At 61.0% G+C, this 56,311-nt stretch carries 56 protein-coding genes (1 of these 56 running past the window's edge); 27 read left to right on the top strand and 29 right to left on the bottom strand.

Annotated elements, in window-relative coordinates:
• On the top strand, window positions 1–1,972 hold a 1,972-nt coding region (locus CIB54_RS03130; protein ID WP_198557182.1), incomplete at its 5' end, for a hypothetical protein.
• Window positions 1,973–2,041: 69 nt separating this feature from the next.
• Here CIB54_RS03130 and dsbG read toward each other — a convergent pair.
• The 3 genes from dsbG to dsbD are packed head-to-tail and all read right to left on the bottom strand — an operon-like array spanning window position 2,042 to window position 5,351.
• Window positions 2,042–2,803: a thiol:disulfide interchange protein DsbG gene (dsbG, locus tag CIB54_RS03135; RefSeq protein WP_101218545.1), complete on the bottom strand. Its 762-nt coding sequence runs from the start codon at window positions 2,801–2,803 to the stop codon at window positions 2,042–2,044.
• On the bottom strand, window positions 2,779–3,624 hold the full coding sequence (locus CIB54_RS03140; protein ID WP_101218547.1) for a TlpA disulfide reductase family protein: 846 nt from the start codon (window positions 3,622–3,624) through the stop codon (window positions 2,779–2,781). The genes dsbG and CIB54_RS03140 overlap by 25 nt, the downstream gene beginning before the upstream one ends.
• On the bottom strand, window positions 3,624–5,351 hold the full coding sequence (gene dsbD / locus CIB54_RS03145) for a protein-disulfide reductase DsbD (RefSeq protein ID WP_101218549.1): 1,728 nt from the start codon (window positions 5,349–5,351) through the stop codon (window positions 3,624–3,626). The genes CIB54_RS03140 and dsbD overlap by 1 nt, the downstream gene beginning before the upstream one ends.
• Before the next feature lie 176 nt (window positions 5,352–5,527).
• On the opposite strand from dsbD, the gene CIB54_RS03150 reads away from it, so the two are divergent.
• The 5 genes from CIB54_RS03150 (at window position 5,528) to CIB54_RS03170 (ending at window position 10,306) form a co-directional block, all read left to right on the top strand.
• Window positions 5,528–6,208, top strand: a complete 681-nt coding sequence (locus CIB54_RS03150; protein ID WP_065950274.1) for a response regulator — start codon at window positions 5,528–5,530, stop codon at window positions 6,206–6,208.
• Complete coding sequence (locus CIB54_RS03155) at window positions 6,205–7,527, top strand: ATP-binding protein (protein WP_065950273.1); 1,323 nt, start codon at window positions 6,205–6,207, stop codon at window positions 7,525–7,527. Before CIB54_RS03150 ends, CIB54_RS03155 begins: the two co-directional genes overlap by 4 nt.
• A gap of 123 nt (window positions 7,528–7,650) precedes the next feature.
• Window positions 7,651–8,418, top strand: coding sequence for an N-acetylmuramoyl-L-alanine amidase (locus CIB54_RS03160; protein WP_065950272.1), 768 nt, complete (start codon window positions 7,651–7,653; stop codon window positions 8,416–8,418).
• A 183-nt stretch (window positions 8,419–8,601) separates the two neighbouring features.
• On the top strand, window positions 8,602–10,002 hold the full coding sequence (locus CIB54_RS03165; RefSeq protein ID WP_101218551.1) for an aspartate aminotransferase family protein: 1,401 nt from the start codon (window positions 8,602–8,604) through the stop codon (window positions 10,000–10,002).
• A gap of 82 nt (window positions 10,003–10,084) precedes the next feature.
• A complete protein-coding gene (locus CIB54_RS03170; protein ID WP_057721389.1) occupies window positions 10,085–10,306 on the top strand; it encodes an MbtH family protein in 222 nt (73 codons plus the stop codon).
• A 45-nt stretch (window positions 10,307–10,351) separates the two neighbouring features.
• On the opposite strand, the gene CIB54_RS03175 is transcribed toward CIB54_RS03170, so the two are convergent.
• The 7 genes from CIB54_RS03175 to minC all read right to left on the bottom strand — a co-directional run bounded on the left by CIB54_RS03175 (window position 10,352) and on the right by minC (window position 17,189).
• Window positions 10,352–12,523: a mechanosensitive ion channel family protein gene (locus CIB54_RS03175; RefSeq protein ID WP_101218553.1), complete on the bottom strand. Its 2,172-nt coding sequence runs from the start codon at window positions 12,521–12,523 to the stop codon at window positions 10,352–10,354.
• Between the two features lie 66 nt (window positions 12,524–12,589).
• Window positions 12,590–12,757, bottom strand: a complete 168-nt coding sequence (locus CIB54_RS27420) for a hypothetical protein (RefSeq protein ID WP_162515424.1) — start codon at window positions 12,755–12,757, stop codon at window positions 12,590–12,592.
• Between the two features lie 216 nt (window positions 12,758–12,973).
• Window positions 12,974–14,263, bottom strand: coding sequence for a M18 family aminopeptidase (locus CIB54_RS03180; RefSeq protein WP_065887937.1), 1,290 nt, complete (start codon window positions 14,261–14,263; stop codon window positions 12,974–12,976).
• A 184-nt stretch (window positions 14,264–14,447) separates the two neighbouring features.
• Complete coding sequence (locus CIB54_RS03185) at window positions 14,448–15,083, bottom strand: RluA family pseudouridine synthase (RefSeq protein ID WP_057721392.1); 636 nt, start codon at window positions 15,081–15,083, stop codon at window positions 14,448–14,450.
• 96 nt (window positions 15,084–15,179) lie between these two features.
• On the bottom strand, window positions 15,180–15,434 hold the full coding sequence (gene minE, locus CIB54_RS03190) for a cell division topological specificity factor MinE (RefSeq protein ID WP_003175252.1): 255 nt from the start codon (window positions 15,432–15,434) through the stop codon (window positions 15,180–15,182).
• Window positions 15,435–15,437: 3 nt separating this feature from the next.
• The gene (minD, locus tag CIB54_RS03195) at window positions 15,438–16,250 is read right to left on the bottom strand and encodes a septum site-determining protein MinD (protein WP_065887939.1); all 813 of its coding nucleotides are present in this window, start codon (window positions 16,248–16,250) and stop codon (window positions 15,438–15,440) included.
• A 201-nt stretch (window positions 16,251–16,451) separates the two neighbouring features.
• Window positions 16,452–17,189 carry a septum site-determining protein MinC gene (gene minC, locus CIB54_RS03200; protein ID WP_101218555.1) on the bottom strand — a complete coding sequence of 246 codons (738 nt, stop codon included), beginning with the start codon at window positions 17,187–17,189 and terminating at the stop codon, window positions 16,452–16,454.
• A 119-nt stretch (window positions 17,190–17,308) separates the two neighbouring features.
• Between minC and CIB54_RS03205 the strand changes: the two genes are divergently transcribed.
• Both CIB54_RS03205 and CIB54_RS03210 read left to right on the top strand, forming a co-directional pair.
• On the top strand, window positions 17,309–18,244 hold the full coding sequence (locus tag CIB54_RS03205; protein WP_065950267.1) for a lipid A biosynthesis lauroyl acyltransferase: 936 nt from the start codon (window positions 17,309–17,311) through the stop codon (window positions 18,242–18,244).
• Between the two features lie 29 nt (window positions 18,245–18,273).
• A complete protein-coding gene (locus CIB54_RS03210) occupies window positions 18,274–19,404 on the top strand; it encodes a patatin-like phospholipase family protein (protein ID WP_101218557.1) in 1,131 nt (376 codons plus the stop codon).
• A gap of 62 nt (window positions 19,405–19,466) precedes the next feature.
• On the opposite strand, the gene CIB54_RS03215 is transcribed toward CIB54_RS03210, so the two are convergent.
• The 7 genes from CIB54_RS03215 to puuE form a co-directional block, all read right to left on the bottom strand.
• Complete coding sequence (locus CIB54_RS03215) at window positions 19,467–20,252, bottom strand: outer membrane protein OmpK (protein ID WP_065950265.1); 786 nt, start codon at window positions 20,250–20,252, stop codon at window positions 19,467–19,469.
• Between the two features lie 228 nt (window positions 20,253–20,480).
• Complete coding sequence (locus CIB54_RS03220) at window positions 20,481–21,827, bottom strand: nucleobase:cation symporter-2 family protein (protein ID WP_065950264.1); 1,347 nt, start codon at window positions 21,825–21,827, stop codon at window positions 20,481–20,483.
• A 176-nt stretch (window positions 21,828–22,003) separates the two neighbouring features.
• Window positions 22,004–23,287 (bottom strand): urate hydroxylase PuuD, encoded by a 1,284-nt coding sequence (locus CIB54_RS03225; protein WP_101218559.1) that lies wholly within the window; start codon window positions 23,285–23,287, stop codon window positions 22,004–22,006.
• Between the two features lie 51 nt (window positions 23,288–23,338).
• Window positions 23,339–23,842: an ureidoglycolate lyase gene (locus CIB54_RS03230; RefSeq protein WP_065950263.1), complete on the bottom strand. Its 504-nt coding sequence runs from the start codon at window positions 23,840–23,842 to the stop codon at window positions 23,339–23,341.
• Between the two features lie 124 nt (window positions 23,843–23,966).
• Entirely contained in the window at window positions 23,967–24,962 is a 996-nt protein-coding gene (alc, locus tag CIB54_RS03235) for an allantoicase (protein WP_065950262.1), read from the bottom strand.
• Window positions 24,963–25,003: 41 nt separating this feature from the next.
• On the bottom strand, window positions 25,004–25,519 hold the full coding sequence (uraD, locus tag CIB54_RS03240; RefSeq protein WP_065950261.1) for a 2-oxo-4-hydroxy-4-carboxy-5-ureidoimidazoline decarboxylase: 516 nt from the start codon (window positions 25,517–25,519) through the stop codon (window positions 25,004–25,006).
• A complete protein-coding gene (gene puuE, locus CIB54_RS03245; RefSeq protein ID WP_065950260.1) occupies window positions 25,516–26,442 on the bottom strand; it encodes an allantoinase PuuE in 927 nt (308 codons plus the stop codon). Before puuE ends, uraD begins: the two co-directional genes overlap by 4 nt.
• Window positions 26,443–26,881: 439 nt before the next feature.
• On the opposite strand from puuE, the gene uraH reads away from it, so the two are divergent.
• Both uraH and CIB54_RS03260 read left to right on the top strand, forming a co-directional pair.
• Entirely contained in the window at window positions 26,882–27,235 is a 354-nt protein-coding gene (gene uraH, locus CIB54_RS03255) for a hydroxyisourate hydrolase (protein ID WP_065950259.1), read from the top strand.
• A gap of 144 nt (window positions 27,236–27,379) precedes the next feature.
• Window positions 27,380–32,548, top strand: a complete 5,169-nt coding sequence (locus CIB54_RS03260) for a dermonecrotic toxin domain-containing protein (RefSeq protein ID WP_232790519.1) — start codon at window positions 27,380–27,382, stop codon at window positions 32,546–32,548.
• Here CIB54_RS03260 and CIB54_RS03265 read toward each other — a convergent pair.
• Both CIB54_RS03265 and CIB54_RS03270 read right to left on the bottom strand, forming a co-directional pair.
• Entirely contained in the window at window positions 32,529–33,164 is a 636-nt protein-coding gene (locus tag CIB54_RS03265) for a LysE family translocator (RefSeq protein WP_065950258.1), read from the bottom strand. The two genes, CIB54_RS03260 and CIB54_RS03265, sit on opposite strands and share 20 nt — an antisense overlap.
• Before the next feature lie 131 nt (window positions 33,165–33,295).
• Window positions 33,296–34,642, bottom strand: coding sequence for an NCS2 family permease (locus CIB54_RS03270; protein WP_101218561.1), 1,347 nt, complete (start codon window positions 34,640–34,642; stop codon window positions 33,296–33,298).
• Between the two features lie 308 nt (window positions 34,643–34,950).
• Between CIB54_RS03270 and CIB54_RS03275 the strand changes: the two genes are divergently transcribed.
• The gene (locus tag CIB54_RS03275) at window positions 34,951–35,553 is read left to right on the top strand and encodes a glutathione S-transferase family protein (RefSeq protein WP_101218563.1); all 603 of its coding nucleotides are present in this window, start codon (window positions 34,951–34,953) and stop codon (window positions 35,551–35,553) included.
• A 164-nt stretch (window positions 35,554–35,717) separates the two neighbouring features.
• Here the strand turns inward: CIB54_RS03275 and CIB54_RS03280 are convergent, their stop codons facing one another.
• On the bottom strand, window positions 35,718–36,614 hold the full coding sequence (locus tag CIB54_RS03280) for a LysR family transcriptional regulator (protein WP_101218657.1): 897 nt from the start codon (window positions 36,612–36,614) through the stop codon (window positions 35,718–35,720).
• Between the two features lie 125 nt (window positions 36,615–36,739).
• On the opposite strand from CIB54_RS03280, the gene CIB54_RS03285 reads away from it, so the two are divergent.
• From CIB54_RS03285 to CIB54_RS03295, 3 genes are read left to right on the top strand one after another with little or no spacing between them, the layout of a single operon-like run.
• Entirely contained in the window at window positions 36,740–38,032 is a 1,293-nt protein-coding gene (locus CIB54_RS03285; protein ID WP_101218565.1) for a CitMHS family transporter, read from the top strand.
• 15 nt (window positions 38,033–38,047) lie between these two features.
• The gene (locus CIB54_RS03290; RefSeq protein WP_101218567.1) at window positions 38,048–39,373 is read left to right on the top strand and encodes an acyclic terpene utilization AtuA family protein; all 1,326 of its coding nucleotides are present in this window, start codon (window positions 38,048–38,050) and stop codon (window positions 39,371–39,373) included.
• Window positions 39,370–39,690 carry an AtuA-related protein gene (locus CIB54_RS03295; RefSeq protein WP_101218569.1) on the top strand — a complete coding sequence of 107 codons (321 nt, stop codon included), beginning with the start codon at window positions 39,370–39,372 and terminating at the stop codon, window positions 39,688–39,690. Before CIB54_RS03290 ends, CIB54_RS03295 begins: the two co-directional genes overlap by 4 nt.
• 48 nt (window positions 39,691–39,738) lie before the next feature.
• Here CIB54_RS03295 and CIB54_RS03300 read toward each other — a convergent pair whose 3' ends face one another.
• Entirely contained in the window at window positions 39,739–40,110 is a 372-nt protein-coding gene (locus tag CIB54_RS03300) for a glutathione S-transferase N-terminal domain-containing protein (protein ID WP_065950252.1), read from the bottom strand.
• Between the two features lie 101 nt (window positions 40,111–40,211).
• On the bottom strand, window positions 40,212–40,757 hold the full coding sequence (folE, locus tag CIB54_RS03305; protein WP_057721411.1) for a GTP cyclohydrolase I FolE: 546 nt from the start codon (window positions 40,755–40,757) through the stop codon (window positions 40,212–40,214).
• A gap of 311 nt (window positions 40,758–41,068) precedes the next feature.
• Here folE and CIB54_RS03310 point away from each other — a divergent pair, with 311 nt between their 5' ends.
• Together CIB54_RS03310 and CIB54_RS03315 are read left to right on the top strand one after the other, a co-directional pair.
• Complete coding sequence (locus CIB54_RS03310) at window positions 41,069–41,671, top strand: zeta toxin family protein (protein WP_232790520.1); 603 nt, start codon at window positions 41,069–41,071, stop codon at window positions 41,669–41,671.
• Window positions 41,668–41,856, top strand: a complete 189-nt coding sequence (locus tag CIB54_RS03315) for a hypothetical protein (protein WP_101218571.1) — start codon at window positions 41,668–41,670, stop codon at window positions 41,854–41,856. Before CIB54_RS03310 ends, CIB54_RS03315 begins: the two co-directional genes overlap by 4 nt.
• A 52-nt stretch (window positions 41,857–41,908) precedes the next feature.
• On the opposite strand, the gene CIB54_RS03320 is transcribed toward CIB54_RS03315, so the two are convergent.
• From CIB54_RS03320 to CIB54_RS03330, 3 genes are all read right to left on the bottom strand, one after another.
• Entirely contained in the window at window positions 41,909–42,466 is a 558-nt protein-coding gene (locus CIB54_RS03320) for a Smr/MutS family protein (RefSeq protein WP_065950250.1), read from the bottom strand.
• 75 nt (window positions 42,467–42,541) lie between these two features.
• A complete protein-coding gene (locus tag CIB54_RS03325) occupies window positions 42,542–42,862 on the bottom strand; it encodes a hypothetical protein (RefSeq protein ID WP_065950249.1) in 321 nt (106 codons plus the stop codon).
• Between the two features lie 142 nt (window positions 42,863–43,004).
• The gene (locus CIB54_RS03330; protein ID WP_101218573.1) at window positions 43,005–43,595 is read right to left on the bottom strand and encodes a cysteine hydrolase family protein; all 591 of its coding nucleotides are present in this window, start codon (window positions 43,593–43,595) and stop codon (window positions 43,005–43,007) included.
• Window positions 43,596–43,834: 239 nt separating this feature from the next.
• Here CIB54_RS03330 and prmB point away from each other — a divergent pair, with 239 nt between their 5' ends.
• Window positions 43,835–44,743, top strand: coding sequence for a 50S ribosomal protein L3 N(5)-glutamine methyltransferase (gene prmB / locus CIB54_RS03335; protein WP_101218575.1), 909 nt, complete (start codon window positions 43,835–43,837; stop codon window positions 44,741–44,743).
• Between the two features lie 118 nt (window positions 44,744–44,861).
• Here prmB and CIB54_RS03340 read toward each other — a convergent pair whose 3' ends face one another.
• Together CIB54_RS03340 and CIB54_RS03345 are read right to left on the bottom strand one after the other, a co-directional pair.
• A complete protein-coding gene (locus tag CIB54_RS03340; protein ID WP_065950246.1) occupies window positions 44,862–45,665 on the bottom strand; it encodes a hypothetical protein in 804 nt (267 codons plus the stop codon).
• A 99-nt stretch (window positions 45,666–45,764) separates the two neighbouring features.
• Window positions 45,765–46,727, bottom strand: coding sequence for an alpha/beta hydrolase (locus CIB54_RS03345; protein WP_065950245.1), 963 nt, complete (start codon window positions 46,725–46,727; stop codon window positions 45,765–45,767).
• Window positions 46,728–46,870: 143 nt separating this feature from the next.
• Between CIB54_RS03345 and aroC the strand changes: the two genes are divergently transcribed.
• The 4 genes from aroC to CIB54_RS03365 all read left to right on the top strand — a co-directional run bounded on the left by aroC (window position 46,871) and on the right by CIB54_RS03365 (window position 50,135).
• On the top strand, window positions 46,871–47,962 hold the full coding sequence (gene aroC, locus CIB54_RS03350) for a chorismate synthase (RefSeq protein ID WP_101218577.1): 1,092 nt from the start codon (window positions 46,871–46,873) through the stop codon (window positions 47,960–47,962).
• Window positions 47,963–47,972: 10 nt separating this feature from the next.
• Window positions 47,973–49,133, top strand: coding sequence for an MFS transporter (locus tag CIB54_RS03355; protein ID WP_101218579.1), 1,161 nt, complete (start codon window positions 47,973–47,975; stop codon window positions 49,131–49,133).
• A complete protein-coding gene (locus CIB54_RS03360; RefSeq protein ID WP_065950242.1) occupies window positions 49,130–49,657 on the top strand; it encodes an acireductone dioxygenase in 528 nt (175 codons plus the stop codon). The genes CIB54_RS03355 and CIB54_RS03360 overlap by 4 nt, the downstream gene beginning before the upstream one ends.
• 208 nt (window positions 49,658–49,865) lie before the next feature.
• Window positions 49,866–50,135 (top strand): response regulator transcription factor, encoded by a 270-nt coding sequence (locus CIB54_RS03365; RefSeq protein ID WP_065950241.1) that lies wholly within the window; start codon window positions 49,866–49,868, stop codon window positions 50,133–50,135.
• 60 nt (window positions 50,136–50,195) lie between these two features.
• Here CIB54_RS03365 and CIB54_RS03370 read toward each other — a convergent pair whose 3' ends face one another.
• Window positions 50,196–50,474, bottom strand: a complete 279-nt coding sequence (locus CIB54_RS03370; protein WP_003172952.1) for a DUF3509 domain-containing protein — start codon at window positions 50,472–50,474, stop codon at window positions 50,196–50,198.
• Between the two features lie 397 nt (window positions 50,475–50,871).
• Between CIB54_RS03370 and CIB54_RS03375 the strand changes: the two genes are divergently transcribed.
• From CIB54_RS03375 to CIB54_RS03390, 4 genes are all read left to right on the top strand, one after another.
• Window positions 50,872–51,387 carry an ankyrin repeat domain-containing protein gene (locus CIB54_RS03375; protein ID WP_065950240.1) on the top strand — a complete coding sequence of 172 codons (516 nt, stop codon included), beginning with the start codon at window positions 50,872–50,874 and terminating at the stop codon, window positions 51,385–51,387.
• A gap of 42 nt (window positions 51,388–51,429) precedes the next feature.
• Complete coding sequence (locus CIB54_RS03380; protein WP_065950239.1) at window positions 51,430–51,960, top strand: hypothetical protein; 531 nt, start codon at window positions 51,430–51,432, stop codon at window positions 51,958–51,960.
• A gap of 68 nt (window positions 51,961–52,028) precedes the next feature.
• Window positions 52,029–52,220 (top strand): PLDc N-terminal domain-containing protein, encoded by a 192-nt coding sequence (locus CIB54_RS03385; protein ID WP_003172956.1) that lies wholly within the window; start codon window positions 52,029–52,031, stop codon window positions 52,218–52,220.
• A 394-nt stretch (window positions 52,221–52,614) separates the two neighbouring features.
• A complete protein-coding gene (locus tag CIB54_RS03390) occupies window positions 52,615–54,702 on the top strand; it encodes an LTA synthase family protein (RefSeq protein WP_065950238.1) in 2,088 nt (695 codons plus the stop codon).
• A gap of 61 nt (window positions 54,703–54,763) precedes the next feature.
• On the opposite strand, the gene CIB54_RS03395 is transcribed toward CIB54_RS03390, so the two are convergent.
• Window positions 54,764–54,916: a DUF3309 family protein gene (locus CIB54_RS03395; protein WP_003192767.1), complete on the bottom strand. Its 153-nt coding sequence runs from the start codon at window positions 54,914–54,916 to the stop codon at window positions 54,764–54,766.
• Between the two features lie 329 nt (window positions 54,917–55,245).
• Here CIB54_RS03395 and CIB54_RS03400 point away from each other — a divergent pair, with 329 nt between their 5' ends.
• Both CIB54_RS03400 and csrA read left to right on the top strand, forming a co-directional pair.
• A complete protein-coding gene (locus CIB54_RS03400; protein WP_101218581.1) occupies window positions 55,246–56,061 on the top strand; it encodes an SDR family oxidoreductase in 816 nt (271 codons plus the stop codon).
• Window positions 56,062–56,189: 128 nt separating this feature from the next.
• Window positions 56,190–56,311, top strand: partial view of a carbon storage regulator CsrA gene (csrA, locus tag CIB54_RS03405; protein ID WP_065950236.1) — the 5' portion only. 82 nt of this gene lie beyond the right edge of the window; the window shows 122 of its 204 coding nt (coding positions 1–122); its start codon is at window positions 56,190–56,192; the stop codon falls past the right edge of the window.

The raw sequence follows: 56,311 nt of genomic DNA on the forward strand, positions 1-56,311 counted from the left end.
GCCAGGCGATCCGATTCTGGAGAATCCGCTGCCTGTGAACGCCGAGGATTTCCACCAGCGCACCACTTCATTGCTGCAGGTCGACCCTGCGCAGGATCTGAACCCGCCGCATTTGCGCGAATCCGTGGAATTGCCGCCCGGTCAGTGGCAGCTCAACCCTGTCAACACGGTCAACGGCGGGCATGCAATCGTCAGCTACGCAGGCATGTTCGAAAATGACCATGTCTGTGCCTATGCATCGGGCCCTGGTTTTGGGCCGGTAGCCCTCGGCTGCAAAGACGTGAGCGAGGGGCAGATCAAGCTGTCATTCGATGTTGCTCCGCACATCATTGCAGCACTGTTCAACAAGAAGATGGTGTTGAACTACAGCGTTCAGTTCAACCATTATCAACCGCAGAGCTCCCCCGATCGCACGGTGCAAGTGCTTGCTCCGCAACTGACCTTGCCGTGTATCGAAGAGGCAACAGTGGGCATCGTTGATCTCAACACCTTCAGTGGTGATGCCACGGCGGTGGTACCCGTTTGGGATTATGCAGAAGAGGGCGAATGTTGCTGGATGTGGTTGAGTGGAACACGTGAAGATGGTAGCGACTACCGGTTCGACATAGTGCCTGGTAAGCCCCTTACTCCAGAGTGGCTGGCCAAGGGTGTTGACGAGTCTATCCCGCGGGACAGATTGAAGGAGCTTGCCGATTGCACGGGCTTTGAGCTGCATTTTGCCGCGAGCTTTGATGGCAAGTGCAATCGGGAAACCGCCATCGAATTCCCGATGCAGGTATTTGCGATCAGCCAGGAAAATCTGGTGTTGAAACCGCCGACCGTCACCGAAGCGGTGGGCAGCGAGTTGACCGTGTGGAATGGACGTAACGGCGTGCATGTGGAAGTGAATTACGTCGGCAACCATCCCAACCACAGCATTCAAGCCAATTGGTATCGGCCGGACGGCAGTTGCTGGCTGCTGGAGTCGCAACCGGGTAGTACAACCGGCCCTGTGATTTTTTCTGTCCCAAGAGAGGCCGTGATCGAAAGCATCGGCACAACGGTGAAGATCAACTTCACCGTGACCAGCGACTGTAAACAGCAGACCTCGGACGATTTGAACCTGCATATCAGCGTGCCGGTGCGTCTGCCGACGCCGGTGGTGAAACAGGCTACGCCTCCTGCCACCCAGCACGGTATTCTGGATTTGCGCACGTTTAACGGCGATGCCGACGGTACGTTGGAACCCTGGTGGTTTATCCTGGCTGGGCAAAATGTGTGGGCGTGGGGCGAAGGCACCGCCGACGCTGATGGTGCGCCTTTGACCTTTCCGGTGGGGACTGCCGGTCGAGTCACCGAGGGTGAAGTGACCGCCGGGTTGAATAAGCTGCTCAAACGTTCGGACCTGGAGAAGCTGCGTGACAAGACCGATCTGTTGATTACGTTCAACGTGACGCCGGATATCGGTGGCCAAGTCAGTAATGCGATCGAGTTCCCCAAGCTGCACCTTAAATTCCGCAAGGCATTTTATGATCTCACTGACTTTGACCCATCCGGTAAAGGCTGGAATGGTTGGCAGAGAGGCTTAGGCGCAGCAAATCCCGCCGATCTCGCTTTGAGAAATGACTTATGGGGCGGCCGGACGGGTTACTGGTTGCGTGATTACAGCTACACGAATACATCCGACCCTGTTACTGAAAGCGAGAAAATGTTTAAGATTTTCACAGATCTGGAACCGGGACGCTTCTATCGTTTCTCGGCCTTGGTCTGTAATAGTAGTGGTCAAGGCTCCAACCCCCGTATTGCATTAGCGGTTGACCGAAAAAACATAACCGATGTAGTAGAGCCTCCTACAACTTGGCAAACACTTGCACAGGTATTTCAAGCTACCTCAAACACCGCCAGGCTCAGTGTCAATAATCACAAAATGGGCGCGATCCATGGTAACGATTTCGGCATCACAATGATCGAGCTGCACGAAGTCCAACAATAGTTAATCGAGGTTGATCAAGCATAAGGCCTCCGATGTTTGGAGGCCTTATCAATAAAGCATGCGCGTTGCTTATTTCGGCCCCAAAATCTTCACCAACTTATCCGGCGACGGCGCGCCCTGCTGTTGCTGCAGTGCGCCCTTGTCATCCAGGTAGAAAATCGCCGGCGTCGCCGACAACTCCAATTCCTCCATCAACTTCATATTGGCATCGAGCTTTGCTTCGATATCCTCAGGGATTTTGCTCAGCGCTTGCAGCTTGCTGGCTTTACCTGCGCCCTCGTGATCTTCCAGGGCCTTTTGCGGGTCCTTGGCGGCGAACAGTGCGGCGGATTTGCCTGGGCTGTCTTCGCGGATAATCCCCACCATGATATGGCGCAACTGCACCTTGCCGGCCTTCACCCACGGCCGGGCCTGTTCCCAGAACATGTTGCAATAGGGGCAGTTGGGGTCGCTGAACAGGTAGACGATGCGTGGCGCATTCTTGTCGCCGTCCTGGATCCAGCTGCTGTTTTCCATCTTGGCCCAGACTTCCTTGGACATCGGTGCGTACACCAGTTTTTCCAGGGGAGCGCTGCTCAGGTCGTTGCCTTGGGCATCGTACAGGTTGCCAGCGATCACGTTCTTGCCGTCGGCGGTCAGGTACAGCGCCATGCCGCGGTTCTGGTACTGCGCGGCGTAGCCGGTGAGGCCGCTGGGGGCGTCGAATGTACCGAGGATTTTGGCGCCCTTGGCTTCGATTTGCTTGATCGGGGCCGGCCAGTCTTCGGCCTGCACCAGGGTGGCGGCAAGTGTCAGTGGCAGCAGGGTCAGCAGGTGGCGGAGGCGAGGCATGTCGGTTTCCTTTGTGGGGCGGTGTCGAAGGGTTCCATGGCACGGGCCAGGCTGGCTTGGGACAGCTCGCCCAGGTGGCTGTTGATCAGGCGTCCGTCGGCCGTATAGAACAACGTAGTAGGCAACGCCATGGAGCCGACGGCCTGGCCGAGCCGGCCGCTGGCGTCGAACAGCACGTTGTCGAGGTTCAGGCCCTGGGTGGCCAGGTACGTGCTGACGCTTTGCATGCTCTCGGCCTGGTTGACGAACAGGAAGGTGATATCCGGGCGCTGGTGTTGCGCGCGTTCCAGCACCGGCATTTCCCGGCGGCACGGTGGGCACCAGGTAGCCCAGAGGTTGATTACCAGCGGGCCGCCTTTGTAGTCGGCCAATTGCACCACATTGCCGTTGGCATCGCGCAGGGTGATATCCGGCAGGTGTGAGCCCTTGTCGTAAAGGTTCAGGGACAGGCTGGTCATGCCCCAGAACACCAGGCCGCTGATCACCCCCGCACTCAGTGGCCTGCGCAGGGCCGGGCGTCGCCAGCCGTAGGCCAGCGCACCGAGCACCAGCGCGATCACGCCGGGCCAGGCGAGGAACCCGCCGTCGCGCAGATCGACCATCTGCAGCCAGTCGTTGCGATAATCACTCCAGTACATCAGCACAAAGCTGACACGGGCGGCCAGCATGCCCAGCAGGAACAGGCTGAACAACACCGATTCGGGGTTTTCCCCGCCACGCTTGGCCACGCGCCAGCCCACCAGGGTGGCGAGAATCAGCGCGCAGATCAGCAGAATGTGATTCAGGGCGATGGCGAAGGTGCCGATGGTGAGGGTCAGCATCAGCGCGCGTCTCGGGTTTGCGTCCAGCGTTGCAGGAAGGCGGCGGCATCCACTTCGCCGGTGATGCGTTGGGCTCGGCGTTCTTCACCGTCCGGGCCGATCCACACGAAACTCGGGGGCCCCGGCACTTTGTAGCGGCCGAGCAGTTCACGGCTGGCGGCATTGTCGGCGGTGACGTCCAGGCGCAGCAGGCGTACATCCTTCAGGGCGGCCATCACCTCTGGCTTGCCGAACACCTGTTTTTCCATGATCTTGCACGACACACACCAATCGGCGTAGTAATCCACCAGCACCCATTGGCCCTCGGCCTTGGCGCTGTCGAGCTGGCTTTGCAGGGCGGCAGGATTGTTGATGGTCGTGAACGCATCGTGGGCGCTGGCTGTGGCAGCCACCCGCGCGCCGCTGTAGACCTTCAGCGGTTGCCACAGCTCATCGCTGCCACCCGCCGCGCCCACCACCAGTACAGCGCCCCACAGGCCCAGCACCAGGGAGCCCGCGCCGAACACCTTGGCGGCCAGGCCGTATTCACGCGCCAGCGTCCAACCGCAATAGGCCATGACCAGCGCCAGTGCGCCCCACAGGCCGATCCACAGGCTTTCGCCGACCACCGGGCGAAGCATCAGTACGGCGGTGCCGAGGAACAGGAAGCCGAAAATGCCCTTGAGCACGTTCATCCAGGTGCCCGGCTTGGGCAGGAAGCGGTTGCCCACGGTGACCAGCAGCAACAACGGGATACCGATGCCGATGCCCATGGCGAACAGGATCAGCCCGCCGTGCAGCGCATTGCCGCTCTGGGCGATATACAGCAGGGCGCCGGCCAGGGGCGCGGTCATGCACGGGCCCACCAGCAGGCCGGACAATGCGCCGAGAATGCCGGCACCGACCAGGCTGCCACCGCTCTGCCGGCGGCTGACCGTGTCGAGGCGGTCGCGCAGGAACGCAGGCAGTTGCAGTTCAAAGAAGCCGAACATCGGCAGGGCGAGCACCACGAACAACGCGGCGAAACTGCCGAGGATCCACGGGGTTTGCAGCAGTGCGGCAAGATTGCCGCCGAGCAATGCGGCCATCACGCCCAGCGCGGCATACACCAGCGCCATGCACACCACGTAGCTGCTGGCCAGGGCAAAGCCGCGACGCGGGCTGGCGCCGCTGCCCACCACCAGGCCGGCGAGAATTGGCAGCATCGGCAACGAACACGGGGCAAACGCCAGCAACAGGCCCAGGCCGAAAAAGATCAGCAGGCTCCAGCCCAGGCTGCGCTGTTGCAGGCCACTGGCCAGGCTTTGGTCCTGGGCTTGTGTGGTGGCGGCGACCGCCGGGTTGCCGCCCAGGTCCACGGTAATCGATTGCGGCGGATAACACAGGCCGGCATCGGCACAGCCCTGCCAGCCCAGCTTGACCTGACCGCTGGTACCGGCCGGGAGCTTCACTTCCAGGCCCTGGCGATACACCTGCTGTTCGCCGAAGAACTCATCGCTATGGGCTTCACCCTGGGGCAGCGCGGGCTTTTCGGCCAGGCCGTCGAATTTCATGCGCTGCTGGTACAGGTAATAACCGTCGGCAATCTGCCAATACAGCTGGGTCTCGCCACTTTCAAGGCGTTCGGAGGTAAAGGTGAAGGCCTTGCCCACCGGCAGGAAATCGGGTTTGGTCTCGAATGGGTTGCCCGGCGCGGCCTGGGCGAACCCCGCCAGCAACACCAGCAGAAAAGTAAATAGATACCGCATGGTCCAGCCTTAATTCGATGCAAGTGAGGCACACAATGTGTGGCGTTGATTAACCGATGATTAACCGGGCGCTATTCTAAAGTGTAGGAGTTATCGGGTGTTGCGAAGTTAGCGGCATAATGCGCGCTTAATCCGTGCGTTTTCTAATCGCCCGCATCTTTCATGAAGGGTTCAGCATGCACGTACTGGTCTGTGAAGACGACGAACTGATCGCCAGCGGCATTGTGGCCGGCCTCACCGCGCAGGGCTTCACGGTCGAACGTGTGGGCACGGTTGCGGCAGCCAGGGCGATGCTCAGGGCGGCGACCTTCGACATCATGGTGCTCGACCTCGGCCTGCCCGACGAAGACGGCCTGAAACTGCTGCAGCAACAGCGCAGCCAGGGCCTGGAAATCCCGGTGTTGATCCTCACCGCGCGTGACTCGGTGACCAACCGCGTCGACGGCCTGCAGGCGGGGGCCGATGACTACCTGCTCAAGCCCTTCGACCTGCGCGAACTTGCCGCCCGCCTGCAAACCCTGCTACGCCGCGTGGCGGGGCGCAGTGTCAACCTGATCGAACATGGCCGCCTGGCGTACGACCCCAGCAGCCGCGAGACCTTCCTGGGTGGCCAGCCGGTGGACCTGTCGCGCCGTGAACAAGCACTGTTGCAGGCCTTGCTGCACAACAAGGGGCGCGTGTTGTCCAGTGAGCAGCTCAAGGACAGCGTCTACGGGTTCAACGATGAACTGGAAAGCAACGCGCTGAACGTGCACATCCACCACCTGCGGCGCAAATTGGGCAACGGCATCGTCGAGACCGTACGCGGCCTCGGCTATCGCCTGGGCCCGGCCGATGCGGGAGAGGATGCTTCGTGAAGAGCCTGCGCCTGCGCCTGACGTTCAAGCTCGGCGCCGCTTTTGTAGTGATCTGGGCCCTGGCGGCGGCCTGGATGCTCAACGATCTGCGCAACCAGATGATGTTTTCCCTCGACCAGCGGCTGGTCGCCTCGGCGCGCATGGTGGCCGGGCTGACCGAACAGATGCCGGGCCTGGCCAGCGTCGGCGTCGGCACGCATTTGCGCGCCGAACAACTCAACGTACCGGGGGGCATGGCTTGCCAGGTCAGTTCCCTGCACGGCGAAATCCTGGCGCGCAGCCATACCACGCCGGATGAAGGGTTGGAGTCGCGCAAGAGCGGTTTTCGCGATCAGGTGATCGACGGCGTGGGCTGGCGCAGTTTCACCCTGTCCCGTGGCGACCTGCTGATCACCACCGCCGACCGTCAGGTAGAGCGTGAGGCGCTGAACCTGTCGATCCTGCTGGCGGCCTCGGTGCCGGTCGGCGTGGCCTTGCTGGGGTGCCTGTGCCTGCTGTGGCTGGGCATCGGCCAGAGTCTGGTGCCGCTCAATCGCATGCGCGACGCCTTGATGCGCCGCAGCGCCGACTCCCTTGAACCGTTGCAGATCCATCCGCTGCCCAGCGAACTCAAGCCATTGCTCGACACCCAGAACCAGCTGTTGCAACGCATCGCCAAGACCATCGAGCGCGAGCGCCGCCTCACCGGTGACGCCGCCCATGAGCTGCGCAGCCCATTGACGGCGATCAAGACGCACCTGCAGGTGGCGCGCATGACCGAGGGCGCGGCGCGTGACCAGTCCCTGGCTCATGCCGAGGAAGGCGCCGACCGCCTGCACCGCACCCTGGAGCAACTGTTGCTGCTGGCACGGGTGGAGGGCAGCCTGTCGTTTGACGATGGGTTGCAGTCCAGCGCCGAGGAAGTCGCACGCCTGGCGATCCAGGATGCCCACGCCGGGGACAATTCGCGCATCGACCTGATCCTGGCGGACAGCCTCGCCGACACGCCGGTGGATATGCCCGTGGGGTTGGCCGTGGCAGCCCTGCGCAACCTGCTGGACAACGCCTTGCGCCACACCCCGGCCGATACCCGGGTGCAATTGAAAGTGTCTTCCAGCGCTGACAAGGTGGTGTTCCGCGTGCGCGACCATGGCACGCAGATTTCCAGCGATGACCTGCAATACCTGACCCAGCGCTTCTGGCGCAATGGCAGCAGCGACGGCTGTGGCCTGGGCCTGGCGATCGTTCAGGCGATCGTGCAGCGCTGCTCGTGCTCGCTGACATTCGACAGCCAGGCCGATGGCCTGCGCGTTGACCTGGGCATGCCGTTGCGACGCTGATCGCTTTTGTGCAAGTGCCAAATAATTACCGCCCGCCTGACCTGCAAGTCGTCAGGATGGCGGTAATTTTTTTGTGCTTGAACGGGCCGAATGATTCGGCCCGTATTGAAAAGGACGGATCTTATGTTGGTCATCGATACCAGTTTCCCTGCCAAGGATTTCAACGAACGTAGTGGCGAGCCCGTGGGGCAGGTGATCCTGCATTACACCGCGGCACCCTTTAAATCGTCCTTGCGCACCCTGACGCAGAATGGGGTCAGCGCTCACTACCTGCTGCCCGATCCCGATGAACCCGCCTATCGCGCCGCCGGCTATGACGAACTGCGCGTGTTTCGCCTGGTGGGCGAGGACAAGCGTGCCTGGCATGCCGGGGCGAGCTATTGGGACGGGCGGGATAACCTCAACAGCCGCGCGATCGGCATCGAAATCGTCAACCTGGCCCGTGACGACAAAGGTGTGTTCACTTTTCCCGCGTATCGCGAGGAACAGGTGCGGGTGTTGATTGCGTTGGTGCGCGACATTCTCGAGCGTTACCCGCACATCGGCCCGGTCGATATTCTCGGGCATTCGGATGTGGCGTACTGGCGCAAGAGCGACCCGGGCCCTCGTCTGCCCTGGCGCTGCCTGCATGAGGCCGGAATAGGGGCCTGGTTTGACGAAACCGCTAGGGCGATGTACCAACGCCGGTTTTGCATGGGCTTGCCGCCGGAAGTGGAAGTCGAGCGGGCGTTTCAGCGCTATGGCTACAAACCGGCCTGGAATCGCCAGGCCTTTGAACAGCGCACCCGGGCGTTTCAGATGCACTTTCGGGCGCGCGAGTATGCCGGGTTTCTGGATGCCGAGACCTGCGCGATCCTGTATGCGCTGAATGAAAAGTACCGGGGACTCTGAAGCCGAGCGCAATTTAACTGTGGGAGGGGGCAAGCCCCTCTCACGTTTGGAACTTCATTCATCAGTTAGCCACCCCCGACCCCTAAATCCTCTTCTCGCTGATGCGTCTTCAGAACATGAAGTCCGTGCGCATTTCCACCCCCACGGATGACCACCATCACCCGTGTATTGAGGGATCGAGAGATGTCAGTCGCTACCAGCCCCATTGAAGCCGCGCCTGTGCACGCCAGCGAGACGCTCTATCAGTTCGACGAAACCCCGCTGCTGGCCCGTCAGCGCCAGCAGGAATCCAACGCCCGCAGCTACCCGCGGCGCATCCCTCTGGCGCTCAAGCGTGCCAAGGGTATCTACGTGGAAGACGTGGAAGGCCGCAGTTTCATCGATTGCCTGGCCGGCGCCGGCACGTTGGCCCTTGGACATAACCACCCGGTGGTGATCCAGGCGATTCAACAGGTATTGAGCGACGAGTTGCCGTTGCACACCCTGGACCTGACCACGCCAGTCAAGGATCAGTTCGTGCAGGACCTGTTCGGCTTGTTACCGCCGGAGCTGGCGCGGGAAGCGAAGATCCAGTTCTGCGGCCCCACCGGCACCGATGCGGTGGAAGCGGCCTTGAAGCTGGTACGCACCGCCACCGGGCGCAGTACGGTGTTGTCGTTCCAGGGGGGGTATCACGGCATGAGCCAGGGCGCGTTGAGCCTGATGGGCAGCCTCGGGCCGAAGAAACCCCTGGGCGCGTTGCTCGCCAATGGTGTGCAGTTTCTGCCATACCCTTACGACTACCGCTGCCCGTTCGGTCTGGGAGGCGCGGAGGGGGTGCGGGTCAACCTGCATTATCTGGAAAACCTGCTCAACGATCCCGAAGCCGGCGTGTTGCCGCCAGCGGCGGTGATTGTCGAAGTGGTGCAGGGCGAGGGCGGTGTGGTGCCGGCGGATCTCGACTGGCTGCGCGGCTTGCGGCGCATTACCGAACAGGCAGGGGTAGCGCTGATTGTCGATGAGATCCAGAGTGGCTTTGGCCGCACCGGCAAAATGTTTGCCTTCGAGCACGCGGGGATCATCCCGGACGTGGTGGTGATGTCCAAAGCCATTGGTGGCAGCTTGCCGCTGGCGGTGGTGGTGTACCGCGACTGGCTCGACACTTGGCTGCCGGGTGCGCATGCCGGGACCTTCCGTGGCAACCAGATGGCGATGGCGGCCGGTTCCGCGGTGATGCGCTACCTCAAGGAGCACGACGTGGCCGCGCACGCGGCGGCGATGGGCGAGCGCCTGGGCGAACATCTGCATATCCTGCAGCGCGACTTTGCGCACCTGGGGGATATTCGCGGACGTGGGCTGATGCTCGGCGTGGAACTGGTGGACCCCAATGGCCCACGCGACATCCAGGGCCATCCGCCGGTGCATCGCCAGCTCGCGCCTGTGCTGCAACGTGAGTGCCTCAAGCGCGGCCTGATCCTCGAGCTGGGTGGGCGGCATGGCAGTGTGGTGCGCTTCCTGCCGCCGCTGGTGATCACCGCCGCCGAGATCGACCGCGTCGCCGAGATCTTCGGGCGCGCCCTGGCGGCAGCGGTCGCCAGCGTCTAATTTTCCTGGCCCTTGATACGTTTCTACAGATATCAGTGCTGCGCATGGTGCGCGGCCGGCCTTTGAGCGACGGAGAACAGCAATGACCTCAGTATTTGACCGCGACGACATCCTGTTTCAGGTAGTGGTCAACCACGAAGAGCAATATTCGATCTGGCCCGACTACAAGGCCGTGCCGGAGGGCTGGCGCACCGTGGGCAAGAGCGGCATGAAGAAAGAGTGCCTGGCCTATATCGAAGAGAACTGGACGGATATGCGTCCGCTGAGCTTGCGTCAAAAGATGGATGGCGCTGCACTCGCCTGAACACCGCCGATCAGAATGTGGGAGGGGGCAAGCCCCCTCCCACAATTAATTCGCGTTGACTTCAGGCCTTTCTTTCTCCTGTCCCCCCGTCACCACCTGCACGCTCAAGCGCGGTGTCGCCAGGTCAAGCCCGGCTTCATCCAGGTGCCGCTTGAGCGACAGGTTGAACGCCCGCGACACTTCCCATTGCTTGATCGGCGCAGTCTTGAACCGCGCGCGCAGGATGGCGCTGCCTGATTCAAAACTCTCCACACCCTGAATCTCCAGCGGTGACCAGATATTGCGGCGTTGCAGCGGGTCATTACGCATGGACTGGCCGACATCGCGCATCAGCTTGATCGCGTCGTCGATCTCCATGTTGTAGGGGATCGCCACGCGGAATATCGCGTAGCCGAACTCGCGGGAATAGTTCTTGATGCTCTTGATTTCGCTGAACGGAATGGTGTGCACGATGCCGTCGATATCGCGCAGGCGCACGGTACGAATGGTCAGGCCTTCGACAGTGCCCAAGTGGCCGCCGACGTCCACGTAGTCATCGATGGCCAGGGAGTCTTCGATAATGATGAACAGGCCCGTGATCAAGTCCGCCACCAGTGACTGCGCACCAAAACCGATGGCGATACCGATGACACCCGCACCGGCCAGCAGCGGTGTGACGTTCATGCCCATGTTCGCCAGGGCGACGATGGCGGCAATGATAAAGATGGTCACGAACAGCACGTTGCGGATCAGCGGCATCATGGTCTGCGCCCGCGCATTGGCCAGGCCTTTGCGTGAGCGGGTCAGGGCATGGTGAATCGCGGTGTCGCTGAGGATCCAGATCAGCCAGGCGAACAGCAGGGTCCCGCCCAGGCCGAACAGCTTGACGCTGACTTCATGGCCATCGCCTTCGGTAAAGCGAATCATCGACAGGCCCCAGACCCGCAGCCCCAACTCGATAAACACCAGCCACACCACCAGATGCACCAGGGTGTAAACGAAGTTTTTCAGGCGGTCGGAGTACAGCGCATGGCGCTTGTGTCCGCGTTGCGGTCTGAGGGCGTGGCGTCGCACCAGCCCGTTGATCACCATGCACAACACCAGCAGCACCGTGCACAGCAGCGACTGGCGCAGGGCGGTGCTGCTGTCGCCGGCGGAGAGGAAGGTGGCGAACAGCGAAATGCCCACCAGCAACAACGCCGGCAAGTACCAGAAGGTGCCGATGATCGAGAGGGTGTCGGTGAGGGCGCGACGCGTCAAACGGCGCGACAGCGGCTGGTTGCGGATCAGGTGCGCAATCGGCCGGCGAAACCGCAGGATGAAGACGCCGGTGGACAGCGCGGCCATGACATTGGCGACGGTCGCGGCGGTGTGGGCCAGGTGCTGGCCGAGCGCCGCGACCAGTCGCGGGTCGCTCAAGGCTTCGCCAAAGGCGGCAAAACTGCCGATCCACCACAGCGGGCGGAAGGCCTGGTGGCGCAGGATATACAGGGCGCGGTGGCGGTGCGGGCCGTCGAGCACGGAGAAGGCAATCACGCAGATCGCCGAGAAACAGGTGCCGACCACCAGCGCGTAAGCCAGCACCATCGCCAGGGACTTGCCCAGGGACGAAGGCAGGGCGTAGCTCAGGTAGACCGTGATCACCAAGGCGATGAGCCACGGGCCCAACTTGCGCAGAGCAAAGCGCAGCATGTCCCAGGTGCGCGGGTGTTGCGGCAGTTCCTCGGGCAGGCCGAAGCGCTCGCGCACGCGGTGGCTGAGCCAGATCAGCGCGGCAGCCAGCAGGCTCCACACCGCCAGGATCACCGCAAAACCAAAGATGATCGGCAACCATTCGTTGGCGGGCAGCATCAGCGCGCCGAGTTCATCCCTGGCCAGGTCGACTTCATTGGCCCAGCGGCCCAGCGGGCTGTCGGCGCCGGAGAACTGCTGTTCAAAGCCCGACAACGTGCTGCCAATCAGTCCGAGCACACCGAGTTCGGCCGCCGGTTGGGCTTTTTGCGTGGCGGCGCGCAGCTTTTTCAAGTCGCTCAGCAGTTGGGTGCGCTGCTGGTCGTTCTCCAGGGTCTTGATCACCTCGTCCAGCGACTGCCCCAGGGGCACCTCGGCCTGGGGTTGGGCCTTGTTGGAGCCGCTCAGCATCCCGGGCAAGCCGACAGCCTGGGCGGACGTCAGCGGCAGGAGCATGAGCAGGGTGATCAGCAGGTAGCGGGGCAGGGCAAACAGACGGGAAAGCACGAGGCGGTCAACCTTGAAAGCGATGAATTGACCGAGTGTACGAGGCCGCTATGCCAGATGCGAGTGTCATTGCGCCAATTTGGCGAGGATCTTGTACACCACGGTGCCGAGAATCAGCAGCATACCGATCCACATGCCGAACACGCCAAGGGGGTTGTCACGAAAGTTGAAGCCGGCGGCGAGCATGATCATGCCGATCAGGATGGGGATAAGCATGGCGTGGAAAGAGGACATGGAGATCATCAGGCGACGGCCTTGTCGGAGTGGAAGTTCTGACAAGTCTAGGTCGGATTATTAAAAGTGTCGGTGACGCAGATCAGGTGTACGCCAAACCTAATGTGGGAGGGGGCTTGCCCCCCGATAGCAGTGTGTCAGTCAGTACATCTATTGACTGATCCACCGCATCGGGGGCAAGCCCCCTCCCACATTTGACCGAGTTAGCCTGGCAGATCAGGGCAGGTCGCGACTGGCATAAAACGCACCCAATACCTTCACCAGATGCGCCAGGTCATGACTGCCGCACAGCTCCCGAATGGAGTGCATGGCAAACGTCGGCAGGCCGATGTCCACCGTACGTACGCCCAGGTGGCTGGCGGTGATGGGGCCTATCGTCGAGCCGCAGCCCATATCGCTGCGCACTACAAAGCTCTGCACCGGTACTTCCTGGGCCATGCACAGGTGGCGGAAGAACCCGGCGGTTTCGCTGTTGGTGGCGTAGCGCTGGTTGCTGTTGACCTTGATCACCGGGCCGGCGTTGAGCTTGGGGCCGTGGTTGGCGTCGTGTTTCTCGGCGTAGTTCGGGTGCACGCCGTGGGCGTTGTCGGCAGACACCAACAGGGATTTCTGAATGGTGCGTACGAATTCCTCACCTTCCGGCAGCAGGCGGCGCAGGGTCTGTTCCAGCATCGGGCCATCGGCGCCGCACGCCGAGCAGGAGCCGACTTCTTCGTGATCGTTGCACACCAGCACGCAGGTTTCTTCGGTGTCGCTGGTGAGCAGCGCCTGCAGCCCGGCATAGCACGACAGCAGGTTGTCCAGGCGTGCGCCGGCGATGAAGTCGCCGTTCAGGCCAATCACGGCTGCGCTTTGGGTGTCGTAGAAGCTCAGCTCGTAGTCGAGCACCACGTCGGCATTGAGCCCATGCTCGCGCGCCAGTTGCTCGGTAAGCACGGCACGAAAGTCCACGCGCTCGTCACCGGCAAATTGCGCGAGGATCGGCGGCAGTTCGGTCTGTGCATTGATCGCCCACCCCTGGTTGGCCTCACGGTTCAGGTGAATGGCCAGGTTGGGAATGATTGCGATCGGCAGCTTGAAGTCGATCAGTTGGCTTTCGACCTTGCCATCGCGCCGGAACGTCACACGGCCGGCCAGGGACAGGTCGCGGTCGAACCACGGGGCCAGCAAGGCGCCGCCATAGACTTCCACGCCCAACTGCCAGAAACCCTGGCGCTGCAGCTCGGGCTGCGGCTTGACCCGCAGGCATGGGCTGTCGGTGTGGGCGCCGACCATGCGAATACCGTCTTGCAGCGGCGAGTGGCGGCCCAGTTTGAAGGCGATGATCGAGGAGTCGTTACGGGTCACGTAATAGCGACCGTTGGCCTCGGTGGTCCAGGTGTCGCGCTCGTCGAGACGCTGGTAACCGGCCGCTTCCAGGCGCTGGGCGAGGGCGGCTGTGGCATGAAAAGGAGTAGGGGAGGCCTTGAGGAAGTCGATCAGGCCTTGATTCAACGCTTCGCGCATAAATAGCTCCAGACAGCAATGCGCGGAGTTTACCGTATTGATTTGACTCGGTGTCGAGAACTGACACAGAACAAAATGTGGGAGGGGGCTTGCCCCCGATGGCGGAGTTCCAGTCACTGCATCTGGTGACTGATCCACTGCTATCGGGGGCAAGCCCCCTCCCACATTTGACTGCATTCACAACTTAAAAGGGGGCTGGGCACTCGAAGCGCAGGCGTTCGCCGCTTTGCGGATGAGTAAAGCTGAGCATGCTCGCGTGCAGGCACAGGCGCGGCCAGGCAGCCAGAGCCTGCTCGTGGGCATACAGGCCGTCACCCAACAGCGGGTGGCCGATCGACAGCATGTGTACGCGCAACTGGTGCGAACGCCCGGTGATCGGCGTCAGTTCCACGCGGCACCAGTCGCCGCAACGCTCCAGCACTTTCCAGAAGGTCAGCGCATGTTTGCCGAATTCGTGATCCACCACATGGCGTGGCTTGGTCGGTGGGTCATAGCGCAAGGGCAAGTCGATGCTGCCGCTGTCCAGTTCCGGCTGGCCCCACGCCAAGGCGGTGTAGGCCTTTTCTGTTTCGCGGTCGTGAAACTGGCGGGACAGTTCGCGGTGGCTATCCGCGTCCCGGGCCAGCAGGATAATGCCGGACGTTTCCCAGTCGAGCCGATGGACGATGCGGGCTTCGGGGTAGCCGTTTTCCTGCAGGCGGGTGATCAGGCAGTCCTTGTTGTCGTCGGCGCGGCCCGGCACCGAGAGCAGCAGGGTCGGCTTGTTCACCACCAGGACAGCGTCGTCCTGATGCAGGATATGGATGTTGGACAGCGGCATTAAACAGCCTCGTAACAAACGCCAACGGCGGCTCGCCCACCCGGTTCCCGGCAAGGGATCAAGGTGACCGAGCCGCCGTGGCGGCCGCCTGTTCGATCAACGATCAGGCAGGGTGATATTGAGTTCCAGAATCGAGCAGCTGCCGTCATTTTCCAGGGCGACATGCACGTCATCGTTACCGATATTGACGTACTTGCGGATCACCTCGACCAGTTCCTTCTGCAAGGCTGGCAGGTAGTCCGGGGTACTGCGTTGGCCGCGTTCGTGCGCCACGATGATCTGTAGACGCTCTTTCGCGACCGATGCGGTACTGGGTTTTTTGTTGGCGCGAAAGAAGTCGAGAAATTTCATTGTTTAGTTGCCTCCAAAGATACGCTCGAAGAATCCCTTCTTCTTCACATCGAGGAAGCGGTGTTCCACGGTCTTGCCCAGCAAACGATCAACGGCATCGCTGTACGCCTGGCCGGCGTCGCTCTGGTCGTCGAGAATCACTGGCACGCCCTGGTTGGAAGCCTTCAGGACGGCCTGGGATTCCGGGATCACACCCAGCAGGGTCACGGCGAGGATGTCCTTGACGTCTTCAACGCCGAGCATTTCGCCATTGCTGACACGCTCAGGGTTGTAGCGGGTCAGCAGCAGGTGTTCCTTGATCGGGTCCTGGCCTTCTTCGGCGCGCTTGGACTTGCTGGCCAGCAGGCCGAGCATGCGGTCGGAGTCACGTACCGAGGACACTTCCGGGTTGGTCACCACGATGGCTTCATCGGCGAAGTACATCGCCAGGTGAGCGCCGGTTTCGATACCGGCCGGGGAATCGCACACCACGTATTCGAAGGTTTCTTTCAGCTCGGCGAGGACTTTGCCTACGCCTTCCTTGGTCAGCGCGTCTTTGTCACGGGTCTGGCTGGCGGCCAGCACGTACAGGTTCTCAAGGCGCTTGTCCTTGATCAGGGCCTGCTGCAGGTTGGCTTCGCCGTTCACCACATTGACGAAGTCGTACACCACGCGGCGTTCGCAGCCCATGATCAGGTCGAGGTTACGCAAACCGACGTCGAAGTCGACGATGACTGTCTTGTGGCCGCGCAAAGCGAGGCCGGTACCGATAGCGGCGCTGGTGGTGGTCTTACCCACACCACCCTTGCCGGATGTAACCACGAGAATCTTGGCCAAGGTGTTTCACCCCTAAGGAAAAAGGACGTTCAGTCCCTGAAAAACATCTCTTGAAACTCGCTGCAGGCGGACAGCCTTTGTAGGGAAAAAGCCAGGGTTTGCCCAGGGGAAACGCCAACTTCCAAATAGTCCTACGCAAGTATTGCCAGTTTCGCTTTGCTATCAGAGTCTAGAGATGCTTGGAAAATGCGGCAGTATCCGTTAAAGACGGATGATGTTCAACACATCGCCCGACAGGTTGACCTGTACCGAAGCGCCCCACAGCGGATCACGACGCAGATCTTCGGAAACCTTGTACTGACCCGCGATGGAAACCAGCTCAGCGGTCAACTGCTGGCAGAAAATACGCGCCTTGGTATCACCCTTGATGCCGGCCAGGGCACGGCCGCGCATCGGGCCGTATACATGGATGTTGCCATCGGCGAGAAGTTCCGCGCCAGGGCTGACCGAGGAGACCACCACCAGGTCGCCGCCCTGGGCGTAAATCTGCTGCCCGCCGCGTACGGGCGAGGTGATGATCTTTGTTGGCCTGATCAAGGGTTCAGGTGGTTTTTCCGGTTTTTTCTTCTCTTCACCGACCGATGGTTCGAGCGGACGCTCGCGTGCACCGGAGGGCGGCAGTACTGGCAGTTCAATGGCGATGGCGGCGGCGATGTCTTCGATACGGCTGGCGCGAATCGCCAGGGTACGCAGGCCGTGGGAGCGGCACACGCGCATCAGCCCGGGCAGGTCGATGGCGCCTTGGCCTGCTGGCAGTTTGTCCAGGGCCAGCACCAGCGGGGCATTGTTGAAAAAATTCGGCGCCAGGGCGACCTTGGCGGCCAGTTGGCGGTCGAGGGCATCGAGGTCATTGCGGGCCAGTTCCAGCACGGTAATGGCGAGCATGCTGCCTTTCAGCTGGAACACGGGATCTTGGTCTAGCGGTTCGGTTTGGCTCATGGTCGGCGAAAGCGGCTTGTCACGAAAAGTGTCGAGACTTATAACGAGAACACTCACCCGCCGCAAGCCGAGTCGAACCGTTGTAGAATGCGCGGCCCTTGTCTTTACCGGAATCTGTAATGGATCGCCCGCGTTTTCGAGCTGTATTTCTTCACCCGCGTTTTTGGCCGTTATGGCTGGGGCTGGGCCTGTTGTGGCTGGTCACCCAACTGCCGTACCGCGTGCTGCTGACCATTGGTCGCCTGCTGGGCGCGGGCATGTACCGCGTGGCCGGTGAGCGTCGCCGTATTGCGGCACGCAACCTTGAACTGTGCTTTCCGGAAAAGTCCGCCCAAGCGCGTAAACGCCTGCTCAAGGAAAATTTTGCCTCCACAGGTATCGCCTTTTTCGAGATGGCGATGAGCTGGTGGTGGCCCAAGCCGCGTCTGGCACGCCTGGCCCATGTCGAGGGTCTGGAGCATCTGAGGCAGGCGCATCTGGAGGGCAAGGGCGTGATTCTGATGGCCCTGCATTTCACCACGCTTGAAATCGGCGCTGCCCTGCTTGGGCAGAAGCACACCATCGATGGCATGTACCGCGAGCACGGCAACCCGCTGTTCGACTTTATCCAGCGCCGTGGTCGCGAGCGCCACAACCTCGATTCCCTGGCAGTGGAGCGCGACGATGTGCGCGGCATGCTCAAGCTGCTGCGCGCCGGCCGTGCGATCTGGTACGCGCCGGACCAGGACTACGGCGCCAAGCAAAGTATCTTCGTGCCGCTGTTCGGCATCCAGGCCGCCACTGTCACGGCCACCAGCAAGTTTGCGCGTCTGGGCAAGGCCTTGGTGGTGCCGTTCACCCAGGAGCGCCTGGCCGATGGCAGCGGCTACCGTCTGGTGATTCATGCGCCGTTGACCGACTTCCCAGGGGAAACCGACGAAATCGATTGCCTGCGCATCAACCAGTGGGTCGAAGCCTCGGTGCGCGACTGCCCCGAGCAATACCTGTGGACCCATCGCCGCTTCAAGAGCCGGCCACCGGGCGAACCCAAGCTGTACGAAAAACGCCGTCGGTAAGGCATACCTTTCCCACATGGAGTGACGCAATGCGCCCAGCTGAACCGGTCACAGGCTTGATTCTTTCCGGCGGCGGGGCGCGTGCGGCGTATCAGGTAGGGGTGTTGGCGGCGATTGCCGAGTTGCTGCCGCCGGGGGCGCCCAATCCCTTTCCCGTGATCGTCGGCACGTCGGCCGGGGCGATCAATGCGGTCACCCTGGCCAGTGGCGCGACTGACTTCACCGCCGCTGTCCAACGCCTCACCGCGTTCTGGCAGGGCTTTCGCAGCCATCTGGTACTGCGCAGCGACTGGCCGGGCGTGATTCGCCAGGCCAGTCGCTTTCTCTTTCATAGCCTGCTGGGCCTGGGCAGGCGGTTTCCGGTGGCGTTGCTCGACAGTGCACCGCTGCGCGATTTGTTGCAGGACAAACTGCATCTGGCGGGCATCGACGAAGCCATCCAGCGTAAACATCTGCACGCCGTGGCGGTCACCGCATTCGGCTATGAATCCGGGCAAGCGGTGACCTTCTATCAAAGCGGCGCGACCATCGACGCCTGGCTGCGCCATCGGCGCATCGGCGTGCCGACGCAACTCACAGTGGAACATTTGCTGGCCAGCTCGGCGATTCCCCTGCTGTTCGCCCCGGTCAAACTCGACCAGGAATACTTCGGTGATGGCGCCGTGCGCCAGTCGGCCCCGATCAGCCCGGCGCTGCACCTGGGCGCCAGCCGCGTGCTGGTGGTAGGCGTCAGCGGTAACCCGCGCGGCAATGAACCCTCGATGCCGCGCACCTATACCGGCCAGGAGCCGACCCTGGCGCAGATCGGCGGGCACATGCTCAACAGCACGTTCATTGACAGCCTGGAAAGCGATATCGAATTGCTGGAGCGCTTGAATCAATTCAGCGATGTCTCGCCCGGTCTGGCGGCCGTGGAAGTGCTGGTGATTGCGCCCAGCCAGCCGATCGACGAAATCGCGGCACGCCATCGCCAGGAATTGCCGGCGGCGTTGCGCGTGTTCCTGCGTGGGCCTGGGGCGACCAAAACCAGTGGGGCGGGGGTGTTGAGTTACTTGCTGTTCGAGGCGGGGTATTGCAGCGAACTGATCGAATTGGGGCGTAAGGATGCACTGGCCAAGCGTGAGGAAATCATCCGATTCCTCGGGCTGACGCAGAACTGAATGTGCAGAGCTGAATGTGGGAGGGGGCAAGCCCCCTCCCACATTTGAACTGCGGTGCTTGATCAGAAGTGGTATTTCACCAGGAAGCTTGCTGTGTCCTGGGTCGTCTTGAACGCCCCCGAGTCCTCGATCCCGTACTTGTTCTTCCAATAGTCGTATTCAAAACCCACATACAGCTGTTTGTCGCCCCAATGCAGCGCCTTGCCCAGGTCGTATTTGACCTGCGGGTTGAAGTGCAAGTTGGCGTGATAGGTGCCACGGGCGTTCTTGTCGTTGTCCACCACCCAGTCCATGAACCCGTCGATCAACACATCGGAGCTGCCCACGGGAATGGTGTACGACCACACCGGAGTGATCTGCCACACGCCGTCACCCGGGCGGTTGCCCTCGGTCTGGCGCTGGTAGAAGTTCAACTGGAAGTAGTCGAAACCCGGAATATTCAAGTCAAACGCCGGGCCCAGCAGGTACGACTCGTTATCGCCTTCGCCGAACTCGTAAGTGAAGGCCAGCAAGACATCTTTGATCGGGCCGAATGACAGGTCCTTGTCGAGGATTTTGCCGAACGACAAACGCGGGCTGAACTCGCCGTAGTAGGTATTCGGACCGACGTTGCCGTCTTCCTTGCCGTTGTAGAAGATGCGGTCGAGGAAGAAGAAGTTGTCGCCGTACGTCCACGCGTCCGCATGCTCGAAGGTGACGGTTTGCTGGATCTGCGGGTTGACGGTAAAGCTCTTGCCCCACAGATACGTCAGGCTGTTGTTTTGCCACTGCAACACATCACCGGCCACGGCTTGACCACCGGCCAGCAGGGATCCCGCCAGCATCAGGCCTTTGAACATAGGTTTCATTCGGTGCTCCCGAGTTAAAGTTTTATGTTTTTTCTAATGTGGCGCTCTGAGGCGGCGCCTTTGGATTTGCTGAAAAACTCGTCTGATTGGTCAGCTTTATGGCTACAGCAAAAGCCGCGCCAAGGCGGTAAGAAACCGTCGATTCAAGCGGGCGCGGAGAATACTGGCTCCCACGTCGGGGCTCAAGTGCGCCGTTACAGCGCGCACAGGGCGACAATGGGGCATGCGTCAGGTGTGGGCGTGCTCAACGGCAGGGCGCTCGGCACCGCCGAGAATGTTGAACAGGATATTCAGCGACAACGCGCTGAGCGTGGCCATGGCGATGCCACTGTGGGTGATCGGGCTCATCCACACCGGCAATTGCGCGAAGAATTCCGGGCGCACCACCGGGATCAGGCCCATGCCGATGCTTACCGCCACCAGCAACTGGTTGCGCCGGTCGGCGATGTCGGCTTCCTGCAGGATCTTGATACCGGTCGCCGCCACCATGCCGAACATGGCAATGGCCGCGCCGCCCAGTACCGCCGGCGGAATCGAGGCAACCAGGTAGGCGGCCTTGGGCAACAGGCTCAGCACAATCAAAAACACTCCGGCCATGATTGTCACCGAGCGGCAGCGCACGCCGGTCATCTGCACCAGGCCGATATTCTGCGCGAACGAGGAGTGGGTGAAGGTGTTGAAGAACCCGGCGAAGAATGACGCGCCGGCATCACACAGCAGGCCGCGACGCAGCATCCTTGGCGTGACCTCCTGGCCGGTGATCTTGCCCAGGGCGAGGAACATGCCGGTGGATTCGACAAAGATGATCACCACCACCAGGCACATCGACAAAATGGGCGCCAGCTCGAACCTGGGCATGCCAAAGTGCAGCGGCGTCACCACCTGCACCCACGGCGCCTGGGCCAGGCCGCTGAGGTCGACCATGCCGATAACGCCGCACAATGCATAACCCAGGCCCATGCCGATCAGCACCGAGATGTTCACCCAGAAGCCGCGCATGAAACGATTGATCAGCAGGATAGTGGCCAGCACCAGCGCGGCCACTGCCAGGTACACCGGCGAGCCGAACGTAGCGGCCGCGCTGCCGCCACCGGCCCAGTTCACGGCCACCGGAAACAGCGACAAACCGATGGCGGTAATCACCGTACCGGTCACCAGCGGCGGGAAAAAGCGCACCACCTTGGACATGAAGGGGGCGATGAGCATGCCGAAGAACCCGGCGGCGATGGTCGCGCCGAAGATGCCCTGCAACCCGATACCGGGCATGCCCGCCATGGCGACCATGCTGCCGACGGCGGCGAAACTGGCGCCCATCATCACCGGCATGCGAATACCCACCGGGCCGATGCCGACCGACTGCACGACGGTGGCGATGCCGGCGACCAACAGGTCGGCGTTGATCAGGAAGGCGATTTCTTCACGGCTCAAGCCCGCAGCCTGGCCGATGATCAAGGGGACGGCGACAGCGCCGCCGTACATCAGCAAGACGTGTTGCAGGCCTACCAGAATCAGTTGCAAGAGGGGCAGCCGCACCATGGCGGGCGCGGCAGGAGTCTGCGTTTCTAACTGGGACATGCAACACCTCGGATCTTTTTATTGTTGTGTTGTGTGGAGCGCAATATTCAAAACACTGCAGTACCAAATGTGGGAGGGGGCTTGCCCCCGATGGCGGTTGATCAGTTACAGGTGTGCTGCCTGGCACACTGCAATCGGGGGCAAGCCCCCTCCCACATTGGATCTCTGTGAATCAGTCAGTTGGTGCGGGCTCCTTGATTGATCCAGGTGCCGATCAAATCCCGCTCTTGCTGGGTCATCTGAGTGATGTTGCCCAACGGCATGATCTGGCTGGCCACGGCCTGCGCTTGAATCCGCGCCGCCTGCTGCTGGATCTGTGCCGGTGTGTCGAACATCACCCCAGCCGGTGCCGTGCTGAACAACGGGCTGGTGGGTTTGGCCGAGTGGCACACCGTGCAGCGTTGTTCGATCACGTGGTGCACCTGGCCGAAGTCGGTGCCGGCCTGGGCCGGTGCCGGTTCAGCGGCCGGTGCGGCGGGCGCAGCCGGTTTCAAGCCACCGCCCAGGGCGGTTTCCGGCAACGGCTGGTACTCGATCGCCGCAGGTGCCTTGGCCACTTCCGGCGCCGGCTTGGGTCCGGTCACATAGGCCAGGCTGATCATCGCCAGCGCGCCCACCGGCAAGGTCCAGGCATACTTCTGGCTGTTATGCCGGGTGTTGAAGTAGTGCCGCACCAACACCGCCGCCACGGCGATCCCGGCCAGGATCAGCCAGTTGTACTGGCTGCCGTAGGTGCTCGGGAAGTGGTTGCTGATCATGATGAACAGCACCGGCAAGGTGAAGTAGTTGTTGTGCCGTGAGCGCAGCAAGCCTTTGGCCGGCAGTGCCGGGTCGGGCGTGCGGTTCTCGGCAATGGCCGCCACCAGTGCGCGCTGGGCGGGCATGATGATGCGGAACACGTTGCCGACCATGATCGTACCGATCACCGCACCCACATGCAGGTAGGCGCCACGGCCGCTGAACACCTTGCTGAAGCCATAGGCCGCCGCGATCAGCAGCACGAACAGGATCAGGCCGAGCAGGGCAGGGCGCTTGCCCAGGGCCGAGTCGCAGAGAAAGGAATAGATGAACCAGCCGGCGAACAGTGAGCCGATGCCGAGCAATACGCCTTCGGTGCCGCTGAGGCTGCTGCCGGGGGCCAGCAGGTACAAGGTCGGGTTCCAGTAGAACACCACGCACAGCAGCGCGACGCCCGACATCCAGGTGAAATAGGCTTCCCATTTGAACCAGTGCAGGTTGTCCGGCATGGTCGGCGGGGCCAGTTTGTACTTTTCCAGGTGGTAGATACCGCCACCGTGGATTGCCCACAAGTCGCCGGCCAGGCCGCTTTTGGGGTTGACGCGATTGAGGTTGTTTTCCAGCCAGACGAAGTAGAACGAAGCGCCGATCCAGGCGACGCCAGTGATCATGTGAACCCAGCGCACGCTCAGGTTCAGCCATTCCAACAGATGTGCTTCCACAGTCTTTACCTCTCGCCTGTCACCCTTGTTGTCGGGTGATCCGGCCTTCTCTTATTGGTGGGGGGCGAGGATCAAACGCTCATCCTCTTGGAAAAAATGCTCATCGCAGTTATTGCCTGTGCCACTGCGATCAACCACCAGGAAGTCATCCCGCTTTTCGATCGTCAGCACCGGATGGTGCCAGACGCCGCGATGGTAATTGATGCCCTGCCTGCCGTTGGTGACGAAGGCGCGGACCAAGCCTGATACAGGTGCATCGCCAAGGGGCGCGACCACGATCAGAAAGGGGTTGCCGAGCAGCGGAATGAAGGCCTGGCTGCCCAGCGGGTGTCGTTCCAGCATGCACACGGTCAGCGGCATGTCCTGCGCGTCGGCGCGGAAGATGCTGATGATGGCGTGGTCTTCGGGCTGTGCCGTTTCGACCGTGGCCAGTTTGTGAAAGCGCATGGTCGACCCATTGTTGATCATGAAGTGATCGCTGCCATCGGTTTCGATAACGTCTCCGAAGGGGGCGAAGGCTTCTTTGGTCAGGGGTTCGATCATCAGTGTGCGCATGGCTGTCTTCTTATCCGGATGCTGTGTTGTCGGGTCTATTGCTATCGGGGGCAAGCCCCTCCCACAGTTGATGTGTGAATACATTCAAGTGTGGGAGCTGGCTTGCCTGCGATGGGGTCACCGCTTATCTGGCTACCTTGCCCAATACTCGCAGGCGGCTCACACCGCCATCCGGGAACACGTTCAGGCGGATATGGGTAATCGGCCCCAGCGCCTTGATCTGCTCGGCAAACGTGTGTTCAGCGTGCATTTCCAGCTTCTGCGCCGGCAGCAGTTCGCGCCAGAACAGCGATTGGGTCTCGATCTGGCTGTCGGTGCCGCCTTTGACGAACGCGCCCTGGATCGAGCAAGTGTCCGGGTAGTTGCCCTTGAAGTGCAGGGTGTCGACGATGATCTGTTCGATCTCGCCCGGATGGCCCAGCGCGACGATCACCCAGTCATTGCCTGGCGTACGCCGACGCGCGGTTTCCCAGCCGTCGCCCATGTTGATGCCGCGGCCCGGGTTGAGGATGTTGCTCATGCGGCCGAAGTGTTCATCGGAGCAGGCCAGGGCACGACCGCCATTGAGCGCGGCGGCCAGGTCGACCTGTTCGTTGTCGCCCACCGCGGACCAGTCACGGAACGGCACGCCGTACACACGCAGACGCGCCACGCCGCCATCCGGGTAGATGTTGAAGCGCAGGTGGCTGAAGGCCTGGTCGTTGTTGATCTCGTGGTAGTGATGGCTGTTGCCTTGCAGCTCGACGGCCGACAGCACGTCCACCCACTGGGTATTGGCGTCAGGCTCGCCCGAGGCCAGGAAGCAGGCTTCCAGGGAAGCCGACGGCGGATAGTTGCCGGTGAAGAATGAAGTGTCGATGTCCACGCCTTTGATCGAACCCGGCACGCCCAGGCGGATCACCGCGCTGTCGTAGCCTTCGAAGCGCTTGCGGCGCGACTCCCAGCCGTCCATCCACTTGCCGTTGTCATCGAAAACGCCCTCCTTCCACACCGCCGGGGTCGGCTGGAACAGGCGGTTGGCGTCGGCGAACCAGTCATCGGTCACCGAGATGATTTTGGTGCCCAGGCGGGCGTCGGCGAGGTTGACGAACTTCTCGAAAGGTACGGGTTGCGCTTTCATTCTTCTTGTCTGCCTTGGATAGAGTGGCTGGGGATGGTCGTTTAGAGGGTCAATAAACGGAACAACGCGATCTTGTTGATCTCGTCCAGTGCGCACTTGAACTCAGCGTCTGCAGAGTTGTGAATGCGCGTTTCGAACGCGGCGAGGATCTGGTGCCGGTTGCTGCCTTTTACCGCCATGATGAAGGGAAACTTGAACTTGGCCTTGTAGGCCTCGTTCAGCTCGGTGAAGCGCGAGAACTCTTCGGCCGTGCATTGGTGAATCCCCGCGCCAGCCTGTTCATCGGTGCTGGCTTGGGTCAGTTGGCCCTGGACGGCCGCACGGCCGGCCAGGTCCGGGTGAGCGTTGATCAGCGCCAACTGGCGGGTGTGATCAGCGCTCAACAGGATATCGCTCATGCGCTGGTGCAGGGTTTCGATCTGGTCGATCGACGCGTCCTGGCCCAGGTCGTAAGCCTGTTCGGCTACCCATGGCGAGTGTTCGTAGATATCGGCGAAGGCGGCGACAAACGCATCGCGGCTCAAGGTCGAGGGTTTGACGGTGTTGAACGCAGTCATTTCGCCGCTCCCGTGCAGGGGTGGGTTTCGTGCCAGTGACGGGCGATGTCGACGCGGCGAGTGAACCACACTTGTTCATGGCTCTTGGCGTACTCGATAAAGCGCTTGAGCGAAGCCAGGCGCGCCGGGCGACCGATCAGGCGGCAATGCAGGCCGATGGACAACATCTTCGGCGCCTCGGCGCCTTCGGCGTACAGCACGTCGAAGGCATCCTTGAGGTATTCGAAAAAGTCATCGCCCTTGTTGAAACCCTGCACCTGGGTGAAGCGCATATCGTTGGTGTCCAGGGTATAAGGGATGACCAGGTGCGGCTTGCCCGTGGGGGTGTTGGGTTCCCAGTAGGGCAGGTCGTCGTCGTAGGTGTCGCAGTCGTACAGGAAGCCGCCTTCCTCCATCACCAGGCGCCGGGTGTTGGGGCCGGTGCGCCCGGTGTACCAGCCCAGCGGGCGCTCGCCGGTCAGTTCGGTGAGGATGCGGATCGCTTCGAGCATGTGCTCGCGCTCCTGGGCCTCGTCCATGTACTGGTAGTCGATCCAGCGGTAGCCGTGGCTGCAGATCTCGTGGCCGGCGGCAACCATGGCGCGGATCACATCCGGATGGCGCTGGGCGGCCATGGCCACGGCGAAGATGGTCAGCGGAATATCGAATTCCTTGAACAGCTTGAGGATGCGCCACACCCCGGCACGGCTGCCGTATTCGTACAGCGACTCCATGCTCATGTTGCGCGCGCCTTGCAGCGGCTGGGCCGAGACCATTTCCGAGAGAAACGCTTCGGACTCTTTGTCGCCGTGCAGGATATTGCGCTCGCCGCCTTCTTCGTAATTGAGTACGAACGACAGCGCGATGCGTGCCTTGCCCGGCCAATGGGGGTGAGGAGGGTTACTGCCGTAACCGATCAGGTCGCGTGGGTAGTCAGCGCTCACTGCAGTCTTCCTTCTTGTGCGTGGTAGCAGATGTGTGTGGCGGCCGGGCAGTGGAAAGACTGGGTGGCGTCACAGCGATGAGTGATTGTATACAACTTATCGCAAACTTTGTAAGCCTGCATTTCTGCATTTTTTCTGAAGGGTCTCCGTGTCCGTCCTTGCAAGAAACTTGCCTGACTGGTCAGCTAAAGGCGAAAAACTCCACTGCAGGAGCGAGCTTGCTCGCGAAAAACCTGAGGGCACCATTTTCATCTCGAAAGCCCGCGTTATCGTTGAAGTTTTTCGCGAGCCAGCTCGCTCCTACAGTAGATGAGAATCTCGTCGAATTTATTGTGTACAATTTCAATGAAAAGTGTCTTAATCAGCCGTCGCCGGCTTTTTCGCTTCCCTGAAAGAGTGCGGGTTGTCTTTCTACTGACTTCGGGAGGCGCATGACGCCATGGGACGTTTGACCACACACGTTTTGGACGCCGCGCACGGCTGCCCCGGCAGCGCGATCAAGATCGAGCTTTACCGCGTCGAAGGCGCGCAGCTTGAACTCGTCGCCACCGCGTTGACCAACGGCGACGGCCGCTGCGATGCGCCCCTGTTGCAAGGCGACGACTACCGCAGCGGTGTCTACCAGTTGCAATTCAATGCCGGTGATTATTACCGCGCCCGCGGTGTGCAGCTGCCCGAACCGGCTTTTCTGGATGTGGTGGTATTACGCTTCGGCATCAGCGCCGAGCAAGAGCATTACCATGTACCCCTGTTGATTTCGCCTTACAGCTACTCCACTTATCGCGGTAGCTGAGCCGTCACCTCGCTTCACCCCCCAATGCTCTTCGTTGGTTTCGCCCGCGCACACTGCGGGCTTTTTTTCGACCGTCAACTATGTAACCCCAGCGGTTCGCTCCAACTGCCTAGTCTTTTTTTTTCAGAAAAAATGGACGTAGACATGGGATCCGAACCCTTGGTGGCGGCTGACGCTCAGCCACACAGCACCCTTCTGCTCGAACACCTCGACGCTAGCGTCAAATCCAGCCGCCAGCTCAACGAGCTTTATCTGGCTCATGCACGGTGTGCACACCAGACGCATTTGCTGCAACAAATGCAGGTGCGCGCGCCACGTATCAGTCGCCTGATCCGCCAGACCTTGCGCGACACCTTTGAAATGGACCCCGATTCCTTGTTGCTCAATGTGCCCTTGACCCCTGACGAGACGCACTGGCGTCGCAGCCTGACCGACACGGTAATGCGCTTGCTGGCCGAGCGCGCGTGTGTCCGCGAGGGCAAGCTGAGTGAGCAGGCGTGTCAGTCCGGGCAACTGGCCGACGCGGCCTTGAGTCGGGTGCTGCAGGTGGACCTGTTGGCGCGCATCGAGTCTGCGGCGCCGGCGTTCTGGCAAGTGCTGGCGGAAGATCGATTGGCGACGCGCGAGGCGTACTGGTGTGAGTCGTACCACGGGTTGATCGGCGATCAAGCGCTGCTGGCTCATGGCCTCAACCAGTTATCCGAGGATGGATTAGCGATGGTCATGACGATGGTCGAGGCGCCTGCCGCCGAGCACCGCGCGCGGGCGGGCGGCCTGCGCGCCGACCTGCGGGTGGCGCAGGTGGTGTGCCCGGGCAAGTCGGGCGCCACCATTCCCTTCTGTGGCGCGCTGCATCTGTACTACGAAGCGGATCCTGATCACCCCCGACAGGTGCTGTTCCTGCCGGGCCTGGAGCCGTTGTTTCATGAGTTCGAAACGCACCAGGCCTGGCAGAGCGGTTTCCCTGAGCGGGTGGCGGCGCAGACACATGCATTATGGCCGTTGCTGGCAGTGCGCAGGCGCCATGAGTTACCCGATTTCACCGCATCCACAGCGTTGCCCATGGCGCAAGGGCAGTTGGGCCCGCTGATCGAAGGCCATGCGCTGGAGCATAGCGCCAGGGCGCTCTTGCACGTGCAGTGGGACAACGAGATGGCAACCTTGCTGGATATCAACAGTGCTTATCTGTTTCCTGGCGATGCGATCAAAGGCGCCTACATGCAACCGCTCGAGCGTCTACTGCAGGTGGAACAGGGGCGCAGGCTGTTGAGCATGCCGGCGGGTTTGAACTCGGCGCTGGCGCAATTGCTGAGCCGCGACCAGCACGAGCGTTCTTTGCAAATCAGCTTTGCCAGCCTGTCCCACAGTCTGCCATTGCGGATTCGGGAGCAGAAACAGCAGCAGTATGAACGGGCACTGACACGTTTGCTCGATGACGATAAGCCGAGCGAGGAAACAGCGGACTATAAAGCGGTCGCTGCCTTGCACAAGCATTGGCTGGAGCAACGTCAGCATTGCTCGAGCTTGCTCGATGGCCATGAGCATCGCTTGGATGACGAGTCGTTTTGGGTGGGCCCTGCCAGCGGCGTGCCGAGCCGGCAGGAGCGTCTGCTGGCGGCGCGTGGTGCGGCCTTGATCCACGAGGCGCAGTTGATGCACCGGCTTGGGTTCATTGACGAACACTGGCTGGTGCGGGTCAGGGCGGTGGTCGAGACACCGTTGCAAGCGCGCGGCCTCGGTGTGGGTAGAGTGATGTCTGTGACCCTGGGCGGGGGAGCGCAGCCAGCCTTCCGATTGCTGGGCGTGTTCGTGGTGGCGGGTGCTTCGGGCCATGCCAATCGTGCGGTGTTGTTGTACATGCCGGGGCTGGAGGGTGGGTTGCAACGCTTCAAATCCCTGGCGGTGCTGACGCAGCGCTTGCAGGCCAGTTTCATGGCGCGCGAACCGAACCCGCTGTGGCTGTGCATCGGGCGTGCCGAGCGCAATGCTGCGCGCAGGTGGGTGCGCAACCTGCCAGCGAGCGAGGCGGTCACCCTGTGCTTCGCGGATATCGATGGCGATGTGCTGTTGGCCGGTTTAAGGGAGCAAGTCAAGGGCTTCGCTGACGCACGCCAGAAAATCGTGGCGGGCGAGCGGGTGTTTACCGAGGTCGGCGACGCCACGTTGGCAAAGACGCTCTTGGCGGCCGAGGTTGCCCAAAGCCTGCAGATACCGGCTCACGATGCCAGGGAGGTAGCCCTGAACAACCTGCAAATGGTCATGGCCGGGGCCGCGCTGGCAACCAGAATGCCGGCCTGGTACAGCCAGGCGCCGGTGTCGAGCAGCAGGCGGCACGCGCGGTTGGTCAATCGCCAGCAACGCAGTGCGCTGAACCTGCAGCGCGAGCTGGTGGGTGCCCTGGGGAGCGTGGAGCAATTCGCCCGTCCATTGCTGATCCAGCAGTTGACCCTGGATGGGCTCTATCCTGCATTGGATATCGATCAGCCGTTGTTCGACATTCCCGATGATGTGAGCAGTGTATGGGTCGGCCATCCGGAGCGTCGTCCCGGTGAGGCGGGGCCCAAAGCCGTGGTCAGCAAAGAGCGCACGACCTACAGCTTTTTGCAGCTCGCGCTGACTAACCTCGACCCCGAAGCGCCCTGGACCGCCTGGCGCCTGAAAAGCATGCGGTATCTGGTCCCGGCCTGGAAGGAGCGTTTGGGCGTGGACTATTTGATCAAGACCATTGCCAGCCTGGATATTGGTGGTCAGTACGATCAAAAAATCCTCAGCGTTTGCTACGGCGAGGACGATATCGCGGATGCCGCGACGCACGCGCCGCTTCGCCATGAATTGTTGCGCCGGCCGGTACGACGCCAGACGAAAATAGACCTGATCGATGCCCAACAGCTCACGCTGAGCGAGCAAGGGCAACAGCTGTTCAAGCGCGCAACAGCGATACAGACGGGCGCACCCTCACCACTGCGCCTGTATTTTCTCAGGATCGAGGCGTTGACGGTGCCCTGGGCACGTCATATTGCCGGGATGGTGGTGATCCAGGATCCCCAGGTGCAGCGCTGTCTTTTTTACTGGCCTGCTGCAACGAGTTTCCCGGCGCTCTCGGAGCACGACAGCCTCGATGCTCTGCGTGAGGTGCTGATGAAGCATTGGCAGGCGCAGGAAAACATGGCCGAGCTTGCGAAATACGTTGCCCCCGGCTCGGAGACGCAAGCGCTCGCCGGTTATCCGGGCGTAATCACACCCGTGACAACCCCCGCAACGCTCTGGCGCAGTATGTTGGAGCAACTGCGAATGTTTGTCCTGGGGGTTACCGAGCCCAAGGAGTTATTCATTGCCCGGCATCTGTATCGCTGGTTTAAAAGCAAGCGAGTGTTTCCGGCCACTTCACTCAGTGAGATCGAGCTGGAGATCCGTGAACAGCAGGAGGTGATGCCTGCGCGATGGTTGGGTATCACCGAAACGGACGCACGCGACATGCTCGCAGCGCTGGCCCATGCCCAGGTGCTGAAGGTGCAGCGCCAGGGGCGTGCCGAATCCAACTCCCAGGCTTCGCTGGAGGTTTATCGTCTCTGGCGACTGGGTGAGCAAAAGGCTCGAACGATCAAAGGGCTGCTGTCCATGATCCCCTTCGTGTCCATAGGCGTGCTGCTGCATGAAGTCTTGTTGGCCGCGCGACGCCTTTATCACGGCGCAGGCGACGGCGTTGACCTGGCGATTGCGATTCATCAGCTTGTGCTGGATGTGGCCCTGACATTCGCACCGTTCAAGATCGGCCCCGCCGCTAAACCGCTGAAGCCGGTCACCGTAAGGCCGATTAGATTGGCCCTCACTCAGTTGCATCGACGCCAGCATATTTATAGCCCGCTGTCGTTGCGGCCGCCTTCCTCCCCCATGACCTTCAAGGGCCTGGAACCCTACAAACTCTCGGGGCTGGCCAGTGATGCGATTGAATTGAAAGGACCGGTCAGCAGAGGCTCGCGCGTTAAAAACGGCGAACAATTCGTCATCGACGCCGAGGGGGGACGTTATGGCGTGTATCAGCGCGATGGCGAACGGCAACTGCGCTTCAGGAACACGCGAACACCCGGGGACAACGAACTGATTCTGAACATCGAGGAGCCGCGCCAGTGGCTGTTGGGGGCCGACGCACCCGAGCCGCAACCGGGGCCCAGCTCGATAGCCACGCCATTATGGCAGCACACACTGCCCCCCTCGAAGGTCCCGGTCAGTTGGGCGCCGCCGCCCGTTGCGTCGACGGAGCAATTGGTCAGGCGCCCGCATAATCTGACAAGCGCCTGGCGAGACTGGGGGCAACCGCAGGGTTCGCGCAAGGCCGTGGAAATTGCGCCGTACCGCAAAGTGTTTACGATCGAGGAGGTCAGCCAGCCGAGCCTCAAGGTGGGCGAGCGGTATTATGAAATCCTGCCCAGTGGGTCCCAGCTCCATGCCGACGTGGTTTTTCTCAAGCCGCCAGGATCGCTGATCGACAGTATTGACAGCATCAGTATGCGGCTTGGGGACGCTACCGCGCCGCAACCCGTGCTGTTCACCTATGGCGAGGACCTGCGCTGGACCGCCAGGCAGTCGCTGTTCAACCGGCCGTTGGCTGCCTCGATCAGCGCGCGGTTTCCGGACCTGACGCCGGCCAGCGCCAGGTATGCGGCGCGCAGGCTGGTTGAATTGGCTGATCCTGGTCAACCCGCACTGACGAGCACCCGGTTGTTAAGCATCCGCGCAGCCCTGGACGAGTGGACGCCCCAAGTACCGGGGCAAACGGCTCGAACCGATGACTTGATAAGCATGTTGCAGCCTATGCGGCCGCGCATGCAGTTCAGTCTGTATGTGGGCGTAGACGGGCAGGTTGGCAGTTTTGAGCGCATGGATTTCACCCTGCCGTCGACGTTTGACCGTTCCCTGTTCGTCAAAGCCAAAGGCCAGAAGGAGGTAACCCACAGACGGGTGACCGCCAGCCTCGACGAGGTGACCCGGATACTGCAGCAACAAGGGTTTGTTGTAGAACGTTTGAAACTTGTCTATGCGCCTCGGTATCCCCATCTTTTAGCGACACATCCAGCCTCCAACAAGCTCTATTACATCGTGCCCAAATGGCTGGACGGAAAAAGCATGGCGATGAAAGTGGGCGCCAGGCGACTGCTTTCCGATGACTGGTTCCTGAATAAAAGCCGGGTGTACCCGGCGCTCTATCGACAGTTCAGCGAGGCCTTGAACGAGGGGAGGTTGGTCAAGCTGATCGCGGGCGTGCAAAACGTTAAAACGCCCACGATCTACTTCATCAGGCCAGCGGAGCTTTGATCAATGATGCAATCCCGGCACCGCCGAACAGCGCGGCGCTGATGCGGTTGAACCAGCTCTGGCCCGAACCGCTGCGCAAATACCGTGCGGCGCCATGGGCGCCCGCGCCATAGGCCAGTTTGCACAGCAGGTCGAGCACCGTCCACGTGGCAATCATGGTCAGCAATTGCGGCAGGAACGGTTGCTGGCTGCTGAGAAATTGCGGCAGGAAGGCGGCGAAAAACAGGATGTCCTTGGGGTTGCTCGCACCCAGTACAAAGGCACGCCCAAACAAGGCGCGAAAGCGCGGCACGGCTGGCGTCTGCGGCACGTGTGCACCCTGGGCCGGCAGGCGCGATTGCTGCCAGCTCTGCCACGCAAGGTAGAACAGGTACAGCGCACCTACGATCTTCAATGCGCTGAACACTTGCTCGGACGCCAGCAGCAGTGCGCCCAGGCCCAGGGCCGAAGCGCTCAGCAGGCAGATCGAGGCGAACACCCCGCCCAGGAATGCCGGGTACGAGCGGCGCAGGCCGTAGTTGAGGCTGTTGCTGATCATCAGCAGGGACAGCGGGCCCGGGATCAGGATCACCACCAGCGCGGCGCCGCTGAACAGCAGCCAGGTTTCGATCGTCATGTTGTTAGCTCCAGTTGTCGGCGGCAAGCGGTAAGCGGCAAGCTTCAAGCCGCAAGCTTCAAGCTTCAAGCTTCAAGCTGCAAGTTATAGCTTGTAGCTTGCAGCTTGCAGCTGAAAACTTGCCGCTGCTTTTACAAAAACACAAACTTGGCAATAAAGATCGCGCACAGCACCCACAGGCTCACGGAAATCTCGCGGTACTTGCCGGTGCCGGCCTTGAGCGCCACGTAGGTGATGAAGCCCAGGGCAATACCGTCCGCGACCGAAAACGTCAGCGGCATCATGATCGCGGTGACGATCGCCGGAATGCTGTCGGTGGCTTCATCCCAGTTGATATGCGCCATGCTCGCCATCATCAACATTGCCACGTAGATCAACGCCCCGGCAGTGGCGTAGGCGGGAATCATGCCGGCCAGCGGCGCGAAGAACATCGCCGCCACAAACAGCACGCCTACCGTTACAGCGGTCAGCCCGGTACGGCCACCGGCTGCAACGCCGGCGGCACTTTCCACGTAGCTGGTCACTGGCGGCACGCCGACCATGGCACCGAATACACTGGAAGCACTGTCGGCCTTCAGCGCGCGGGACAGGTTGTCGATCTTGCCGTCGGCGTTCACCAGGCCTGCACGTTGCGCAACGCCCATCAGTGTACCCGCCGTGTCGAACATGTGTACAAAAAGAAAAGCGAATACCACGCTGATCATGCTCACATTGAACACACCCATCACGTCCATCGCCATCCAGGTCGGCGCCAGGCTCGGTGGGGTGGAGAGAATGCCGTTGTACTGCACCAGGCCCAGGCCCCAGCCCGCCAGCGTCACGGCGATGATGCTGATGAGGATCGCGCCGAACACGCGGTGATAGCTGAGAATGGCGATCAGCAGGAAACACACCGCCGCCAGCAACGGCGCGGGTTCGTGCAGGGAGCCAAGCTTGATCAGGGTCGCCGGGCTGTCGACGATGATCCCGGCGGTTTTCAGACCAATCACGCCGAGGAACAGGCCTACCCCGGCGCCCATGGCGTGGCGCAGGCTCACGGGAATACTGTTGAGCAGCCATTCGCGGATGCGCGACAGGGTCAGGGTCATGAACAGCACGCCGGAGATAAATACCGCGCCGAGGGCGGTCTCCCAGTTGTAGCCCATGGTGCCCACCACGGTGTAGGTGAAAAACGCGTTCAGGCCCATGCCCGGCGCCAGGCCCACCGGCCAGTTGGCGTACAGGCCCATCAACAGGCAGCCCAGCGCGGCGGCGATGCAGGTGGCGACGAACGCCGCACCGTGGTCGATGCCCGCATCGGCCATGATGTTGGGGTTGACGAAGATGATGTAGGCCATGGTGATGAAGGTGGTAAGGCCGGCGATCAGCTCGGTCTTCACTGTGGTGCCATGCAAGCGCAGTTTGAACAGGCGTTCGAGCCAGCCGTGCTGCGGCGGGCTGAGATCCAGGGTTGGGGCTTCGGTTTTGCGGCTATCCACAGCGAGTACTCCTCAATCGTTTTATTGTTATTTCCAGCGCCGATCACATGAGTGGGCGACAGCGCTTTGAGGTGCTGGCGGGTTTTGTTGACTGATAGGTCAGGAACTCGCACGAAGCGAATTATGCTTTTGTATACAAATAAAGCAAATAATGTTTTCGATTATTGGCGCGGAAAGGGATGAAAGGCCATCTTCACAGCGGGCGAGCGGATTTATTCTGTGCGATGTCTTGAAACAAACCGTCGATACCCGCACTTTGTGGGCGCAAGCGTTCGTTCAGGGCGCGTCAAGCGGCATAAGGGGAGCCCATGTACAAGGTTTATGGCGATTACAAATCGGGCAACTGCTACAAGATCAAATTGATGCTCAACCTGTTGGGTATTGCGTATCAATGGATCGATATCGATATTCTCAAGGGCGACACCCAGACCCCTGAGTTTCTGGCCAAGAACCCCAACGGCAAGATCCCGGTGCTGGAGCTGGAAGACGGTACCTGCCTGTGGGAGTCCAACGCGATTCTCAACTTCCTCGCCGATGGCAGCGACTTCTTGCCGAGCGAACCGCGTTTGCGCACACAAGTGTTGCAGTGGCAGTTCTTCGAGCAATACAGCCACGAGCCGTATATTGCCGTGGCGCGGTTCATTCAGTTCTACCTGAACATGCCGCAGGATCGTCTTGAGGAATACAAGACGACCCACAAGGGCGGCTACAAGGCGTTGCGGGTGATGGAGCGCCAGCTGCAAGCCACGCCGTATCTGGTGGGCGAGCACTATTCGATTGCCGATATCGCGTTGTATGCCTATACCCATGTGGCCCATGAAGGCGGGTTTGACCTGGCGCAGTATCCGGCGGTGCAGGCGTGGTTGAAGCGGGTGGCCAGCCATCCTCGGCATGTCCCGATGCTGGACTGATCATGCAATTAAAAGGCGCGGGCAAGCCCTGATGTAGGAGCGAGCTTGCTCGCGAAAAACTCACAGGCACCGCGTTCATTCAGGAAGCACGCGTTATCGTTGACGTTTTTCGCGAGCAAGCTCGCTCCTACAGAGGGTGGTGTTCGCCAAGCCCTCTCCGACCTTTAGCTCAATGGTGAGTCAGCTAATTTTTTATTCAGCAGGTCAAAGCAGCGCTGCGCTGCCGGGCTCAATGCCATCCCACTGCGACTGATCAACCCGATCTCCCGGTTCACGCCGGGATGATTGATGTTGATCCGCTTCAACCCCTCCAGGCTGTCCGCCGCCGATTCCGGCAGCACACTGATGCCCAACCCTTGGCGCACCAATGCCAATACTGTCGACATATAGTTGGCTTCCATGCCCGCGTTCAGTGTGAGCCGTGTCTGGTCAAACAGCGCGTCCACTTGCTCGCGCACGCTGCTGTCGCGTCCGGTGAGGATGATCGGTTGGTCTGCCAGTTGCTCCAGGGTCAGTGATCGATAGCGCGTCAGCCCATGGTTCAGCGGCACAAACGCGCACAACCGATCGTTCAACACCGGCACGAAGTCCAGGCCATGACTCAGGCGCGCGCGCACGCCGATGCCGAAATCCACGTCGCCGGAACGCACCTGGGCATGTATGCGATGGGCCACCAGGTCATGCAGGCGCACTTCAATCCCGGCGAAGCGCTCGCGAAACAGGCGCAACACCGGCGGCAGGCTGCCGGCGCACACCGAGGGCAGGGCGGCGATGGTGACCACACCCCGGCGCAGGGCGGCCAGGTCGCGCGAGCCGGTGACGATGTTGTCCAGGTCCAGCAGCAATTTTTCCATGGGACCACGCGCCGCCTGGCCGGCGGCGGTGATGCTCACATGGCGCGGGCTGCGGTCGAGCAGCGCGACGCCGAGCCAGTCTTCCAACTGCTGGACTTGCACGGTGAGGGCTGAGGGAGACAGGTGCAGCTCGTTGGCGGCCTTGGTGAAACTGCCGGTGCGCGCAACGGCGAGGAAGGCCTGGATGTGCTGAATGCTGTTTTTCATAAGGGCCGCTTCGTTTTGTTTTTCCGAACATACCATGCCGAATATTCCAATTTACAAAGACTGACCCGCTTCCAATACTCCAGGGAAAACAATAACCGGCCACCAAGGCCGCTCTGGAGTACCCCATGCTCGCAACCCTGGGTGTCATTACCATCCTCTGCCTGCTTGCCGCCGTCATGAGCAAGCGCCTCTCGCCCCTGGTGGCCCTGATTGCCTTGCCGATCATCGCCGCGCTGATCGGTGGGTTCGGCCTGCAAACCAGTGGGTTCATCATCACTGGCATCAAAAACGTCGCCCCGGTAGTGGGCATGTTTGTGTTTGCGATCCTGTTCTTCGGGATCATGACCGACGCCGGCATGCTCGACCCGATCATCGATCGCATCCTGCGCACGGTCGGCACGCGTCCTACACGGATTGTCGTCGGCACCGCGACCCTGGCGCTGCTGGTGCACCTGGACGGTTCCGGCGCGGTGACCTTTCTGGTAACGGTGCCGGCGATGTTGCCGTTGTACACCCGGCTGGGCATCGACAAGCGCATCCTGGCCTGCGTCTGTGCGATGGCCGCCGGGGTCAACTTCCTGCCGTGGACCGGGCCGGTGCTGCGCTCGTCCGCGGCCTTGCATGTGCCGGTGGCCGACCTGTTCCAGCCACTGATCCCGGTGCAGATTGTCGGGCTGATCTTCGTGTTCGCCTGCGCCTGGTGGCTGGGCCATCGGGAAGAAAAACGCCTGGGCCTGGGCGTCGGTTCCCGCGTGGACGCGCTGCCGCAACGGGTGCTCAGTGACGACGATATCAAGCTGCGCCGTCCACGGCTGTTCTGGGTCAACCTGGTGCTCACCGTGCTGGTGATGGTGGTGATGATCGCCGGATGGGTCGACCCGGTGGTGATGTTCATGCTCGGCACCGTCGTCGCGCTGTGCATCAACTACCCCAATGTCGAGGCCCAGCGCGCGCGTATCGACGCCCATGCGAAAACGGCCCTGACCATGGCCAGTATCCTGCTCGCCGCTGGGGTGTTTACCGGGATCATGCAAGGCACCGGCATGCTCAAGGCGATTGCCGAAGTGGCGGTGGCGCAGATTCCGGCCGGCCACGGCAAGCTGATTCCGGCTGTGGTGGGCTTTATTTCCATGCCATTGAGCATGTTGTTCGATCCCGATTCCTACTATTTCGGCGTGATGCCGGTGATCGCCGAAGTCGGCAAGGCGCTGGGCGTCGACCCGCTGCAAGTGGCACAGGCCTCGTTGCTGGGCGTGCACACCACCGGCTTCCCGGTCAGCCCGCTGACCCCCGCGACCTTCCTGCTGGTGGGCCTGTGCAAGATCGAACTGGCCGATCACCAGCGCTTCACCATTCCTTTTCTGTTTGCCGCGTCGGTGCTGATGACCCTGACCGCGCTGCTTTTGGGCGTTATCTAAGAGGAGTTATCTGAGATGAAAACCTTGCGCATCGGCGCCGGCGCCGGCTACTCCGGTGACCGTATCGAACCCGCCGTGGAACTGGCCGAACAGGGCGACCTGGATTACCTGGTGTTCGAATGCCTGGCCGAACGCACGATTGCCCTGGCGCAACAGGCGCGTATCAGCGATCCGGCAGGCGGCTACGACCCCTTGTTGAGTGAGCGCATGCACCGGGTGCTGCCCTTTGTCGGGCGTCACCCAGGTCGTCGGCGTCTGCGCGTGATCACCAATATGGGCGCGGCCAACCCGGTGTCGGCCGCCGCCGAAGTGCGGCGTATCGCCAATGAGTTGGGCGTGAACCTCAAGGTGGTGGCCGTGGTGGGCGACGACGTGTTGCAGGCGTTGCGGCCCGAACAATTGCTGGACAACGGCCAGACCCTGGGCGCACTGGGTGAACGGCTGGTTTCGGCGAATGCCTACCTGGGCGTGGAGGGCATCCTTGAGGCCTTGCGCGCTGACGCCGATGTAGTGATTACGGGGCGTGTGGCCGACCCGTCACTGTTTCTCGCGCCGCAGATGTTTGAATTCGGCTGGGCCGCCGATGATTGGCTGCGCCTGGGCCGGGGCACTCTGGTCGGGCATTTGCTCGAGTGTGCGGGGCAGGTCAGCGGTGGTTATTTCGCCGACCCAGGCTGCAAGGACGTGGATGACCTGGCACGCCTGGGCTTTCCGTTGGCCGAGGTCGACGCCGACGGCAATGCCTTGATTACCAAAGTGGCGGGCTCCGGGGGGCAGGTCAGCCGCGCCACCTGCAGCGAACAATTGATCTACGAAGTGCACGACCCGGCGGCCTATTTGACCCCGGATGTCACGGCCGATTTTTCACGGGTGGGCTTTGTCGAGGAGGGCATTGACCGGGTGCGTGCCCAGGGGGCCGACGGTCGTGCCCGGCCTGAGCAGCTGAAGGTCAGCGTCGGTTATCTGGATGGCTGGATTGGCGAAGGACAGATGTCCTACGGCGGTCCAGGCGCTGTCGCGCGGGCGCAATTGGCGCGGAAGGTGGTGCTCAAGCGTCTGGAACTGACCGGCGTGAAGATGCAGGACGTGCGCGCCGAGTTGATCGGCATGGACTCATTGCATGGTCCGCGCAGCACTGTCGAGCCCTGGGAGGTGCGCCTGCGCGTCGCTGCTCGTTGTGCGGATCGCGGCGACGCCGTGCGCGTCGGCAATGAAGTGGAAACCCTCTACACCAACGGCCCGGCCGGCGGTGGTGGAGCGAGCAAGAGCGTGCGCCAGGTGGTGGCGGTGGCGTCGTTGCTGCTGCCCCGAGGCGACGTCAAACCGAGGATTGAAGGATGAAACTGCACACGCTGGCCCATTGCCGCACCGGGGACAAGGGCGACACGTCGAACATCTCGATCATTGCCTATCGCGCCGAAGACTATCCGTGGCTGTGCCAGCAGCTTACGGTGGCGCGTGTTACCGAGTTCTTCGCCGATTTGCTGGAACCAGGCGCTGCGCCGGTCCGGCGTTACGAGTTGCCCAATGTACAGGCGCTGAATTTTGTGTTGCCGGGCATCCTGCGCGGCGGCGTGACCCGCTCAACGGCGCTGGATGCCCATGGCAAATGTCTTGGGTCGGCGTTGCTGGACCTGGAGTTGCCAACACCGAACTGAATGTGGGAGGGGGCAAGCCCCCTCCCACAATGGATCTGCGCAGGTCTGTCAGATCGCGGCGAAGCGCTTGTCCAGGTAATCAATGATCACCTTGGAGTCATACATCCAGGTGGTCTGGCCGTTCTCTTCGATGCGCAGGCACGGCACCTTGATCTTGCCGCCTTGCTCCAGCAGGGTCTGGCGATCCTGCGCGTTGTTTTTCGCATCCTTGAGCGCGACCGGCACATTCAGGCGATGCAGGGTGCGCCGGGTCTTCACGCAGAACGGGCAGGCATGGAACTGATACAAGGTCAGGTCTTTGGCCGCTGCGTTCACCTGCGCCTGTTGTTCAGCGGGGCGCTGCTTTTTGCGCGGGCGGGTCAGGAAGTCGCCGGCGATGATGATCTGGCCGAGGCCGACTCGAAGTGCTTTGACGAACATGGCTGAAAGCCTCTTGCCCATGGAGAAGGGGTCGCAGCTTACCTGAATTTTGCGGGCGAAAAAAAACCGGCGATGAACGCCGGTTTTTCCTACACAGCCACTTACTTGATCAGGCTGAGAAATTCGCTGCGGGTGGCCGCGTTGTCACGGAACTCACCGAGCATCACCGACGTGATCATCGACGAATTCTGTTTTTCCACACCGCGCATCATCATGCACATGTGCTTGGCCTCGATTACCACCGCCACGCCGAGGGCGCCGGTCACTTCCAGCACCGCATCAGCGATCTGGCGGCTGAGGTTTTCCTGGATCTGCAGGCGACGCGCATACATGTCGACAATCCGCGCGACCTTCGACAGGCCCAGCACTTTGCCGCTCGGGATGTACGCCACGTGAGCCTTGCCGATAAACGGCAGCAGGTGGTGTTCGCACAGCGAGTACAACTCGATGTCCTTGACCAGCACCATTTCGCTGTTGTCGGAGCTGAACAAGGCGCCATTGGTGACTTCTTCGAGCGTCTGTTCATAACCGCGGCAGAGGTACTGCATTGCCTTGGCGGCACGCTTTGGCGTGTCGAGCAGACCCTCGCGGGAGACGTCCTCGCCGAGTTGGCCGAGAATCGCGGTGTAGTTTTGTTCCAATGTCACAGGACTGTTTCCGTATGGGTTTCAGAGCGGTACGGTGTATGCCTGTACCAATATGAAGCGTTGTTACCGCGCCGATATCGCAGTGTGCGCTGGTGATTGGCGCACATAGTAGCGTAGGTATGGCGACAGGTGTATTCCCGGACGAAGCCGATGTTAAAGTCGGCCTCCAGTGAGGAGTATGTGATGACGCCACGGGAACGAAGTATTGCTGAGCGTGCCGTTGGCTTCGCCAAGGCGAATCGGACACAAATTGCCAGGGATTTGGCCTGCTTGACTCGCTATCCCGGTGAAGAATATCCCGTCTCGGTTTTATGGCGGGTTCTCCTGGCGCCGGTAAGACTGAGGTCTCGAAGTCCTTTGTCAATTTGATGGAGGCGCATGGGGCCAAAACGCTTCGTATCGACCCTGACGACTTCAGGGATTATTTTCCTGAGTATAACGGTGCGAATTCGAGCCTGTTTCAGCGCGGCGTAACCGTCATGGTGGAGCGGGCCATCGACCTCGTTTATCAGCAGCGACAGTCATTTCTTCTGGATGGGACTCTCGCGAATCTCGACGTTGCGCGAAAAAACATCCAGCGTGCGCTCGGCAAGAAAAACCGGTCAGTTCAAATCATGTATGTGTATCAAAAGCCGGAACTGGCATGGGAATTCGTGCTTGCACGGGAGGCCATTGAAGGCAGAAATATCCCTTGCGTGGAATTTGTTCGCCAGTTCTATGCATCCAAGGCGACGGTGTGCCAATTGAAGCGCGAGCTTCTGGGGAACATCCAGGTCGATGTGATTCTCAAGGATACTGACGGGACCGATGCAGAGGTTGGTATTGACCTGTCAACCGACGAAATTGACGAACTGGTCAGGCAGCCCTACCATCCTGAACAACTTGAGCAAATGTTGGCCGGAGTAGCCCCATGAAAGGCGAAATTACGGAAACACTGGAAAAATACCCTTCTACAACCATGTCCGACTTTTTCCGAAGCTGTTCGGTGGAGGAAAAGCGTGCGGTCTATCGAAGCGCAGCCAATACTGCAATCACGATGCAAAAAGCCGTGATTTCACTGGCAAAAGAGAAGAAGGCTAAAGAGTTCGCCGGCGAATAAAGCCCGGATTTTCTGATTGAAAGCCCAGCCTGAGTGCTGGGCTTTTTGTCTGTTACTCGTCGCGCCCCTCCATCATGGTGCGCTTGAGCATCACATACACCGCGCCGGCCCCGCCGTGGCGAGCCTGGCAGGAGGTAAAACCGAGCACCTGGGTGTGCTGGCGCAGCCAGGTGTTGACGTGGCTCTTGATCATCGGCCGCTTGCCGTCCAGCCGCACGGCCTTGCCGTGGGTGACGCGCACGCAGCGGATTTCGAACCTGGTGGCTTCGGCGAGGAAGGCCCACAGGGTTTCCCGGGCCTTCTCCACGGTCATGCCGTGCAGGTCGAGGCTGCCCTCGAACGGGATCTGGCCGGCCTTGAGCTTGCGCATCTGGCTTTCCTGCACCCCGTCGCGCGCCCACATCAACTCATCTTCGGGGCCGACATCGATCACGAACTGATCCGACAAACCATCCACGGTGGTGGCATCGGTGCGCACGGTCGCGGCTTGGCGCAGCTTGGCGATTTGCGCCCGATCAGCCTTGGGTTTGCCGGTGTCGGCGCGGTCGTGCTTGATCGGCTTGACGCCGCGCAGCTCGTTCTTGAACAGGGAAAAATCGTCGTCTTGCATGGCAGCCTCCGCGCAGGGCGGGCAGTTTACCTAAATCGCGGCGGCTGCGGCGTGGCAAATACTATCCAAGCGCCATTAGTCGTGCTTTTTCATCAGGTGCGAGGCGATATTCAACGACAACGGCTGGCGCATTTTCCGACGGCTGCTGCGCCATAGCCATACACCCAACCACAGCACCAACAGGCCGATCCCCAGCAGGATCGCTGAACCGCCAGGGCTGGCATTCAGTTCGCCAAGTGCCGGCGAATGCCCAAACAGACCGGCGCCACCAGCGCCAGCCAACAGCAGACCTACGATCGCCAGCAGCGCGGCAATGCCCGCCACCAGGCGCAGACGCCAATTGCTCGGGCCCTTGGGGCGCAAGCGACGAGCATCAAAACCATCGGATATCTTCATTCCGACCTTTCCTCCAGGGTATCGGCCCTTCGACCGGAAGATACACAGGTTGTTCCTGTGCCCGAGGCAAATGCGCGAAATGAGCAGGCTTTGCGGATGAGCGGGGCAATGAACAGGGGCACACCGCTCATCAGAGAGACGATCAGATCAGATCTTTGGTCAATGCCAGGGTCGCAAAGTTGTCGGCCATGATGGCCATTTCAGTTTGCTGCACATGTTCGGCACTCAGCACGCCACCTGTGTAGGGCAAGTCGCGTGTAGCGCAGGCATCTTCCACCAGGGTGCAGCGAAAGCCGAGGTTCTTGGCGGCACGTACTGTGGTGCTGACGCTTGAATGACTCATGAATCCGCAGACGATCAGGTCCAGCGAACCCAGGTCCTGCAAGTGTTTTTCCAGGCCGGTGCCGTGAAAGGCGCTGGGCAGCAGCTTGCCGATAATGGTTTCGTCGCCTTCAGGCTCGAGGCCGGGGATGAATTCGCCGCGCTCGCCTTGCGGATCGAACAGGCCGCCGACGGTGCCCAGGTGGCGCACATGCACAATCGGCCGTCCGGCGTTGCGCGCAGCGGTCACCAGTTGCTTGATGTTGCCGACCGCCGCGTCCATGCCCGAGAGGGCGAGTGGGCCGCTGAGGTATTCCTTCTGGGCGTCGATGATCACGAGGGTCGCATGGGCAAGGTTGGCAGCTGCGTAACCACGACCGCTGAGTTGAAACATCGTCTTTTGAACGGACATTCTGGGGCTCCTGTGAGGGGGGCTTTTGCGACATTGTCCACTGGCTGAGCGGTTCTGTGAATCGCTACCATCGTAAGGTACGCCGTTGCTGGCGTGCAGCCATGTCAAGAGGGTGGCTTGTTTAAGTCATTAGGGGTGATTTGGATGAAATCCGACATACGGCAGCGGTGTTTCGTACATCGTCGGTACAGATGAACGCTGTTAGAATCGCCAGTCGTTTTTTCCCAGGAGTCTGCCCCGTGATCACTTCCCGCCTGCGCACCTTGCGCGACCATATCCGTTGGGCTGTCAGCCGTTTCCATGGGGAAAACCTGTTTTTTGGCCACGGCACCGACAATGCCTGGGACGAAGCCCGGCAACTGGTGCTCGGCGCCCTGCATCTGCCGTGGGAAATTGCCGACAGCTACTTGGACTGCAATCTGGAAGAAGAGGAAATCTCCCACGTGCAGCGTTTGTTGCATCGACGTATCCATGAGCGCGTGCCCACAGCCTACTTGCTCAAGGAGGCGTGGTTCTGCGGCATGTCGTTTATTGTCGACGAGCGCGTGCTGATTCCGCGCTCACCGATTGGCGAACTGATTGAAAACCGCTTCGAACCCTGGCTGGCCCAGCCGCCGGCGCGCATTCTCGACTTGTGCACCGGCTCCGGTTGCATCGGCATCGCCTGTGCCTACGAATTCCCCGAGGCTGAAGTGGTGCTGGGCGACTTGTCCTTCGAAGCCCTTGAGGTGGCCAACCAGAACATCGAGCGCCATGGCGTCGATGAGCGCGTCTATACCGTGCAGGGCGACGGCTTTGACGGGCTGCCGGCTCAGCGCTTCGATCTGATTGTGTCCAATCCGCCGTATGTGGACGCCGAAGACTTTGCCGATATGCCGGATGAATACCAGCACGAACCGGAACTGGGTCTGGCGTGCGGTGACGACGGCTTGAATCTGGTACGGCGGATGCTGGCTGAAGCGGCGGACCACCTGACCGAGAAGGGTCTGCTGATTGTCGAAGTGGGCAACAGCCAGGTGCATGTTGAAGCGCTGTACCCGGAAGTGGATTTCGCCTGGCTGGACTTCCAGCGGGGTGGGCATGGGGTGTTCATGCTCACCGCTGAGCAGTGCCGCCAGCATCAGGCCGTCTTTGCCGCGCGCGTTTAACTCGTTCAATGTGGGAGGGGGCTTGCCCCCGATGAGGCAGTGTCAGTAAATGCATTGTTGACTGACACACCGCTATCGGGGGCAAGCCCCCTCCCACATTTGATTGCATTCCAGTCTGTTACCGGTGCGTGGCAATCCAGATCAACAGCCCCGCCTGAAACACGGTAAACGCCACCAGACAGGTGATGGTAAAGCGCAGCCCGCTGTCCTCGCGTTTGAACTTGAGGACCTTTTCCTCTTCCTTGCGCAGCTTCACCTCCTGCTCGGCCAGGTTGTGCTCGGCCTGTTGCAGCATCTGCGCAGCTTCGAGGATTTCCACGAATTGCACCTTCTCGGTGTTCCAGCTGTCCAGCACATCGCTGACTTTGCCCGGCTGTACATTGCCCTTGAGGTGTTGCACGTCGGCATAGGCCACGTCAAAACCCTGGACGCGCAGGAAGTGATCGCGGCGCAGGCGCGTGGCTTCGTTGAGCGCGTCCTTGTTGGCCAGGTCCACGCCATCGACGCGGTAGTGTGACCACTTCTTTTTGGCCCATGCGGCGGCCTGGGCCACCAGGAAGCGGCCGAGACCGCGGTTGGCCGGTTCGATTTCCAGGCTGTTGCCCGGGCCGAAGTGCACGCGATGTTTATCGTGATCCACCCAGATATCCAGCTGGTTCTGCTCACGCCGTACGCGCTGGCCGGGCAACTGGATCACCAGGCGCAACAGACTGTGATGCGAATCATGGCGCTCGGCGTAACCGAACTGCACAAACCGCAAGGGCCGCGCGCCGGTCGCACGGTCGATGGCCAACGGGGCGAGGCGCAGCATCTTGAAATGTTCGGCGTGTACGTCCGCCCATGGCAGCGCTGCTGCGGCGGCGGCCTCGGTTTCAGCCGGAATATCGGCGTTGGATTCTGGTGTTGCTTCAGTGGTTGTCATGCGGCGCGATCCTGTCCAAGCCCTGCGAGCCGACAGTCTTTTTACTGTCGACCCTGGGCTTATCGGCCGTTTTCCCCAGGACTGGAGGCCAATTGCCGCTTAACGGGGGGCAAGTTCGTTGATAAAGCGCACTGCCCGCTCGCCCAGCTCGGCGGCGAGGGGCAATTTCGGGTCGTTGTAGGACGCCAGTTGTTGCTTGACGTTGTTGGGCACGATGCGCATCACGTGGTTCATGCCTTCGATCACGGTCAACTGTGCGTCGGGCTTGGCTTGTTTCAGCTGCCGGGCATCGCCTACGCCGACCTGTATGTCGTTGGTGCCCTGGATGATCAATGCCGGCATGCTCAAGCGGGCAAAGGCTGCCGAGGGGTCGGCGCGGAACAGGCTGATCAGATAGGGCTGCACGCTGGGTCGGAAAATACCTTCCAGCGGGGGTGGCACATCGTCATCCACCTGGCCGGCCTTGAGGTGGTCAAGAATTTCGTTGCTGCGCAGCAACAGGGCCGGTGGCAGGTGATCGGCCAGTTGCTGGCGAATCACCTGGTCGACCGGGCGGGCGCTGCCGGACAACGAAATCACCCCGGCCGGGTTCAACTGCGGCGCGGCGAGGGCGGCGACCAGCGCGCCTTCGCTGTGGCCCAGCACAATCAACGGGCCCATGCGCTTGTCGGCCTTGAGCAACTTGCCCCAGGCCACGGCGTCGGCCACGTAGGCGTCGAGGGTCAGGTTGCGCTCATCCGGGGTCGCGGCAAGGCTGGCGGCCACGCCGCGTTTGTCATAGCGCACGCTGGCGATATTGTGTCGGGCCAGCACCCAGGCCAGGCGCTTGAGGCTGTCGTTGCGCGCGCCGTCGGCGCTGTTGCCGTTGCGGTCGGTGGGGCCTGAACCGGCGATGATCAGCACCACCGGCACGGGCTGGTCGGACTGCGGCAACAGCAGCGAGCCAAACAGCTCGCCGCTGCCGGTGTCCAGGCTGATGGGCCGTTGCAGCACGACAGGGGAGGCGGCCTGGACCGCGGCGGTAAACAAGGTGAGGGTGAACAGCAGAACTCGCAGCATCATCGCGCCATCATTGGAGAGGTGCCGGTTGGACCAACGTCTACCGGTAAGGTTTCGAGGATGAACTAGTCGGTTAGCCTGCGTATACTGGCCGCCTTAAGTTATTACGGTTGACTTGATTCAACTGATTTCACGGAGCGCTCCGCATGTCCGGCAACACCTTCGGCAAGCTGTTCACTGTCACCACCGCGGGCGAAAGCCATGGCCCGGCATTGGTCGCCATTGTCGACGGCTGCCCGCCCGGCCTCGAGCTGGCGGTGCAAGACCTGCAGCGTGATCTGGATCGCCGCAAGCCCGGCACCAGCCGTCATACCACCCAGCGCCAGGAACCCGATGAAGTCGAGATTCTCTCCGGGGTGTTCGAAGGCCGCACCACCGGTTGCGCCATCGGCCTGCTGATCCGTAATACCGACCAGAAGTCCAAGGACTACTCGGCGATCAAGGAGCTGTTCCGCCCGGCCCACGCCGACTACACCTACCATCACAAATACGGCGAACGCGACTACCGCGGCGGCGGCCGCAGTTCGGCCCGTGAAACCGCGATGCGCGTGGCGGCCGGCGCCATTGCCAAAAAATACCTGGCGACCCAGGGCATCGTCGTTCGTGGCTACATGAGCCAGCTCGGCCCGATTGAAATCCCGTTCAAAACCTGGGACAGCGTCGAAGACAATGCCTTCTTCTGCCCCGACCCGGACAAGGTGCCGGAACTGGAAGCCTACATGGACCAGTTGCGCCGCGACCAGGATTCGGTCGGTGCGAAGATCACCGTCGTGGCCGAGGGCGTGAAGCCGGGCCTGGGCGAGCCGATCTTCGACCGTCTCGACGCCGAACTGGCCCACGCGCTGATGAGCATCAACGCGGTCAAGGGCGTGGAAATCGGCGCCGGTTTCGCCTGTGTGGCCCAGCGCGGCACCGAGCATCGCGACGAGATGACCCCGCAGGGGTTCCTCAGCAACAATGCCGGTGGCATCCTCGGGGGCATCTCCTCGGGCCAGCCGATTGTTGCGCACCTGGCGCTCAAGGCCACATCGAGCATCACCACGCCGGGCCGCTCGATCGATGTACATGGCAACCCGGTCGACGTGATCACCAAGGGCCGTCACGATCCGTGCGTCGGCATCCGCGCCACACCGATTGCCGAGGCGATGATGGCTATCGTGTTGATGGACCATCTGCTGCGCAACCGTGGACAAAATGCCGATGTGCAGGTGAGTACGCCGGTGCTGGGCCAGCTGTGACGGGCTGACAGTGACAGCCCTCCCTTATTGGCGCCTCTCCAGCTTCTACCTGTTCTACTTCGCCCTGCTCGGGGCAACGGCACCGTTCCTGGCGTTGTACTTCGATCACCTGGGCTTCTCCAGCGCGCGTATCGGCGAGCTGGTGGCCATTCCCATGCTGATGCGTTGCGTGGCGCCCAACCTGTGGGGCTGGCTGGGCGACTACACCGGTCGCCGCCTGGCCATCGTGCGGTTCGGCGCGGTGTGCACGCTGTTGAGTTTCTCGTTGATTTTCGTCAGCAAGACCTACGCCTGGCTGGCCCTGGTCATGGCCCTGCATGCGCTCTTCTGGCACGCTGTACTGCCGCAGTTCGAAGTGATCACCCTGGCTCATCTGCAACGACAGACATCGCGCTACAGCCAGATCCGCCTGTGGGGCTCCATCGGCTTTATCCTCACCGTCGTGATCATGGGCCGCCTGTTCGACTGGCTGAGCGTGGACATCTACCCGGTGGTGGTCGTGGTGATCATGGCGGGTATCATCGGTGCCAGCCTATGGGTGCCGAATGCGCAGCCCGCCAGCCAGGGCCAGCGCCTGGCCGGCGACGGATTTCTGCGGCAGTTACGCAACCCCGGCGTGCTGGCGTTCTATGCCTGTGTGGCGCTGATGCAGATGAGCCATGGCCCGTATTACACCTTTCTCACGCTGCACCTTGAACACCTGGGCTACAGCCGTGGCGTGATCGGCTTGCTGTGGGCCCTCGGGGTGGTGGCGGAGGTCTTGATGTTCCTGGCCATGAGTCGCCTCCTGGCGCGCTTTTCGGTGCGACGGGTGCTGCTGGCCAGTTTCCTGCTGGCGGCGCTGCGCTGGCTGCTGCTCGGCGCATTTGCCGAATTTTTCTGGGTGTTGCTGCTGGCGCAAGTGCTGCATGCCGCCACGTTCGGCAGTTTCCATGCGGCGGCCATCGCTTTCGTGCAGCGCAGTTTCGGTGATCGTCAACAAGGCCAGGGCCAGGCGCTTTACGCCGCATTGGCCGGCACCGGTGGTGCGCTGGGTGCGCTCTATGCCGGTTACAGCTGGAACCTGCTGGGGCCCACGCTGACGTTCAGTATTGCGAGCATCGCGGCCCTGGCTGCCGCCGTTATCATTGGCTTTCGATTGCAAGAGCCAAACCAAGGAACCGTGCAATGAGCTATGTCGCTGTCTATGACCTCACTACACCGGCCACCCCTGACAAGGTGCTGACCCACTTCGACGACATTCAGTCGACCCTGGCCGAACACGGCGTGCGCTTTGAGCGCTGGCAGCCCGGCACACTCGAAAAGGATGCCGACGAGGCGCAACTGATTGCGGCGTATCAGACGCAGATTGACGCGCTTGGCTACGCGCGTGCCGAGGTGATCCGCGTGAACGGTGCTGACTCCAAAGAAGCGCTGCCGGCCGAGCGCCTGGATGAACACACCTGCGCTGAAGACCAGGCGCGATTCTTCATCGCCGGCCAGGGGCTGTGCTCGATGCGCATTGGCGAGTATGTCTACGGCGTGCGGTGTGAGAAGAACGATCTGCTGATCGTGCCCGCCGACATGCCCCATTGGTTCGACATGGGTGAGCATGCTTATTGTGTCGTGCTGCATATGTTCAACACCGTCGAGGGCTCGGTGCCGAAGTTGACCGGCAGTGACATCGCCCGGCGCTCTGCGAGGTTGGATGACTAAAACAAATCTTTTAAATGTTCAACCCGGGCAAGTTGGAATTTGCTGTGGGAAGAAGCCTCATAACGCGTAGGGCTTGGCTGTTTATCCTCAGCCTTGGCCCCTCATTGCTCAGGTTGTGTAACTCTCGCTTTGTTCAATGTTCATAGCGCCTGTCAATAGGAGGAATCCGAAGGGTGGCAGCGCATCGGCATATAAAAAGGAGAGAGCAATGAGTCGCCCAGAGGAGATATCTCACCCGTTGGAAATCGTGCCGACGGCCATCAGAAGACGCTTGAGTCTGCTCGGCAAGCCCCTCACCCGGACGGAGCTGGAGATTCTGCGATGGGCCTCCGAGGGCAAAACCATTTGGGAGATGAGCAGGATTCGCTGCACCTCGGAGGCCACGGTCAAATTCCATCTGCGCAATATCTACGGCAAGCTCGACGTGAATAACCGGGTGCAGGCGATGAATGAGGCGACGCGTCAGGGGCTGTGCTGACGGCATAAAAAAAGGGCCGCGACGCTCAACGGCGTCGCGGCCCTTTTTTAAAGGTGCAGCTTATGCCGAATGGTAAGTCGGCAGAGCAAAGCGGTTCTGGCTTTGCAGCATCGAAATTTGCGGCAGCTCACTGGCCTGTTCTGCCAGGTCGCGGCGGATGGCGCTGATCACCCAGGTCAGTTGGTCGGCGGTGTGCAGCTGCTGATACGAGATCGAGCGCTTGACTTGTTTGCCTTCGCTGTTACGCAGGGTCAACAGAATGCCGCCGTCCGGACGTGGTTGGGTAGTGACGTCGTAGTTGGAAAATACCGAAGCGAATTTATCTTGGATCAGGCTCATGTCTATCAGCTCCATTGGCTCAAGTTGGCAAGCATGGAGTGATAGGTGCAGCGATTGTGCCAGTATTGAGTCTTATAAAAAGTCTTTATAAATCAGTGAGTTATAAATTCTTCAGATTTTCATTTTCGTGCAATTTGCATGAAAGGCCATCGTGCATCCTGCATTTTGCGTTATCCAGGCGGTTAATTCTTACGCGCAGGTCCTCTTTTCCTGACGATTCAGACCGCATCATTCCCGGATAAATTCCATTCCGGCTGCTGGCGGTGGCCGAGATACCGGTGAGCGGACTGCAACTATTGATTCTGGCTATGGGCGCTTTCGACAAAAAAGCCATGACAGCGGGGAACTCCATCGCGACACTGGGCGCCATATAAAGCATCAGAAGAAGGAGCCTTACATGTCGACCCAGCCCAAACAGATGACCGAAGACGAAGCCGCCGAATTTGCCGAGCAAGTCTTCGACGTCGCCCGCAAAGGCGACGCCGCCATGCTCGCAGCGCTGTTGGCCAAAGGCTTGCCGGCCAACTTTCGTAACCACAATGGCGACACGCTGTTGATGCTCGCCGCCTATCACGGTCATGCCGAGGCGGTAAAAGTGCTGCTGGAGTTCAAGGCCGATCCCCTGATTGCCAACGACAAGAACCAACTGCCGATTGCCGGTGCGGCATTCAAGGGCCACCTGGCTGTGGTCAAGGCACTGATCGAAGGCGGCACCCCGGTTGAGGCGGCGTCTTCGGATGGGCGCACGGCGTTGATGATGGCAGCCATGTTCAACCGTGTCGAAATGCTCGAATACCTGCTCGGCCAGGGTGCCAATCCCAAGGCGACCGATGCCCAGGGCGCGACGGCGTTGGCGGCGGCGCAGACCATGGGGGCCGTGGATACAGGGGCGCTGTTGCAAAAACTGGTGTAGGCTACGCGCCCTCGAAAACCCGCGCCTCCACAGGACCCGCCCATGAAAACCGTTCTCGTCGAACTCATCAGCAAAATCAGCAGCGGCGTCATGGGGACGGACGAGGTGGCGCGTATCGCCGATGAGGCGGCTCAGGCCTACGCAGATCCTGCGGCTTTTCTGGCGGCCAATCCGGATATCAACTACGACGACAGCTTTCCGATTCCCCTGGGGGAGTGGGTGGTGGTCGGCAGCCTGCCGGACACTGTGCTGTTCCAGGCCGATACCTACGCCGATCTGTTTGCCCAGATCGTTGCCTCGTTCGGCCCGGGCGTGGCGTTCAACCTCAAGCCCAAGCAATTGGCCAAGACCGAAGACCTGACGGCGCTCAATCGCATCCAGATCCAGATGAGCGCCCTGAGCCCGGAAGACGGTGGCTACGTGCTGCTCAACTTCAGCCAACTGCTCGATGACGAAATCCAGGCCGTCCTGGTGTTCGGCAACGACCTGCCGCGGGTGCTGGAATTGTGCGCCGAGGTCGGCATCAAGGCTGAGCCGTCGCTGGAAGCCCTGAAGATTGCCGTTCACGTTTAAATAATACGGAACCCCCGCCAGGGCTGACTATCCTACAAGGGCATGCCCCCACACTTAGGAGCGACACCATGGGTTCGACTTTCAATGGCCTGATTGGCCTGATCATCCTCGCGCTGGATATCTGGGCGATCATCAACGTGTTCAAAAGCGGCGCGAGCACGGGCGCCAAGGTGTTGTGGATTCTGTTGATCCTGCTGCTGCCGGTACTGGGCCTGATCATCTGGGCGATCGCCGGGCCACGCGGTAACGTGCGAATCTAACGCCGCACTCGGTCAATGCGGGAGGGGGCTTGCTCCCGATCGCGGTGAGTCAGCAACGGATACAGTGCTGACCCACCGCTAATTGGGGGCAAGCCCCCTCCCACATTGGTTTTGATTACCGCCGCTGAATTTGTGTGTCGAAAGTATTCGCTGCACGAAATTTTCACATCCCGTCCAAGACAATTCGCCCGCTTTGTGCCTCTGCCAGGGCCCCAATCCCTGGGGCATTTAAAGCGGTGGCAAGCTCGCACGTTCAGTAATTAATAGCCTTGCCGGCCTTGATCGGGCACCATTTGCCCCGCCGCGTTAACCACCCACCCCGGCCAGCCTGGGCGAGGGCGGACGCCACTGCATTTATTTCGCAACTTCAACTTCCAATGGGTCCTAAAACGACATGGCAAACCCGGACGCCCTGAATCAGCAGCGAGCTTCAAATCGCCTGCTGCAACCGACCGTCAAATCCCATCTGGCGTACACGCTGCTCTGCGCACTGGTCATGATGGTGATGTTCTCCCTGCTGCGCCTGGCGTTGCTGGTTTACAACCGCGAGATGATCCTCGACACACCGGCCTCCACCTTCCTGGAAGCGTTCGCCAACGGCCTGCGCCTGGATATCCGCCTGGTGATGTACCTGCTGGTCCCGCTGCTGTTGGCGTTGTTCAGCGTCCGGGCCATGGCGGCGCGCGGGTTTTTCCGGTTGTGGCTGACCGTTGCGTCCAGCATCGCGCTGTTCCTGGGCCTGATGGAGATGGACTTCTATCGCGAGTTCCACCAGCGCCTCAACGGCCTGGTCTTCCAGTATGTGAAGGAAGACCCGAAAACCGTGGTGAGCATGCTCTGGTACGGCTTCCCGGTGGTGCGCTACCTGCTGGCCTGGGCCGTGGGCACGCTGATCCTGAGCATGGCCTTCAAGGGCGCCGACCGCGCAACGCGCCCGCGCGGCCCGTTCAGTGGCGGCAGCATCGGTACGCGCCAGGTGGCGCCGTGGTACAGCCGCATTGCGGTATTCGTGGTGTGCCTGCTGGTCGCCGTGGTCGCCATCCGTGGCACCCTGCGCCAGGGCCCGCCGTTGCGTTGGGGTGACGTGTACACCACCGACTCGAACTTCGCCAACCAGTTGGGCCTTAACGGGACGCTGTCGTTGATCGGCGCGGCCAAGGCGCGTTTCTCCGCGCATCGCGACAACGTCTGGAAAGCGACCCTGGAACAACCGCTGGCCACCCAGACCGTGCGTGACATGCTGGTACTGCCGAGCGAGAAACTGGTGGATACCGACACCGCTGCCGTGCGCCGTGATTTCACGCCGCCGGCCGAGAAGACCCTGCCGATCAAGAACGTGGTCGTGATCCTGATGGAGAGCTTCGCCGGCCACTCGGTGGGCGCGCTGGGCCGTCCAGGCAATATCACGCCGTACTTCGACAAGTTGTCCAAGGAAGGCCTGCTGTTTGATCGCTTCTTCTCCAACGGCACCCACACCCACCAGGGTATGTTCGCCACCATGGCGTGTTTCCCCAACCTGCCGGGGTTCGAATACCTGATGCAGACCCCCGAAGGCAGCCACAAGCTGTCGGGCCTGCCGCAGTTGCTGAGTGCGCGTGATTTCGACGACGTGTACGTCTACAACGGCGACTTCGCCTGGGACAACCAGTCGGGCTTCTTCAGCAACCAGGGCATGACCAACTTCATTGGCCGCAACGACTTCGTCGATCCGGTGTTTTCCGACCCGACCTGGGGCGTGTCCGACCAGGACATGTTCAACCGTGGCCTGGAGGAACTGAAGGCCCGCGAAGGCGGAAAGCCGTTCTACGCACTGCTGCAGACCCTGTCCAACCACACACCGTACGCGTTGCCGACGCCATTGCCGGTTGAGCAGGTCACCGACCGTGGCAGCCTCAACGAGCATTTGACGGCCATGCGTTACTCCGACTGGGCGTTGGGCCAATTCTTCGAGAAGGCCCGCAAGGAGCCGTACTTCAAGGAAACCCTGTTCGTGGTGGTGGGCGACCACGGCTTCGGCAACGAGCAGCAGATCACCGAAATGGACCTGGGCCGTTTCAACGTGCCGATGCTGATGATCGCACCGGGCATGCAGGAAAAGTTCGGTGAGCGTGACCACACCGTGGGCACCCAGATCGATATCGTGCCGACCATCATGGGCCGCCTCGGCGGTGACACGCTGCACCAGTGCTGGGGGCGTGACCTGCTGAACCTGCCGGAAGGCGACAAGGGCTTCGGCGTGATCAAGCCATCGGGCAGCGACCAGACCGTCGCCTTGCTGACGGCTGACCGCGTACTTGTCCTGCCCAAGGAAATGCCACCGAAGTTGTGGCAATACGAACTGGGCGCCAACCCGACCGGCAAGGTCATCGCTGAATCGCCGGACGAAGCGGCACTCAAGCAGAAACTCGAGTCGTTCCTGCAAACCGCCACCAAGAGCCTGTTGGATAACACCGCAGGTGTCGTGGACGGTAAGCCGGACTAACGGATCGGCAATAAAAAAGAGGCCTCATTGAGGCCTCTTTTTTTTACCCTTGGAAGGGGGCTTATATCTTGCCGAGCAACAACAGCACCAGCAGAACGACGAGCACCACACCCAGGATACCCGACGGGCCATAACCCCAGTTACGCGAGTGCGGGAAGACCGGCAGGCCACCGACCAACAGGAGGATCAGGATAATGATCAGAATCAGGCTCATGGTTTTATTCCTTATAGGCCTTCTGTAAAGACCGGTTATTCAGCGGGAGTCTCGTCCATCTGATAATGGACGGCTTATCAACTCCGACTCTGTCATCTGATAAAAAATTCCTTATTTTTTTAAAGCATTTCGGTCGCTCGCTTATTTCTTTTAACACCTGCGCAAATGCGCCAAGTTAGTTGAAAAAGATTGAACTTAGGCTATATGCAAGTATCCGACCGGGCCCGCGGTTTGCCTGGGGCATTCATCACTTTGATGGTACATGGGCGAGGCGGGAACCTTCGCTACACTGCCGGTCACTTCCATCGTGAACCACAAGGCTACTTCCTATGCAAAACCGCATGATGATCACGGGCGCCGGGTCCGGTCTGGGTCGTGAAATCGCACTGCGCTGGGCCCGTGAGGGGTGGCAGCTGGCCTTGTCGGATGTCAGCGAGCCCGGCTTGCAGGAAACCCTGAGGTTGGTGCGCCAGGCCGGTGGCGACGGTTTCATCCAGCGCTGCGATGTGCGTGACTACAGCCAGCTCACGGCGCTGGCGCAGGCGTGCGAAGTGAAGCTTGGCGGCATCGATGTGATCGTCAATAACGCCGGTGTGGCGTCCGGTGGGTTCTTTGCCGAGCTGTCGCTCGAGGATTGGGACTGGCAGATCGCAATCAACCTGATGGGTGTGGTCAAGGGCTGCAAGGCGTTTCTGCCGCTGCTGGAACAGAGCAAGGGCCGCATCATCAACATCGCCTCGATGGCCGCGCTGATGCAGGGGCCGGCCATGAGTAACTACAACGTGGCCAAGGCCGGCGTGGTGGCGCTGTCGGAAAGCTTGCTGGTAGAACTCAAGCAGCAGGAAATCGGCGTGCATGTGGTCTGCCCGTCGTTTTTCCAGACCAATCTGCTGGATTCATTTCGTGGGCCGACCCCGGCGATGAAGGCGCAGGTGGGCAAGTTGCTCGAGAGTTCGCCGATCTCGGCGACGGATATCGCCGACTATATTTATCAGCGCGTGAGTGAGGGCGAGTTCATGATTCTGCCCCACGAACAGGGGCGAATGGCGTGGACACTCAAGCAGAAAAACCCGCAGTTGCTGTATGACGAGATGACGCTGATGGCGGACAAGATGCGCGCCAAGGCGCAGGCCTTAAAGGGCTGATAGGGGTGCGGTCTGTCAGGCAAATTACCTATGCCTGTAGGTGATGCCTGATTTGGCCGCGAGCCATTGCTGGTTGCGCTACAAACACTCAAGGTCAGGGTCCTGATATTCGAAAAAGGACAACCGCCATGCTGGTCTTGAGCCGCGTTTTAGGCGAAAGCATTTCCATCGGCGATGATATCGCTTTGCACATTCTTGAAGTCAGTGCCAACCACGTGAAGTTCGGTATCGCAGCGCCGGCAGGCGTCAG

The sequence above is a fragment of the Pseudomonas fluorescens genome (genome assembly GCF_002837185.1).
In the GTDB taxonomy this organism is placed as follows: domain Bacteria; phylum Pseudomonadota; class Gammaproteobacteria; order Pseudomonadales; family Pseudomonadaceae; genus Aquipseudomonas; species Aquipseudomonas fluorescens_AM.

Coding starts and splice junctions, on each gene's coding strand:
- dsbG (WP_101218545.1), bottom strand. CDS start 2,803: ATGCCTCGCCTCCGCCACCTGCTGACCCTGCTGCCACTGACACTTGCC.
- CIB54_RS03140 (WP_101218547.1), bottom strand. CDS start 3,624: ATGCTGACCCTCACCATCGGCACCTTCGCCATCGCCCTGAATCACATT.
- dsbD (WP_101218549.1), bottom strand. CDS start 5,351: ATGCGGTATCTATTTACTTTTCTGCTGGTGTTGCTGGCGGGGTTCGCC.
- CIB54_RS03150 (WP_065950274.1), top strand. CDS start 5,528: ATGCACGTACTGGTCTGTGAAGACGACGAACTGATCGCCAGCGGCATT.
- CIB54_RS03160 (WP_065950272.1), top strand. CDS start 7,651: ATGTTGGTCATCGATACCAGTTTCCCTGCCAAGGATTTCAACGAACGT.
- CIB54_RS03165 (WP_101218551.1), top strand. CDS start 8,602: ATGTCAGTCGCTACCAGCCCCATTGAAGCCGCGCCTGTGCACGCCAGC.
- CIB54_RS03170 (WP_057721389.1), top strand. CDS start 10,085: ATGACCTCAGTATTTGACCGCGACGACATCCTGTTTCAGGTAGTGGTC.
- CIB54_RS27420 (WP_162515424.1), bottom strand. CDS start 12,757: ATGTCCTCTTTCCACGCCATGCTTATCCCCATCCTGATCGGCATGATC.
- CIB54_RS03180 (WP_065887937.1), bottom strand. CDS start 14,263: ATGCGCGAAGCGTTGAATCAAGGCCTGATCGACTTCCTCAAGGCCTCC.
- CIB54_RS03185 (WP_057721392.1), bottom strand. CDS start 15,083: ATGCCGCTGTCCAACATCCATATCCTGCATCAGGACGACGCTGTCCTG.
- minE (WP_003175252.1), bottom strand. CDS start 15,434: ATGAAATTTCTCGACTTCTTTCGCGCCAACAAAAAACCCAGTACCGCA.
- minC (WP_101218555.1), bottom strand. CDS start 17,189: ATGAGCCAAACCGAACCGCTAGACCAAGATCCCGTGTTCCAGCTGAAA.
- CIB54_RS03205 (WP_065950267.1), top strand. CDS start 17,309: ATGGATCGCCCGCGTTTTCGAGCTGTATTTCTTCACCCGCGTTTTTGG.
- CIB54_RS03210 (WP_101218557.1), top strand. CDS start 18,274: ATGCGCCCAGCTGAACCGGTCACAGGCTTGATTCTTTCCGGCGGCGGG.
- CIB54_RS03215 (WP_065950265.1), bottom strand. CDS start 20,252: ATGAAACCTATGTTCAAAGGCCTGATGCTGGCGGGATCCCTGCTGGCC.
- CIB54_RS03220 (WP_065950264.1), bottom strand. CDS start 21,827: ATGTCCCAGTTAGAAACGCAGACTCCTGCCGCGCCCGCCATGGTGCGG.
- CIB54_RS03230 (WP_065950263.1), bottom strand. CDS start 23,842: ATGCGCACACTGATGATCGAACCCCTGACCAAAGAAGCCTTCGCCCCC.
- alc (WP_065950262.1), bottom strand. CDS start 24,962: ATGAAAGCGCAACCCGTACCTTTCGAGAAGTTCGTCAACCTCGCCGAC.
- uraD (WP_065950261.1), bottom strand. CDS start 25,519: ATGACTGCGTTCAACACCGTCAAACCCTCGACCTTGAGCCGCGATGCG.
- uraH (WP_065950259.1), top strand. CDS start 26,882: ATGGGACGTTTGACCACACACGTTTTGGACGCCGCGCACGGCTGCCCC.
- CIB54_RS03260 (WP_232790519.1), top strand. CDS start 27,380: ATGGGATCCGAACCCTTGGTGGCGGCTGACGCTCAGCCACACAGCACC.
- CIB54_RS03265 (WP_065950258.1), bottom strand. CDS start 33,164: ATGACGATCGAAACCTGGCTGCTGTTCAGCGGCGCCGCGCTGGTGGTG.
- CIB54_RS03275 (WP_101218563.1), top strand. CDS start 34,951: ATGTACAAGGTTTATGGCGATTACAAATCGGGCAACTGCTACAAGATC.
- CIB54_RS03280 (WP_101218657.1), bottom strand. CDS start 36,614: ATGAAAAACAGCATTCAGCACATCCAGGCCTTCCTCGCCGTTGCGCGC.
- CIB54_RS03285 (WP_101218565.1), top strand. CDS start 36,740: ATGCTCGCAACCCTGGGTGTCATTACCATCCTCTGCCTGCTTGCCGCC.
- CIB54_RS03290 (WP_101218567.1), top strand. CDS start 38,048: ATGAAAACCTTGCGCATCGGCGCCGGCGCCGGCTACTCCGGTGACCGT.
- CIB54_RS03295 (WP_101218569.1), top strand. CDS start 39,370: ATGAAACTGCACACGCTGGCCCATTGCCGCACCGGGGACAAGGGCGAC.
- CIB54_RS03300 (WP_065950252.1), bottom strand. CDS start 40,110: ATGTTCGTCAAAGCACTTCGAGTCGGCCTCGGCCAGATCATCATCGCC.
- CIB54_RS03310 (WP_232790520.1), top strand. CDS start 41,069: ATGGCGGGTTCTCCTGGCGCCGGTAAGACTGAGGTCTCGAAGTCCTTT.
- CIB54_RS03315 (WP_101218571.1), top strand. CDS start 41,668: ATGAAAGGCGAAATTACGGAAACACTGGAAAAATACCCTTCTACAACC.
- CIB54_RS03320 (WP_065950250.1), bottom strand. CDS start 42,466: ATGCAAGACGACGATTTTTCCCTGTTCAAGAACGAGCTGCGCGGCGTC.
- CIB54_RS03325 (WP_065950249.1), bottom strand. CDS start 42,862: ATGAAGATATCCGATGGTTTTGATGCTCGTCGCTTGCGCCCCAAGGGC.
- CIB54_RS03330 (WP_101218573.1), bottom strand. CDS start 43,595: ATGTCCGTTCAAAAGACGATGTTTCAACTCAGCGGTCGTGGTTACGCA.
- CIB54_RS03340 (WP_065950246.1), bottom strand. CDS start 45,665: ATGACAACCACTGAAGCAACACCAGAATCCAACGCCGATATTCCGGCT.
- CIB54_RS03345 (WP_065950245.1), bottom strand. CDS start 46,727: ATGATGCTGCGAGTTCTGCTGTTCACCCTCACCTTGTTTACCGCCGCG.
- aroC (WP_101218577.1), top strand. CDS start 46,871: ATGTCCGGCAACACCTTCGGCAAGCTGTTCACTGTCACCACCGCGGGC.
- CIB54_RS03360 (WP_065950242.1), top strand. CDS start 49,130: ATGAGCTATGTCGCTGTCTATGACCTCACTACACCGGCCACCCCTGAC.
- CIB54_RS03365 (WP_065950241.1), top strand. CDS start 49,866: ATGAGTCGCCCAGAGGAGATATCTCACCCGTTGGAAATCGTGCCGACG.
- CIB54_RS03370 (WP_003172952.1), bottom strand. CDS start 50,474: ATGAGCCTGATCCAAGATAAATTCGCTTCGGTATTTTCCAACTACGAC.
- CIB54_RS03375 (WP_065950240.1), top strand. CDS start 50,872: ATGTCGACCCAGCCCAAACAGATGACCGAAGACGAAGCCGCCGAATTT.
- CIB54_RS03380 (WP_065950239.1), top strand. CDS start 51,430: ATGAAAACCGTTCTCGTCGAACTCATCAGCAAAATCAGCAGCGGCGTC.
- CIB54_RS03385 (WP_003172956.1), top strand. CDS start 52,029: ATGGGTTCGACTTTCAATGGCCTGATTGGCCTGATCATCCTCGCGCTG.
- CIB54_RS03390 (WP_065950238.1), top strand. CDS start 52,615: ATGGCAAACCCGGACGCCCTGAATCAGCAGCGAGCTTCAAATCGCCTG.
- CIB54_RS03395 (WP_003192767.1), bottom strand. CDS start 54,916: ATGAGCCTGATTCTGATCATTATCCTGATCCTCCTGTTGGTCGGTGGC.
- CIB54_RS03400 (WP_101218581.1), top strand. CDS start 55,246: ATGCAAAACCGCATGATGATCACGGGCGCCGGGTCCGGTCTGGGTCGT.